Raw genomic sequence first — 56,509 nt, 5'->3', positions numbered from 1 at the left:
CGCTGACCCCGTCAAGGAGATCGTCACCAACGGGTCAAGCGAATCCAGCGAAGTCGGCGAGGCCAACGATTCACCCGATACCCAGCCCGAGCCCAACACGGACCGGACAAAGGCTACGGGTGAGGCCTCTCCGGCAGCAGAGAACAACTCAGACGCAAAACCGAATCCAGAGGAAATCGACATGGATGATGAAGCGTGGGACAGCCTGATAGATGCGGAGTTGTCCGACTCCGAGAGCTCCCCAGAAACATTCGGAGGAGCACCCGCAGAAGGCCACGAGCAACAGGGGACTGGTCCTACCGAACAGGATCCCAATACAGACAGCAGCACCGACGATAGCGAGGCATCCACCGGTGAGCGATCGGGCCGGTCAGAGCCCAACTTGAGTGACGTACTCAATAGCGAACAGAACGAGGACGACGAGAGCAGCGCCGACTAACGATACCCCCCGGTGGGAACTTCATTTCGAGAATCTACCTGTCGAGTAGCTACACGACCACCGTGTCTTACACCGTCGTCGACCACCATCAGCCAAGAGTAATTTTCAGGCGGTAATCAACGAACAGAGGTGGCGTGATTTTGAGTAGAAATCGCCGCGAAAAACGCACACAGATCACCGGGTAGAACTGGGCCGGAGAACGTCAGTTTGGTGGGACTCACTCGTCAGCGAGTGAGGCGGAACCGCCCCCCGCTGAGTCCCCACTACCCCCACCATCGCTCGCTGCCGAAAGTGTCTCAAGCACTTCCTGTCGAAGCTCGTCTTTGTCGACCGAGTCAAGATCACCAGCGTCCGAGAGGGCGTCCATGTCGATCCCCATGACCTCGCTTAGTATGAACTGGTGGCGGGGGAAGAAGCGAAGCGCAGCGGTGAGACGATCCGCCATGTCTGAGTCGATAGCGCCCATCTGTGAGCGGTCGATCTTCTCTAAGGTCTCCGAGATTTTTTCAATATCTTCTTGTAACTCAGAAACCTGCCGCTCTAACTCATCAATTTCTGCTTCCGCTACGGCTCCATCCGAGTCCATCGAGTCCGACCGCTCCGCCCGAACCTCGGAGGCTACTCGTCGCCCCTGATCAGTCAGCTCCACACTCCGTGGACCAAACTGTCCCGACTCCACAGTCGGTGGGTGAACCCGGAGGAGCCCCATGTCGTCTGTGGCGAACCCCCGCCCGCTCTCGCCATCCCGAGATCGGTACGCGACCTGCGATTTCGAGAGGCTGGTTTCCTCACGGATGACAGTCACGTTCGCAGGTGTTTCACCCGGTTCCGTATTATCATAATCTTGAGGGCTATTCTCTATATCTTGGACAGTTAACAAAAACTCTACGTCAGCAGGCTTCAGTCCGTACTCCCTAAGCGTGGTCATGTATTCTTATTCTCCCTACAATTCATCAGAATAGATAGCCCCTTAGTAGTTATGCCCCAGTATATTATATGAGAATATCAGAGCCTCAATAGCGAATACCCTATAATCTACCTCTATACCAAGCCCATAATACATACTACTAGATATTAAGCCCCATAATGGGGTAGTAATATTAACCACCCATCCGAAAGCCAGCTTTTCACGGGGAGAATATCTGGTCTTAATAGAGAATATCAGGTATTCAAATACCAGAAACAGGGCCTAATAGCTGGTACTCAAAATTAAGGGGACAATACCCCCCATAATATGAGGCACCCCCACCCTTCCCGCACTAATAGGGGCGATACCCCCCTCCAACAAGGGGAGAAGGAGAAGTAGGAGGGGTCCCTCGCCCCGACATGAGAATCGATCCACCACGAGGTGCGACCGTGGACCGTGGAGACGACGACGCGAAGCCCGACATGAGAGAGTGCGCTGATCGCGCTTGAAACAGCACCGTGATCGTCGCCGTCGACACCAGAAGACGAGTTATCGAAGTATATCAGAACGCAGAGAAAAGAACAACGTGGACCGTCGCAATGACGCCACGATCTCGGACGCCAAGTGAGAGGATCGATAACCTCGACACCGAGGATAGACGAGCGCGCAGCGCACAGTTGAACCCCGAGTGAGAGCGACAAGTCGCCGCCGTCAACAGACAGCACAGCAGGAGTCGATCGCGCAGTCAGTAGACCAGCTCGTGACAGCAACAGCAACGCAGACCGCTCGTGAACAGCACCGCGATCGACGCGACCACAGTAGCGATCAGTGCGTCGTTGACCGCGTCGACCGAGTGACGCACCGTATTCCTTCAGTGTATTCGCTTCTACAACTTTCCGCACGTGGGGTGCGCCCCGCTACGAGGGATCGACGCCGTCGACGACGCACAACGAGTGCCGATCGAGTCGTGTTGACCGCGAGTGATTCCGTCGCGATAGCCCACCGTCGATCGTCGCGTTGCTCGCGTCGTTGTGCGCGTCGTGACGTGGACCGTCGCGAGTGATCGTCGCCGCCATCGACCGCGAGTGAGCGCACCGTGACAGCGCACCGTCGACCGCGAGTTGATCCGCAACGTCGAGCGCGTCGCGCTCGCCGACCCCTCAGCAGTGAGCAGCGATCCGGAGTGAGAGCGAGCCGTGGAGTGTGGAGTGTGAAGTGTTGAGTGAGAGTTGAGTCGGAGAGTGTTGAGCGCCTCTCCCCCACCATCGATCCGTCGTCGATCCCGCAGTTATTTTTAGATTGTAATCTACACCAAGTATCCGTGCGTGGGGTGGACGTGTGGACCGCGGATCAGATTGTCTTGATCAGAGGGTTCGAGCGAGCGTAGTGAAAGCGTGACCGCGAGCGCCAGCGACCCATCAAGCGCCAGCCAGTCGTCGTGAGAGCCGACCGTGGATGAGTCGTCGTGGGCCGAGGAGTCGAGCCGAGCGCACGCTCGCCGTCCCTCGCAGCGGTCGAAGTCCGTGCGGTCGATCAACGAATTGCCCCATGTAAGTCACCGATCGCTGCCAAGCTAAATGGGTACGTCGCCGGACACGATGTGGCTGTTGCCGAGGAACTCCCGGATCCCGATCGGAGGACAGCGTAGACATTACGGGGTCGTCAATGACGCGATCACAGACTCTCCGCAGCGCTGACTGAGACAGGTACAAATCTCTCGCGGCCTAGTCACTGATATGGGCCAGCGAACCCTCGGTGGTGCTGATCTATCTGAACTCCGTCAACGATACCAACACTTGGTGATGGCAGCGTTACCACAGGCAGCTCAGCAGCAGAGTTGGCCGATCCGTGAGGATCACTGTTTCGCCAGAGTCATTCTCGACGACGTGTTCGACGATATCTGGTATGACCACATGGCAGGTCGGCCGGCATATGAACATCTCTCGGCGTCCGAACTCCGAGAGGCAATTGAGACCGCTGAGCAGCTACTTGAGGAGGGAGAGCCACTCGTCGACAAACTGAACCAGCAGTCACTCGAGTATCGGAACGGGGAATCGTAACTCAACAGTCAGTCGTCATGGGGTTGGGTTTCTTCGAGTGTGGTAGTGGTGCTGTACGGCACGCTGCGCTGGGTATGTACCGACATCTGTATGTGTGAACCAGACCGACATTCGGTAAGAACGTGGGATCAGAGACGTTGAGATTCCGTTCGTACGAGCCATCGGATGATGACGCGGTTTGGGAGCTCCATCAATGGGCAATGCGAGAAACTGGCGTCGATCCGAGTGACGTCCCAGGAACCGACGATCTCCGAGCAATCCAGACAACATATATCGACCCAGGAGGAGCGTTTCTCGTCGGTATTGCTGAGTCAGCACCGGAAAATGGCTACGAGGAGGGTGAAACAGCAAAAACGGCTGAGACAAGCGCACTGGATGCTCTCACAACGCATGACGGAAGGGTCGTCGCAATGGGTGGATTCATGCCCAATGATGCTGGCCACGCTGACGAGCGCGATCGATCCGGTGCGGCTGAACTCCATCGGATGCGTGTCGCACCACCATACCAGCGGCAAGGATTTGGTCGAAAACTTATCGCAGAGTTAGAGCGCAGAGCGACGGCTGCTGGGTTCGAATCCATACTGGCAACGACATCAACAAGGCAGTCAGCGGCACTTTCGTTTTATCCTGATCAGGGATACGAAGAAGTGGAACGATCCACAGCTGGGGAGTACGAACTTGTCCACTACGAAAGACGGCTGTGACCGAGTCAATCCGGGTGACTGTTGATCTGGAGCCCTCGGAGATTAGTCGCTGAGATCGAAGTGTTCAGCAGCCGTCTGCATGTCCTTGTCCCCACGACCACACAGATTGACTAAGATGGTGTCGTGGCGGTCCGCTTCAGCGAGCTTTGCGGCGAGTGCGAGCGCGTGAGCCGGTTCCAGTGCTGGGATGATACCCTCAGCTTCACTCAGCTCACGGAAGGCAGCTAACGCTTCCTCGTCGGAGACAGCGTGATACTCAGCACGCCCCATCTCCTGAAGCGCGGCATGCTCTGGCCCGATAGCCGGATAGTCAAGGCCAGCTGAGATTGAGTGGTTGCGGGTATCCTCGCCGATCGTCTTCGTCTTCATGCCTTGGAAGATCTGTGGCTCATCCTGCGCCGTGCGGGAGAGTGGGGCGGAGTGGTTCTCCGCATCTTTGCCACCTGGCTCAGCGCCATAGAAGGCGACATCATCGTCTTTGAACGCGTGCCAAAGCCCGATCGAATTTGAGCCACCGCCGACACAGGCGACGCAGGCATCGGGAAGGTCACCATGGAGCTCTTGGATTTGTTCGCGTGCTTCTTTTCCGATAACAGATTGGAACTCGCGCACCATCCGTGGGAACGGATCCGGCCCGACTACACTCCCAACAAGGTAGTGTGTGGAGTCAACGTTCTCAGCGAAATCCTCGAGTGCGGCATCAACTGCTTCGGCGAGGCCCTCATTACCGCGGTCGACCGGCTCAACATCGGCACCCATCAACCGCATTCGGAACACGTTCATCTCCTGCCGCTGCATGTCGTGTCGACCCATGTAGACGGTCGTGTCCAAATCCAGCAGCGCCCCTACCATCGCCGTCGCCGTCCCGTGTTGACCGGCACCGGTTTCAGCGATGAGACGATCTTTCCCTGCTCGCTTGGCTAACAGTCCCTGGCCAAGCGTGTTGTTGAGCTTATGGGCACCCCCGTGAAGCAGGTCCTCATGTTTGAGGTAAATGTCGGCGTCGTACCGTTCACTCAGAGTCTCTGCGTGGAATATCGGTGTTGGGCGGCCCGCGAAATGTTCGAGCAGATCGCGGAACTCAGCCATGAATTCCGGATCGGAAATCGCAGCTTCGTACGCCGCTGCTAATTCGTCCAGTGGTTCTTCAAGCGGCTCTGGAACGTGTCGACCACCAAACTCACCGAATTCACCTGGCGTCGCCATATCAATTCATTGGGAGTGAACGACAAAAACGCGATGACCGCGGTACCGGCGTTCAACACCGCCACGACGAGTCCGGAAAGAGCGTCACGAACTCGTGTGAGAAACGACAGTGGGACAGCGAGAACAGTTGGATGTAGGCCAAGTGAACGGAACCGGTAACCACGCTCAGAACCCCTCACAGTCGGGCTAGTTTTTGTTGTTCGAATGTGAAGAGGACCGTATGAGTCGAACAGCAGTAATTGCGGGCGTAGGCCCTGGTCTCGGTGAGTCGTTGGCACGGCGATTCGCAGCTGAGGGCTGTCAAGTTGCGTTATTCGCGCGATCAACGGATTACATCGAGGAACTCGCAGATGACCTCCCAGAGTCCGGGGAGGGTCTAGCAGTCACGACTGATCTCACCGATGTCGAATCGATTGAGGCGGGGTTCGACACCGTTCGAGACGCATTTGGTCCGGTTGATATCCTCGTCAACCACGCGAGTGCCGCCTCCTGGACTGGACTGATGGACACAAGTGTTGAAGAGTTCGAAGAGGCCTGGGCTGTCAACGGACGTGGCGCGTTCGTCTGCTCACAGGAAGCCGTTGGCGACATGCTCGACACAGACGGTGGGACAGTCATCTTCACCGGTGCGACCTCTGCTGTGCGGAGTCTCGGCGGTTCGATTGGCTTCACCGCCGCAAAGTTCGCAGCTCGCGGGATGGCAATGGATATCGCGCAAGAATATGGACCTGAGGGGGTTCATGTCGCTCACGTCGTCATCGACGGGCAGATTGACTCAGAGGCAGTCCGTGAACGGTTGCCGGATCGAGACGGCGAGACGTTCCTTGATCCTGACGAGATGGCTGAGACGTACTGGCACCTCGTCGAACAAGACAATGTCAGTACCCAGCCGTTTGAGGTCCATATCACGAACGGGTCCCAGAACTCCGAGTTCATGTGAACTACCCTACCCTACTCGCTCACGGTGTCAGCCGTTCGCTCCTTGAGGATAGGGCTTCCTGTTTCCACGACGCGCTTTGCAGATACAGGCGTATCCACAGGGAGCGCAGTCTCCACAGGCGTTGATTCGGAGTATCCCACTCCTAAATCTTGTAGACCGCGAGAAAGGATGTTCCACGCCGCGTTCGCGTCCCTGTCCGCCTCAAACCCGCAGGCGGGACAGGAGTGTTCACGGACCCACAACGGCTTGTCGGTCGAAACGCCGCACGACGCGCACTCCTTGGTCGTCCCTCTCGGGTTGACCGCGACGAAGTGCGTCCCTTCACGCTCGCACTTGTATTCGAGCAGCGAGAGGAACGTTCGCCACGCGGCAGACGCCGTGTTGCGGCTGTTCGACGGACTTTCCATCATCCCCTTCACGTTCAGGTCTTCGACTGCCACGAGGTCGTATTCCCGAGCGTAGTACGCCGAGAGCTTGTGTAAGAAGTCGCGGTGCTTCCGCCGGAGGTCGGCGTGACACTCCGCGACTCGACGCCGTTGCTTCTCGTAGTTGTTCGACCCGTGCTGTTTGCGCGAGAGCTTCTGTTGCTCGCGCTCCAAGCGGTCACGTTCCTCTGAGAGGTCGAGCGACCCGACCGCCGTGCCGTCGGTGTCGTGGGCGTACTTGAGAATCCCAACGTCGATGCCGACGCACTTCTCAGGGTTCTCAGGCGGTTCGGGTGGTTCACGGTCTATTTGGACGCCGAACGTGGCAAACCACTCGCCCGTCGGTTCCTTCTTGACCGTGACCTGTTTCACAGTAGCCTCGTCGGGGATGGTGCGGTGGAGCCGAATCGGTATGTCCGCAAGTTTCGAGAGCGACAGGACAGTCTGACCGCCCTTCTTGTCGAGCTTGAAGCCAGACTGACTGTACGTGAAACTACGGAACTCCCGTGGCGGCTTCCACTTGAGTTGACCGACGCCGTAGCCGTTCTTTTTGAGCGTTGAGAGTCCTTTGAGGTTGTCGAACAGGTGTTCCACAACGGTTTGGAGAACCTTCGAGTACACGTCCGAGAGGCCGTCCCACCACTTCTTGAGATCGGGCAGTTCCGACCGCAGGGTGGTCATGGACGGCAGTTCGCCGTGTTCGTCTTGGTACTCGTTGAGGCGGTAGAGCGTGTGGTTGTAGAGTTGCCTACAAATGTCACGGTGACGGTCCAACTCTTCACGGTGGGCGTCGGACGGCTTGAGACGGTACTTGTAGGCGTAGTACATGGCGTTACTCGCGTTGGTCCTCTACGTACTGTTTCAGCACATCCAGCGATACCTGCCCCGTCGAGATGAGACAGTAAGAGTCGTTCCAGAACGAGTCGCCCCACAGTTCGGTCTTCAGTTCGTCCGCGTACTCGTTGCGGATACAGCGGGCGGTCGCGCCCTTGACCGTGTTGATGAACTTCACGAGGTCCGTGGTGGGTTTCGCTCGGAACAGGATGTGTACGTGATCGTCCTCGCCATCGAGGTTCGTCAGTTCGACACCGTAGTTGTCCGTGAACCCGCTGATGACCTCGTGAATGAATTGGATTCGTTCTTCGGTTAGCACCCTACGCCGATACTTTGTGGTGAGTATCAGGTGGTAGTGTAGGGGGTACGTCGAGTGCGCTCCCGAGTCGAGGTCGTACTCCATTGGGTTCGGTCAATTTATGTTACTCTACTGCGAAAGAATTGCGATTGCGTGGGCCTGTGGGCCTGCCACCGAATTGTGTATGAGGACTGTGCGGCTCTGTATCCTCCTCCCTGCTCGCGCCTCCCGTTCGGTCGGCGCTCGCCGAGGAAGGGGGCTTAGCGCCTACTTTCATCTAAAACCGCCTAAACGAGGTCAGTTCTCCAACTGGTGGAGATGTGAGGTTCGATTCGTGCCCTTGTAGTCCGCTACTCGAGATCCATGTCGATCTCGTCCAACGCTTCCGTTGCGATGTCACCCAACTCGCCGGCTTCGATGTGTGAATAACGCTCTCGAACCATCTCCTCAGAGTTGTCGAGGTAGCGGGCAGCGACTGTATACCCGAACGCACGAACGAGTACCTCGCCCATTCCACGTCGACCACCGTGCGGCGCGAGATACTCGTGTTTCGGGTGGTCAACATCGATCGCCGCTGACTCAGTGAGTCGACGGAGGATCGACCGGGCACCATCGGTCGTGATCGACGGTGGGCGAATGTCAGCCTCAAGCGCAAGCAGGAAGTCACGAGCGTACTCCTCTCGTCGGTCGTCGATCGCTGCCGGCTGCTCTCCACGGTTGGACAACTCTGTATTAATGAGATCGGCAAGCGTTCGCTGATCGAAAGTAGGGAATACCGGCCATCGATCGGTCGGTGGGTTGAGGAGCTGACGGTAGCTTTTGAGCGGTGAAATCACCGGTTCAGGGAGGCTCGCGGCGTCCCATTGCTGCTTCTTCCGGTAGACGTCCATACTTCCGTCGTCAAGCGAGAGGTCCTCCCAACGGACACCGCGACGTCGTGGATCGTCGGGATCGCGGAGGAGTTCACCAACCCGGACAGCCGTGTAAGCGAGGACAAAAACGAGTGCGCGGTCGCGAGCCGCTTTCAGTGCGGCGTAACGGGCCCGCTGCTTGTCGAGAGGGTCTGTGCCCTCTGGAAGCGTTGTGTACTCTTCGATGGCGTTACGGGCCTGCTGATCGACATAACGGGTGAATGCGTGGCGCTGCTTGGAGGTCCACGCTTGCTGGTCGCCGGGCTTGCGGCCGTCATCCTCGGGGAGCGGGGCCATCGCACTGGCCCGCTGTGCGTAGTGTGCCTCGAGATACCCCTCGTTGACGCACCAGCCACACCACGCAGAGATATAGCGGTAATAGGTTTGTACGGTATTCTGCTTGAGTCCACGGTCACCAGCGAGGTGCCTGGCGTATTCCCGGAAGACACGTTCATCGAGGTCTCCGAAGGTGGGCTCTCGATCGGCATCGTCGGGGACGATCCCGGGCCAATCGTCACGGCCGCGATCGCCGGCGGCCCACTCGGCAAACCGCTCAAGCTCGCGTGCCGCGTTGCGTCGGTAGTTCCCGCCGTCGCCACCGCGACCTTTCCCCTTGTCCTGGAGGTACCGCTCGAACGAACTCGCGAGCGACCGCTCGGTACCTTCCACAGACGTCTTCTCGGAGGTCATGAGTCCTCGTTCCCGGATTGGTGGTTGGTGCGAACCTCCTCGAGGAGATCTTCGACGATCTCCCAGAGAATCAGGGACGGAGTCTCGTGTTCGAACGTGATTCCCCAGCGGTCCTCTTCATCCTCGACTGAGCACTGGAAATGGGTCCGTCCGAGGTCAGGATGATCCTCGTCCTGGTGCCAGCCAGCATGAAAGCCCGTGTTCGGGTCAGTGTAGTTGATACGAAACCAATCGTGGGGATCCTGTCGGTACCATTTGATGGTCAGTTCCGGTGAGTTAGGACCGGTTGGCGGGTCAAGACGAGCCGGATCGAAAATTGCTCGCAGTTGCTTGGCCTCAATATCGTCAGGAACGTACTCAACGGCTGTGATCTGAGGCACGCGGTCAAGGACGTCCCGCTTCAGCTGGGCGTAGAGATTCGCGTTCGGGTCACCACCGGGATGCGGGACCGACATCCGTTAGCTACTGGCCTCGGAGGGCTCTGACGTCGGAGCGAGGAAGTCCCACTCGCGGATAGCGAACCCGACGATTTTGATGCGCCGTTGGAGGTGCTCCCAGTCACGAGCAATCTCACGTCGACGGGCTTCTTCGTCGCTGTCAAGCGTTTCGTCGGCGAGTGTGCCGCGAAGTTGGTTCGGTGACTCAACGTCGAATTCGTCCTCCCAGTCACGGATTTGTGCCTTCATCTCCCCAAGCCGGTCCGTAAGCTCCTCGACAGTGTGGCCGCTGTCCCGCAGCCGCATCGCCTCCTGCATCGCTTGTCGCCGGTAATCGGGATAGTACGTGGTGTGAGTGCCGCTCTCGTCACGGTGGAGGATGCCGTCGTCGACGAGCCGTCTGAGGACGCGCTTGGTGGGTTCGTGTGACCACTCCGCTTCAGATGCGATCCAGTTTGCCGTCCGCGGCTCCGACAGCTGCCGGGCGACCATGCGGACGCGATCTTCACCCGTGGTTTGACGGTCCATCAGGCTCTCTGAGTTCGCTTCGTCTTCGGTCATACGCTACAGTACACACTTTATCTTAATATAGGTTGAGGTGGTTCGTTCTATATCGGATCGGAATCCCCCACCATTCCGCCGACCCACAGCAACTGGATCAAGAGCAATATGGAAACCCACTCTTGACGGCTCTACCCGGGGAAAGCGTCGTCGTGAGGCGGTTCCAGCATTCGTGCTTCACCGACGGCGGCGGGGTACTTCAAAGTGGTCGTGATTACCAGTGTAATCATAACCAACTGTGTATTAGGCTCAAATGGCTATATCGGACGGTAGATGTCCTTAGATAGGCATTCCGGTTATTATAAATTGTATGTCGCTATAGTAATTCTAGAGAGTGGAGTTGCGAATGGCGTTGAAAACGTTCACGGGATCGACGCTATTCGGGCCAATACCCGATAGAAACAGCCGCAATTACTCTTTAACAATCATCAAACAAGCAGAATTAATACAATATCTAAACATATCTAGTGAAATATACCCCAGCTACCAGTGATGCCTCTCTCGAAGGGCTAACCCAGACCGAACTCTACATGAGTGTGATCAGCTCCCTGTCCAGCCAATCAAGAAACCGGCTGAGCGTTATCCGTGGCTTCTTCCGGGTTTTGATGACTCCAATGCGCTCTTGGGTGAGGAAATCGACCAGCAGCCACATATTGTAGATCACACACCCGAAGGCGAAATGGAACCACCGGACTCCGAACTCCTTCGAGGTAGCCCACGCTGCTGCGTTCTTGATCGACGAGTATGAGTTCTCGATCGCTCCGCGGTCACTGTACTGTTCGATCTGCTGTTTCGTCCAGCGCCGGTCTAATGCGACCTCGTCACTCGCGTCAAGACTCGTAATGAAGGGCTGTGGCGATCCCTCTTCATGGACGTCATCATCTTCTGCGGGGGGTAACACGACGACGTTCGTATGTGCTGCGTGGTTTGAGACGCCGTCCTTCACTGTACCGTGCATGACAAAATCCTCCTTGACATACAGCGGGGTGTCGTTCGATTCGTGATATCCCCGCTTGAGTTGGTCAAACTGGTCATACATCGGTCCAATCCGATGTTGATTTTTTTTGGCAGGGATTACGTAATCCAACCGCTTGTTAATAAGCGTCTGAAGGACATCTACAGCGTGGAATTCCCGATCGGCATACACCATTCTGATGTCAACATAGTCTTCGGCGATCGAGAGAAGTCGCCGTGCAACATCCCCGACGTAGTAGGAACTATCCTTACCGGGATAGGCATCTGTCGCAGCGTAATCCGTACTCCCGAGCGGACACACCCCAACGACGTAATGAGTGTTCTCGCCGACGATCACGACCGTCGCAAACTTGTGACACCAACTGTACTCCTTTCCCTCTGGTGCGCCTTGGACCCATTCCATCTCGTCACGATCACCATAGTAAGCAACGTACGTCATATCTAGCGCGACTTTCGCACGAGTCCCAAACCGTGAGCCGTTCCCGTGTTCGAGCTCTCTAATTCGGGGCTTCGCGCGTGTGTAGGTTTTCCGGAGAGCGAAATTCAGCACAGTCGCGATCTCCTCAATGGACATCTGTTTGAGCGCTTCCAACAGCGTCTCACCAGATGGGCCGTCCTCGTAGAACGGGTCATCAATATCGGGATCTGGATTTTTCATGTCGCCCAGCTTCTGGCCCGAATCGTGTGCTGCCTTCTGTTTGATCGACGCGATTGCTTCTAAGACGAGTAACTCATCGTCGTCGTAGATCGCGTCATTCGGCCGAGGGAGTGAGATTGAGGGGATGGCTACTGACTTCAACTCATCAAGCACCTCGTGGCCCTTCTTTCGTAGCAAGCGTTGGACGGTTCGATTTGACAGCGACTGTCCGTCCTCGCCGTCCGCTGTTTTGAGAAGATCATTCCCGATCGGTGCGCCCCGTTCAGCCGCGAGCGAGCGGATCTCTTCAGCACCTGATTCGACGACCGTCTGTAACGTTCCGAATCGGCTTTCAAGCCGGACTGGTTTACAGGGCTCTGGTGAATCGCTGTAAGGCGGCAGGATAGGCCGTCAAATCAAAGGAAGTGAAGCGGGAAATCGGCGATGCCTATGTCGAAGATCTCCCGCTTCACGAGCAAGGCGGTCACGTTAGCTAAAAATGCTGTTGGTGGCCGAGGCGAAGCCGCCGCCCCCGAAGGGGGTGGGGGCTTCGCCGACTACGCCGTCGTTTCGCTCCACTGTCTCCGGATTTACCTAGAGAAATCCTACCGCGACACCCTCGATCTCCTGAGCGAAATGCCACAAATAGTGGCCGAGATCGGCCTCGAAGCGGGCGATCTTCCGCATCACTCGACGCTAGTCAAGGCGTTTGATAGGTTAGAGATGGAGATCTGGCGAGTGCTGCTGCGCCTCTCGGCGCAGTTGCACGATACCGCCGATCACGCCGCGATGGACGCGACGTTCTTCGACCGTGAAACCGCCAGCAAGCACTACTGTCGTCGGACGAATTATCGCGTTCAAACGCTGAAAACGACCGCTCTCGTCGATACAAAAACGCAAGCTGTGCTCGACGTTCACTGTACGACCGAGAAACGCCACGACACGCAGATCGGCTGGCAACTCGCCCTCCGCAACGCGGGCGAGATTGCCAGCCTCGCCGCCGACAAAGGCTACGATTGGCAGCGATTACGCGAAAAATTGCGCGAAGAAGACGTGAGACCGCTGATCAAGCACCGTGAGTTCCGACCCGTCGATTGCGCGCATAACGCGCGAATCGACGAGTCTCTATACGGCCAGAGAGCGATGTCTGAGGCCGTCTTCTCAACGATCAAGCGGACGCTCGGCCACGCGGTGCGTGCCCGAGCGTGGTACCGCGAATTTCGTGAGATCGTTCTGATGTGTGCGGTCTACAACATCAAGCGAGCCGTGAAACCGTGAAATCAAACGCCTTCTGGCGATTCACCAGAGCCGTTTACAGCTACTTTCTGAGGGGAGTTCGTCCATCTCAAACCCAAATGCGCGGGCGAGTTCCGGTCGGTCAGAGAGGCGATCTGGGATTCCTGACAGTGACTCACGCTCGACAGTTGCCCACAGATACGCCAGAAACATTGGCCGAAACGGAAGCGACGAACTCCACTCAGGGTGTCCATCTCGTCGCGTATAGCGACCCACGTCAAGTTCGTTCGCAAGTGTGATCCAGTCGGTATCCGCGGTAAGGACATCATCAACTTGCTTTGTCAGTCCAGTTTGAACTCGACTGCTCTCATTGCTCATCGGCTCTCACCGCCGATAGACAAAAATGAGCTGTCAACAGCCCAGTTGAGTGAGGACATTAGTATCGATAGTAGATTCATTTTGAACATAACTGCTGGCGTGTCGTTTCCGAAGTTTCTGGAATAACCTTCGATACAGAGAGTTAAATACAAAATTTGTATACCACTGTTCGTCTCAAACGGTAGTACATAGAATATGTAGGTATATTCTAAATGCTAGTACAATTTGAACTAATGTACAAGGTGAATAGTGCTGCATCACTGAGAAGTATGTAATGCCAGATGATATCCGGGATACAGCGCCCAATCTAGAGGATGTGGATTACGATGAACTATCAAGATTTTTTGAAAAGAAGGGTGCAGTTGAGTTGATCTCTCTTCTTGATGATGAGGGGTACCGATTCGACGAGATCGACGATTTACTGGATGTCAGCCGTGGGTATCTGAATGATCGTCGAGACGAAGCCGTCCATCTCAGGCTCATTGTTCCTGACCAAGCATACCGAGATGACTCCGTCCGCCGTGTGTGGACTCTCACAGCGTTGGGCCACTACTTTCGACAGCGGATGCGCCATCTTGGAGTGACAGAAAGCCACGAGCGACTCATCACCGCTAGACGTGAATACGAAGACCGCAAAAGCGATTTCCTTGAGTGGGTTGATAATCCAGAGTCAATCGAAGCGTATGCCGAAGATATGCGGGCTGGCAATCGGGTACATCCAACAGAGTTACCGGCCAAGCTACAAGATCTGTTTCGTCGAATTGATGACGACCGTTTCTAATCCTTTTTGAGCTATCAGTAGAGTTAGGATGGTGGTCTGTTAAAATATTTAGCAGGTGATACGACCTGGAGTGGCTTCGGTCAATACAGGTAAAGCGCCCATCGGTCGGTGCGGACCTACCAAAGAGTAAGTAACCAGCCGACAGAGAATGCGGCATATGAGCGATGGCGACTCGAAACCGGATAATCTCTCCTCCGAGTTTTTCCAGCAGATGGTCGAGGCAGTCGGCGTCGGCGTCGGGATATACGGACAAGACGGTCGGTATATCTACGTGAACGACTCTTACGCTGAGCTGTTCTCAGTCACGCCGGCCGATCTGGTCGGAGTAGCGATTTGGGAGGTCGCACCCGAGATCGACCCCGACACGTTCGACGCGTACTGGGACTCGTTCGCTGATGGTGACACACGGCAGGCGGAGACTGTCCATGAGTACAGTGGGAGCCGCGTGCCCGTGGCGACGGTCACGACGCAGCGAACGATTGACGGGGCGTCGTACCACTTCGGGACGATCAAAGACATTACTGAACGCAAGGCGCAGGAGCGTGAAATTCAACAACAGAACGAACGTCTGGAGAATTTCGCCGGGCTCGTCTCACACGACCTTCGGAATCCACTCAACGTCGCTCAGGGCTATGTCGATATGCTACAGGCAGACATCGACCGTGATGAGATAACTCTCGTTGACAACGCGCTTGAACGGATGGATTCGCTGGTGTCTGAGCTGTTACAGCTCGCACGGACGAACACACCGGTCGGGGAGACAGACCCAGTGTCGTTGTTCGACACCGTGACGAAAGCCTGGGACTCAGTCGCAACGATCGACGCCGACTTGCGGTTGGCAGGCTCCGATGCGCAGATACTCGCGGATGAGTCCCGATTACGGGAGTTGTTTGAGAACTTATTCCGAAATGCTATCGAACACGCCGGGGCAGACGTAGAGGTAACCGTCGAAACACAGTCGGACGGCTTCTCAGTCGCCGATGATGGACCTGGAATTCCACCCGAAGAGCGTGATCGTGTTTTTGAGACCGGGTTCACGACGAACCCGGACGGGACGGGATTTGGGTTGAATATCGTCCAGCAGATTGTTACCGGCCACGATTGGGAGATACAGGTTACGGAGAGTATCTCGGGAGGCGCACGATTTGCGATTACTGGCGTCAAGACGGTGGATTAGTACGTGGTAGTGTACATGTGCGACTCGTCTCTTCCACGGTGTTCGGAACGGTATCTCGAATCGCCAGAGTTCAGTCCGGTCAATTCGCACTGTTTAGTGACCAGTCATTTCAGTCAAATATGTCTGAAGAATAGGATTTCAATAGAGCCAAAAGAACGTATCACAGTACCGAAAACGCTACTTCACAACAAACTGACTCTATCAGACTAACAGGATTACTGTCGCGAGCACACTCGTCACGATAGCGACCGGAAGTCCAACACGAATGAGATGGACGACGGAGAGATCAACTCCCCGTCGACTCGCCTGATCGAGGACGATCAGCGTCGCCGCGCTCGCAATCGGCGTCGCATTTCCCGCGAGCGTGCTGACCGCTGCCAGAAGATACCACCCAGTGGGATCGGATACGGCTGTCGACAGCAACACGACGGCGGGCACGTTGCTGACGAGGTTCGACAGGACGAACGTCACACCAGCTAGGCCAAGTCCGCTCCCGACCTGCCGGAGCGTTTCGACCAGGACGGTGTCACCGACGCTTCCTACGAGTACGAACAGTCCGACGAACAACACAAGGATCCCCCAGTCCATCTCTGCGAGGACTTCTTCACCGGGAAGTCGACGAAACAGTTGGAGCCATGCGAGGTGACAGATCCCCATCCCTGCGGCGATAATCCCCGCTGGTACCGTCGGAAGCGCAGCCATCAGGACGAACGTACCGATCAGAAACGTGCCGCTTGAGATCGCCCACTGACGGTCGATATCGGGGACTGAAACGGTCGATTTGATCGGCGTGCCGTTGTGCTGTACTGCGAGCATCGCCGTCGTGACGACGAGAGAGACGCCGGCGATCGGGCCGAGCACACTCACGAATTCGAGCGTCGTGAGGCCGCTCTGACTGAGAATGTACGCGTTCTGTGGGTTGCCGAGCGGCGTCGCGACGCTTCCGATATTCGCCCCGAGGATGACCGCGACGAGCGGCCCAGTAGCATTGACCTCAGCGTCTCGAACCGCCTGTATCAATACTGGCGTCATCAACAGCACGATGGCGTCGTTGAGCGCGAGTGCGCTCAAGATGGCGGCCAGCCAGAGTGTCCCGATCACCAGCCGCCGAACCGTCCCCGTCCGTCTGACCAGTTGCGCGGCGGCCCACGGATAGAATCCGCTTCTTGAGAGCGCCTCGACGTGTGCGAGCATTCCGAATAGTAACAGGATCGTTTCGCTGTCGATGCTACGGAGTGCTTCTTCGGGAGAAATGGCTCCGAGCGCGACGACAACGACCGCCCCAGTTGCAGCAGTGATCGACCGAGTGAGCGGATAGACGCGAATCTGTCGGAAAAAGAGCAGTCCAAACGCCGCGAGAACGACGGAGATCACTATTGCGTCAGAAACCATTCTACTGTCTTTTCGCGATGAACAATTCAGTGAGGTCGTCTCTATATCTACTGATCCACGTCGAATCGAGGATCTCGCGAACGCGTACGCCCTCTACCACCAGCTCCACAAACAGCACTGGAACATCGAAGGCGCGATCGTCGAGATGCTTCGCGAACAGCCCGAAACCCCCGAAGAGCACACTCACCACATCGAGCACTACCTCGAAGACGACACGGTCGTGTTCGAGTCGGCGACGCAGTAAGCTACTTGATTTCGGGGCCACTCTCGTCGGTTCGCCCCGGGAGTTCAAATTCGATTTCGAGTTCCGGCTCGTCGACGCCCTCGTACTCGACTTCCAGTTCGACCGGCTCCCCAAACGCGAAGGGCAGTTCCCAGTCGTCGCCGACGATCGTCAGTTCGTCGTCGTCACGGAGCTGTTCGCCGAGCGCGATCAGGAACTCGCCCGCCTCGCTCGCGTCCAGCCGATACTCCTCCTCGAAGTTCCGTCCCGACCGAATCGTCGATTGCTCGTCGTCGATGTCGGACATCTACTGGGTCACCTCGACGGGCTCGTCAATCGCGATCCAGCCGTCAGTGTTCTCGCATTCAATGAACACCGCTTTGCCGGGAGCGCTCTCACAGACAGAAAGTTCGGGCCTGCTTTCGGAAGCCGACTCGACAGCTTGCCCCGTTTCCGGCTGCCTCCCAATTGACATACAAATATTTAGGTAGGCCTAAAATAAAACAGTTCGGATCCGGACGCACTCATGATCTACGATTCACCGACCTCGTCACCAGAAAACGTCGTGCCCCCGTTCGGACCTTCATCAGTCGGAACGAGCGTCTCTGCGAGTCGCTCAGCGACTTCCGGACTAACCAGTCCGGCCATTTGCATCGCCTCGCGTTCGTGTGTATCGAGGTCTAGCACCGAGCGGAAAAACCACGAGAGTGTCACATATGTCTCGTGTAACGCTTCCGCCTGCTCACGGCCCGAAGCTGTCAATTTTGCTCCCTCGTACGATTCATATTCGACGAGTCCCTCCGTCTCAAGTCGCTGGAACATCTCTGTCGTCGCGGCCTGTGAGCGGTCAAGTGCCGTTGCAACCTGCCCCGACGATATGGGTGGAGATGACTGCTGTTCCGCAATGAACAAGGCGAGCAGGTAGTCTGATTCTGCGGTCATTTGAATTCCTTATCAGCGGTCTCTTCAGTCGTCTGTTGTGCCATTTCGCGAGCCTGTTTAAAATCGTCGTCGCCATCTTCGGGGGTTCCAAACAGCTGGACGTACAGCCACGCCCAGGCCTGAGCACGTTGAGACTGAGGTGGTTTACCCATCTGTCATACCCTCTGTGTCAGATGATCGCGAACAGATCGCTGACAGTCCGCCAACAGCGCGTCGAGACGCGTTACCGTTGACAGGATAGGGTACGAAACTGGGAACTCCTGATAGAGAAACGTCAGGAGCGAACGATGTTCGAGACCGACTTGTGCATCCCGACTCGTTGTCGAATGAATCGTCTCCTGCCGGGCGAGAAGTCGCTCCTCACACCGTTCTCGGTGGGCCGATAGCTGTTCGTGGCGTTGCTGAAGCTCGGAGAATCCCAACCCGAGAAGCGAGGTCTGATTGTGATCTTCCACCCACTTGGTGACGCTCTGGCAGTCGCGAGCAGCCGCTTGGAGCGACTCAGTCTCGCGATTGAGCGCACTACTCATCGCAGTGATTTCTTGGAGTCGCTGTTGGGCCTTCGAACAGATCGCGTTTTGAACCTGTGGGGTTACGTCGGCATCCGTTTCTGGTGCGAGGACGAACGCGAGAGAGTCACCGAGCTCTTCGCGAATCGTTTCGAGTACCGGTTCCTCGGTATCGAGGTCGGCAACGCTGTGGGGACGAACGGTCTCGGTGAACAGTTCACGGACGCGATCGGCGTCAGTCGTCGCCGCGTCATGCTGTGATCCGCCTGCGACAGAGAGGGCCCCTCCAGCGGCTGACGGGCTCGCCGACGTTGCCGTTGCCGGTTGTGGCGACAGCGACGCGACTTCCGATTGGAAGCGCTCGTAGGCCCGACGCTCCGCGTCGAAGTGCGTCTGCTCCCGCTCGACGCGCGTCAGCGCACTGTCGATGTGCGTCTCGATCGGCATCTCAGCACACCTCCGGAGCGAAAACCTGGTCAGGGCGATCCAACGTCTCCGTGTCTTCGACAGCCCGGAACGCAATATGTTGGCCGTCGTCGGAGGCGTTCATTCGAGTCGGAACCCACGCCTCCGCACATCTGTGGACGGTAAGCGCGATCGGAAGCACCGGGAGTCGCCCGTCATGGGGCCGGAGTACGTATCCGGAGAACTCGACAACGAGTTCTGTAATCTGTCCGCCCATCGTCTCGGTATCGATCGTCTGGGCGCTCCGCCGAAAGAGACCGATATCCTGAAGCGCAGACAGCGATTCGTTGACGGACTGTGCTTCTGAGGACCGCGTCGGGGAGTCGGTCGCGTCTCCCGGCCCGTGTTCCAGTCGTTCTGCTGCTGCCGAGAGAAAGGCGACCTGGTCAGACGGATCAAGGCGATCAGCAAGTTCGACCGCCATGCTCTCTAGGAGTCGGATACACAACCCGTCGGGGTCAGCAAGCTCTTCTGCGTGTGCGAAGTACGCGTCCATGATCGCGGATTCGACGGCGTCGTACCCGTGGTCGGAGAGCGTCTCAAACACCGCCGCGGCGACGCGGTGACAGAACTCGACGAGGTCGCGGGCGACCGCCGACGAACGGTTTACGACCGGCTCGGCGAGTGCTGCTGGATACGTCGACTGCGAGTCACGGTGCGCCTCGATACGCGCACACCGAGTCTGGACGTCCACAGCCTGACACACGACGATGTCGTAGTACGGAAGCTGCGGGTCGTACCGCCGGAGCGCCTGCCGGTACTGTGTAGTCGCTTGTGCGGCCGCTCTCGCCGTCGCCCGCGTGTCAAAGCGGAGGTCCGACGCGGGGACAGGACGGTCGCCGTATCGCGCACAGACGAGGTAGTACTCGCCGTCGTCGCTAGCTAGTGACTCGATGTGGTCTCGGATTTCGGTGAGTGTTGTGCCGATCATGGAGGGGTTTCTCGTACTGCTGACTCGGACGGCTGGAGGTCGGCCGGGCGGTTTCGAGCACCGTTCCCTCCCGCCGCGACTAAACTACCGATACCGACGGGTAGGTTGCTACCCGCTCGTCGTTCGGCCGGCGTCGGGAACGGTGTCTGTTCTGTCATGGGTCGTTACTCTTCGAGACTCGGATGCGTCTCCTGTTCGTCGGGGTGCGGCTCGGCGAAGCGCTCGCGCATCACGTCCAGCGAGGCGTCTTCCCTCGCTCGTCGTTCCTCGGCGTCGATCTCCTCACACCCGGGCGGGAGGTCCCGGCCGCGGTCGGTGAAGTACCCCTCGGGGGTGACCCAGTCGTGGTAGAACGGCCGGTCATCGTCTTCAAGTATCGTCACACCGACCTCCGCGCCGTGGCCGGCACAGACGATCGCCTGATGCGGCTTCTCGGCGAGGCGGCCCGCCGCGTACAGCCCCTCGACGCCCGTTCGGCCGCGCTCATCGACGTCGACGAACGCCTTCCCGCGTTCGATGACCCCGACGCCGTCGACGCCGTCGAGGTAGCCGACCTCGTTCTTCGTCGCCGCGACGACGTACTCGGTGCGGTAGCGGTCGCCGGCCGCAGTTTCGACCGCGAACCCGTCGTCAGTTCGCGTAACCCCCGTGACGGTCGCCTCACGGCGCGTCGCGCCCGCCTCCTCGGCCTGTTCGCCGAGTAGGTCGAGCAGCTGCCGAGCGTTGACGCCGGTCGGGAACCCAGGAAAGTTCTCTAAGTGGGCGTTGCGTCGGAGGATTGACTCCCCAGCGTCGACGACCTGTGTGTTGAGGCCGTGTCGCGAGGTGAACGTCGCCGCCGAGAGGCCGGCGACGCCGCCACCGACGACGACCACGTCCGATGGAACGGTGCTCATGGGTTAAATATCGCCGTTGATGATGTTCGCGACGCGCTGGCGGTCGAACAGCTGTTCGCTTTCAGGAACGGGCTCGCCGAGTCCGGGGAACTCGCCGAAGATGTCCGGGTACACCTGCTTGGCTGCCATCTCCGTTTGGAACATGTAGCTGACCGGACCGTGGTTGATGAAGCTGCCCGGATAGACCCGGTCGTTCTGAACGGCGCTCAGTTGGCTGGCAACCGGGTCATTTTGTAGCTTTTCGACCGCCTTGCGGTACGTCTCCGGACCGGTGATAGCGAAGTGAAGCAGGAGGACATCGGGGTCGTACTCGAGCATCGCCTCGTAATCTACAGTCGCCCGGGCCTTCCCGTCGTAGAAGCCCTCGAAGGCGTCCGTGACGCCGATATCTTGGTACTGCTTCTTTCCGCTCGCTATGTCGATTTCCGTCTGTAGGCTGTACAAAACGATATCCAGGTCAAGTCCGATCCCGAATGAATTGGGAAGTCCGACCGTCGGTCGTTCGTCAACAGGCGGGAGCTCCGACTGAAGCTGTTCGTAGAACGACTGGCCCATCTCGTTCAGTGCTCGGGCTCGCTCCGGCTCTTGGAACATCTCCCCCCACTTTTCCATGAGGTCGTAGATGCTATAGTAGGCGTACTCCCCGTTCGGCCAGTTAGCCCAGTCGTCGGCCCGCTTCTCGCGGCTGAAGTTCCCAAAGAACGGCGCGACGTTCCCGGTGATCTCCTCGATGTCGGAGGGCTCCGCGGAGGCCCACGTGAGCAGCCAGTTCGGATCGATCCCGATCAGATCCGGATCGACCTCGTAAACTTGCTCCTTGTTGAGTGCCCCTTCGTTTCGGACCCCACTCATATTGTCGATATCTGGGAACGAAACATCAGGAAGACGGTTCAGGAATCCGGTATATAAGCCGCCACCTTCACTGACCGTATTCACAACCGCGTCGCCATGTCCAAGGGTGATAGCAGCCTCAGTGGAAGCTCCGTGACCGATTATTTCCTCGGGAACGGACTCGAAGGTCACCTCACCGACTGGTTCCATTGTGACCGAGTAGCTCGTGTCCTCGGGTTCACTCTCTTCTGTCGATGTGTCCGTCTCTGTCTCGCCACTATCCGTCTCAGTCGGCGTCGATCCGGAATCAGACTGCCCCGCACAGCCAGCGAGCAACCCGCCGCCAACCACAGCCCCGCCGTACTTCATGTAGTCTCGCCGCGTCGGTGCCTCATGTGCCGCGTCATCTTTCGGCATACAATTTTAGGTCAACCTAAAAATACAAAAATGTACCGGTGTAAACGGCCGCGATCGACGGGAAACAGATAGCGCTCCTACCGGACGCTCTCAGTCTCCCCTACACTCCCACTCGCTTTGAGTTCGCTCGCGCGCTCGCGGATCAGGTCGTTGTCGACGTGGTCGAGGAGCATCCGTTGGCCCTCGCGCTCCCGGCGGTCCCGTTCGTCCGCGTCGATCCCCCGACCGAGGAACTCCGCCTTCAAGTCCTCGCGGGCAGCGTCGATCGTTCCCTGATCGAGGTCGCCATCGGCCGGGAGCATCTCGCGGTCGAACCACTCGTCGACGTGCTCGTCCCAGCCGTCGCCGCCGTACCGCTCCTCGTGGACGACCCAGTCGACGTAGCGCTCGCCGACCGCGGGCCAGTAGCGCTCGCTCATGTCGTCGCGTGCGAGCGCCAGGCCAACGCGAGCCCCGTGCCCGGCGTTGATCCCGATCTGGTGGGCGGTTTCGTCGCTCATCCAGCCGGCGACGTACAGCCCGTCGAGCTCGGTCCGACCCGCGTCGCTCGGGACGAATATGTCGTGTTCGTCGTCGCTGTCGTCGTCGCCGCCCTCGTCCGCATTGCCCTCGTTGTCGCCGCCGTCGCGGTCGTCACCGTCGTCGGCGTCAGACGTGGCCCCGTCGAACGCCTCGGCGACCGGCGCGAAGACGTCGCCGTCGTACGCGGCCGCGACGACGACCCGCCCGGCGACGTGCTCGCCGTCGACCGTCTCGACGACGAACCCCGCCTCGTACGGGCGAACGGCCGTGACACGCTCGTTGCGGACCGTCGCTCCCTCGTGGCTCGCCTGCGCGCGACCCAGTTCGAGGAATCGCTCCGGGCTGACGCCGCCCGGGAACCCGAGGTAGTTCTCGACGTGGGCACACTGCGTGATCGCCGCCTTGCCGCCGTCGAACACCGTCGTGTCGAGCCCGTAGCGTGCGGTGAAGACGGCGGCCGCGAGTCCGGCAGCGCCGCCGCCGACGACCGCGACATCGTGGTCTATTGGGGCGTCCGGGTCGCTCGCGGCTGTGGCGGTCGGTTTCGTGGTCATGCTAGCGTCGGACCTCCATCGGCTCGTCGGCCGCGATGAACGGCTCGTTACCGTCCGCCGAGAGGGCGATCCCGCCGCAGTCGAGCGGACACACCTCCACCGCCGGCGGCTCGGAAATCCCATACTCCGAGGGGTCACCGAACGTGCCGGCGATGGCCCACTCCCGCGCCCGCATTCAGACGTCACCTGCGATGATGTCGCGGACCCGCTGGCGGTCGAACAGCTGGTTTTCCTCGGGCACCTCGGGGAACGCCTCGGGATCGAACTCACCGAACTCCTCGGGATAGAGTTGCTGGGCCTTCATCTCCGTCTGGAGGAGGCTGACGATCGGCCCCTGCTCGCCGTACGCGCCGGGGTAGACGTTGCCCTCCTGTACGGCAGTGAGTTCGCTTCCGACGGCGTCCTCCTCCATCGGCGTCACGTACTGCTTGCGGAACGCCGCCGCGGAGAAGGAGTCCGTGTCGCCGGTCGTCCCGATCCCCCAGTGGACGATGATGATCTCCGGGTCGATCTCGAGCAGGCGCTCGTAGTCGATCTGGCCGCCCTCCTCAAGCTCTTGGGAGAAGGCGCTCTTCACGTCGAGGTCCCGATAGGGCTTCATTTCGTACCCCTCGTCTTTCGTGTTCAGCGGGTAGAACTCACCCTTCGCGGGATTTGAACCTCCGTTGATGAGTCCGACTTCCGGCCGCTCGCTCTCGGGCGGGAGCCTGTCGGCGATCTCGGTCTGTAGCTCGTCGTGAATCTCGACGAACGCCTCGTAGCGCTCGCGCTCCTGGAAGAGGTCGGCGAGCCGGTCGAACGCCTCGTACAGCGTGTAGAGCTTGTAGTCGTGGAACTCCCGCCGCCGCCGGCAGTTGTTCCCGAAGAAGGGCGCGACGTTGTCGTTGATCTCCTGGGTATCGGACTCGTCCCAGTTGCTGTCCCAGCCGGTCCCGTGCAGGTAGTTCGGATCGATGAGGAACACGTCCGGGTCGAGCTCGTAGAAGCTCTCCTTGTCCCAGCCGCCCTCGGACCACATCGACGGGAGTTCGTCCTGTGGTGGCACGTCGAGCCCGAACGGCTCGAAAAAAAATCCGGGAATCATGTTGCCGGCGGTGAGGAACCCCTCGCGCTGGCCGAGGGCGAACGCCATGTCGGCCCAGCCGCCGTTGTACACGGCGTACGTCTCGGGGACCTCCTCGAAGGTGAGACAGCCGGCCGGCTCGATACACGCCTCGTAGCTCGTCGACTCCGGTTCGTCGTCCTCAGACTCGTCGGCCTCGGGCTCCGCCGTCGATTCGTCGCCGTCGTCCCCGTCTCCGCTCGTGGCTTCCGTGGATCCGCTACCGCCGCCGGTACAGCCCGCCAGTAGTCCGATCCCCGCGAGCGTTCCGCCGTACTTGATCGTCTCTCTCCGCGTCGATGCCCCCTGTCGAATCGTGTCGTTGGTATCGTCGGTGTCGCTCATCGTCAGTCGTCTCCGGTAATGATCTCCGCAACGCGCTGGTGGTCGAACAGCTGCTCCTCGCGGCTGAACTCGGGATACGTGTCGCCGTTCTCGTAGGTCGGCCACGCGCCGAACTGCTCCGGATACAGTTGCTTGGCGGTCATCTCCAGCTGGAAGAGGTTCATCAGCGGTCCCTGCCAGCGCGTCCCCTGAACAGTCACTCGGTCGTTCCGGACGGCCGCCAACTCGCGGCCGACGGGGTCGTCGGCGAGGTTCTGGTGCATCTGCTCGAAGTCGACGGCGTCCGTAACCGTCCACAGCGCGAGGATCGCGTCGGGGTCGGCCTCCAGCACGGCCTCCATGTCGACCTGTTTGAACGCGCCGTCCCACTCCTCGCCGCCGAAGGCGTCGACCGCCCCGAGCGGCCGGGTGTGGGCGTTGAAGTACCCCGGCGCGTTGAGTCGGATCACGTAGATCGCGGACAGATCCGTCGAGATCGAGAGGTACGCCGCGATCGGGCGCTCGTCCTCCGGCGGAAGCCCAGCCTCGATGGTGTCGAGGAGATCGTCGTGAACGGCCCGCAGCTGCTCGTACCGGGTCCGCTCGCCGTACAGGTTCCCGATCTGCTCGAACACGTCCCAGAGCCGGTGGTACTCGTAGCCGTCGGCCCACTCGTCGGGCGGCGACTGGTGGAAGCTGCTGTAGTAGTTACCGAGCCACGGACCGACGTTTTCGGCGATCTCGTCGATGTCCTCTCGGGCCCAGTTGTCCTGGGTCGTCACCCAGGCGGGATCGACGAGGTGGAGGTCGCTGTCGAGTTCGTACAGCTGCTCTTTCTCGAACCCGTACGCACCAGTTCTGTCTCGCCACGCGATCTCGATGTCGTCGAGCCCGGCGGTGAAGTACTCCAGCGTCGAGGCGGTGCCGTCCCACCAGACGTTGTTGACGCTCTCGCCGCGGTCGAGTGCGGTCGCCATGTCAGCGAACCACGGGAAGTGCGCGAACACGTCGGTTGGCGGCTCCTCGAGTGTGACCTCGCCGACCGGCGACAGCTCGGCAGTGTACGTCGGTTCCTCGGTCGACTCTTCGGTGTCGGTCGATTCCTCTGACTCGTCGCTCCCGTCTCCCGACTCGTTGGTCGGCGTCGACTCCGAACTCGGCTCCTCCTGTGACTGTCCGGTACAGCCAGCGAGCAGTCCCGTACCGGCGAGTGTGCCGCCGTACTTGATCGCGTTTCTTCGGGTTAGTGGGTTCGTTTGATTTGTGTTGTCTTCGTTCACGTTCAGCTGTCTCCGTTGATGATGTCTGCGACGCGCTGGCGGTCGAACAGCCGTTCGTCTTCGGGAATTTCTGGGTAGGGTCCACCTTGGTACTCGGGCCACGTGCCAAACTGCTCGGGATACAACTGCTTTGCCGTCATTTCCAGCTGGAATAGGTTTAGGATCGGCCCCTGGTTCCTGACGCCACCCGCATGAACGCGGCCTGTTTCGACCGCTGAGAGTTGTTCTCCAACCGGATCCGATTCTAGCTGGCTTCGGACATTTTTAATACGGGATCCTCCGATTGAATCCACTACCAGAATAACATCTGGATCGACATCTACCAATACCTCAAGATCCACCTCTCCGCTCTCGTCAAGAACGGGCGCAAACGCATCCTGCGCCTCGAACGGCCGAGTGTGCGAGTACAGGAAGCCGGGCGCATTGATCTGGTATCCCCAGAACGCATCGTTGTACGGTTGGACACTTGCGACCGTCGGTCGTTCTTCCTCCGTTGGACGCTCATTTTCAATCAACTCGCCCATTGATGACCGGATTGAGGCCAGCGACTCGTACCGTTCTCGCTCATCGAACACTTGTGCGACCTGTTCAAAAATTTGCCAGAGCGTGTAGTACTCGTACCGATCGGCCCACTCCTCAGGCGGTTCTGCGTGACCGTTACTGAACGTGTTTCCGAACCACGGAGCGATATTCGACTCGATCTCCGCGACATCGTCGGCGGTTAGCGTCTCCATCCACGTCGCGTACGCCGGGTCAGCGAGATGGAGGTCGCTGTCGAGTTCGTAGAACAGTTCCTTATCAGGATTAAACCCACCCGGGAGGTCCGACCAGTCGACTGACACGCCGTCGACGCCATCGAGAACGTTGTTCCAGATCGGACCGAATCTCTCTCCCCCCCATGTCGCAGTCACTGCGTCTCCATGACCGAGCGCGAGTGCCATTCCCGCGTGATGAGTTAGGTCTGTGAACACTCGTTCGGGAGGCTTCTCGAATTCGACGGTCCCCATCGGTGCCATCGTCACCGAGTAGCTGCTATCCTCGGTTTCGGTCTCCTCTGTCGACGTGTTCGTCTCGGTTTCTGTCTGTTCGGGTGTTGCATCGGAGTCCGAGTCTCCGATACACCCAGCGAGCAGTCCGCCACCGACGACCGCCCCGCCGTACTTAATCGTATCCCGTCGCGTCGGTGCTTCCTGTGGACTCGTCTTGCTTTTGTCGCTGTCACTCATGATTAGATGTCTCCGTTAATGATGTCTGTAACCCGCTGGCGGTCGAACAGCTGTTCGTCTTCCGTAAACTTGGGATATGACCCGCCACTGTTCTCCGGCCACTCACCGAACTGATTCGGATAGACCTGCTTTGCGGCCATCTCTAACTGGAAGAGGTTCGCGATCGGGCCGCCGTACCGGATTGCCATCGGATAGATATGGTTGTTTTTGACTGCCGAGATCTCCTGAGCCACGGAATCAGATTTCAGAGCGTCCTTAATTCCCGAGAAGTTTCGTTCCGGTCCCATCGCGTGAGTAGCGAGAATGACATCGGGATCGGATTCAACGACCGTTTCGAGGTCGACCGTCGCATACGCTTCTAGTTCGGGAAACGCATCTTCGACACCGAGTGGACGAAGGTGTGCTTGCTCGAAGCCTGGTCCGTTGATGTTGAACGGATAGAGCGTGAGGTCGCCGTCCGAGAGACCGAACTGTATGCGTGCCACTCGTGGACGATCCGATTCGGATGGTCGCTTCGATCTGATCTCGGAGACGAGATTCGAGTGTATCGTTTCGAACGCCTTGTACCGGTCTTGTCGCTGGAAGACCTCCGCTACCTTCGCGAAAATCTCATACAGCGTGTAGTACTGATACTTCTCGGCCCACGGTTCTGGCGGGGTCCTGTGGTGATCACTGAACGTGTTTCCGAACCACGGAGCGACGTTCATCTGAATCTCTTCGATATCCTCGGTATCCCAGGCGTCCATGCTCGTTACGTACGCCGGATCTGCAAGGTGGATGTCGCTATCGAGTTCGTACAGCGTTTCTTTGTCGGGGTTCCACGAATTGAGCACATCTGCCCAGTCGACAGAGACACCGTTGATATGCTCAAGAAACATATTATACAGCCTGCCGAACAGTTGGGGGCTATACATGGCGTTGACCGCATCACCGTGGCCGAGAGCGAGTGCCATATCGGTGTGGTGGAGCAGAACCGTAAACGCGCTTTCCGGCGGCTCTGAAAACTCCACGCAATCGACCGGTGACATACACACCTCGTAGGAGGTGTTTTCCTCGGCCGACTCGGTCGATTCGCTTGCCGCGGCCGATTCGCTGACCGACTCGTCACCACTGCCGCCGGTACAGCCAGCGAGGAGTCCCCCGCCGACGACCGCCCCGCCGTACTTCACATAGTCCCGTCGCGTCGGTGCCTCCCGTCGACTCGTCTTGCTTGCGTCGTTATCACTCATTGTTAGAAGTCTCCGTTGATGATGTCCGCGAGGCGCTCACGGTCGAACAGCTGCTCTCCGTCCGGAATATCCGGATACGGTCCTTCCTCGTAGGTCGGCCACTCACCGAACCGCTCGGGATATAGCTGTTTAGCTGTCATCTCCAGCTGGAAAAGGTTCAGAATGGGACCCTGGTACCGCGCTCCTTGTGCGTACACGCGATCGGTCTGGACCGCGGTGAGGCTTCCACCGATGGGGTGATCGCGGAGGCTCTCCCGGATCGCCACCATGTCCGTGCTCGGTGCCATACCGCCGAGTGAGAAGATGACATCCGGATCGGCCTCAAGCATCGCCTCCATGTCGACCTGTTCACCGGAGGCAACAGCGCCATCGAACGCATCCACCGGATCGAACGGACGCAGGTGCGCCGTCAAGAATCCCGGAGCATTTGCCGTGTAGACGTATATGCTCTCAATATCGCTCATCCCGGCCAGCGCCACAGTCGGACGGTCCGAGGCCGATGGGACCTCGGCTTCGATAGTGTCGAGCAGCGATTCTCGGATCGATGCCAACTCGCGGTACCGAGATTCCTCTTGGAACGCTCGGGAAACATGTTCGAACTGCTCCCAGAGCGTGTAATACTCGTAGTCGTCGGCCCAGCCTTCGGGCGGTTCTTGATGACGGTCGCTGAACGAGTTTCCGAACCACGGGCCGACCGCCTCAGTGATCTCGTCTACGTCGTCGTCGTCCCAACTGTCCAGCGCGGCCACCGAGGCGGGGTCCGCCAAGTGGAGGTCGCTGTCGAGTTCGTACAACACCTCCTTGTCAGGGTCCCACGAGGAGTACAGCCCCGACCAGTCCAGCGAAACGCCCGGAAGCCGCTCGACGAACTGGTTCCAGAGCGCGTCGTAGTAGTCCGGCGCGTGCATGGCGTTGACGCCGTCGCCCCGGCCGAGTGCGAACGCCATCCCGGCGTGGTGAGTCAGCCGTGTGAACACGGTCTCCGGAGGCAACTCGAACTCGACCATCCCGGCCGGGGACATCGAAACCGAATACGCCGCGTCTTCGGCGGTGTCCGTTTCCTCGTCGGAGTCCATCGATGAATTCGTCGTCTCCGTCGATGTCGTGGTGTCGGTATCGGCGTTGTCGCTATCGGTGCTGTTTCCGGTACAGCCGGCCAGCAGCCCACTACCGACGACCGCACCACTGTACTTGATGTACTCTCTTCGTGTCGATACCTCGTGTCGAATCGCGTTGTCGTTGTCACTCATTCTTAGATGTCTCCGTTAACGATGTCCGCAACCCGCTGGCGGTCGAACAGCTGTTCGTTGCCGGTCACGTCACCGAACTCTTCGGGGTAGATCTGCTTGGCCGCCCGTTCGGTGAGGAACAGGTTGTGAATCGGTCCCTGATTGAGATAGCCGCCGCGGTATACGCGACCATTCTGTACGGCCGCAAGTTCGCTGCCGACCGAGTGGTCTTTCATGTACGCGAGGACGGTGTCGCGGAACTCTTGGGCCGATTTCCGCTCGTGGCCCCGAATGAGGATCACGTCTGGATCGACTTCGAGAAGGTTTTCGTAGTCGAGTTCGCCGCGATTGCTCGTACTGAGGTTCTCGATGTCGGTGCCCGCAAGCGCGTCGGTGACGCCCAGATCGCGCCACTGTTTCTTGCTCGTGCCTTTGTCGATCAGGCGGTACGGGGAGAAGGTCTCCGGCTCCTCGGTGCCCTCGAAGGTGAGGAACACGTTCGGCCGCTCGTCGACCGGAGGCAGCCGGGTCTGTAGGTCGGCGATGAACTCGTCGTGAAGCGCGGCAAACGCCTCGAAGCGCGCCGTCTCGTCGAACACGGTAGCGACTCGCTCGAACGCCTCGTACAGCGTGTAGTAGCGGTAGTCGTGCCACTCGTCGGAACGTCGGAAGATCAGATTCCCAAAGAACGGCGCGACGTTCTCGGTGATCTCGTCGACGTCGTCGTCGTCCCAGTCGAACCAGTTGACGAGCATCTGCGGGTCGTAGAGGTGTACGTCGGCGTCCAGCTCGTAGAACTCCTCTTTCGTCCGAACCTCCGGGTGCGCCTCAACGGCGTCGCGGTCAACGCCGACGCCAGGCAGCTCGTCGTACACGTACGTGTAGTACCGCGGTGCGTAGCCGAGTCCCGTGAGGCCGTCGCCCTGACCGAGCGCGACCGCCATATCCGCGTAGCCGCCGTCGTACGCGACCCACCGCTCGGGCGGTCGCTTGAACGTCACCTCGCCCACCGGCTCGATCGACGCGGTGTACGGTTCGGGCCCGTCCTCGTTCTCGGTCGTATCGTCAGTCGTCGAGTTGGTGGGTGTGCCCCCAGTGTTCTCGGTATCTTCGGTCGCGCCGTCGTCAGCGTTGCCGGTACACCCGGCGAGCAGGCCACCGCCGACGACCGCGCCGCCGTACTTCACGTACTCTCGCCGCGTCGGTGCCTCCCGTCGATTCACATTATTATCACTCATTGTCAGATGTCTCCGTTGATGATGTCCGTAACGTGCTGGCGGTCGAACAGCTGTTCCTCGGCCGGAACATCTGGGAACTGTACCGGATCGAACGTACCGAACGCATCCGGATACAACAGCCGTGCGACGAGTTCAGTCTGGAAGAGGCTCGCAATCGGCCCCTGTAGGAAGTACGGGCCGGGATAGACCGCGTCGTTCTCGACGGCGGTAAGCTGGCTGCCGATGGGGTGCTCGTTGAGTGGCGTGACAAACTGCTCACGGAACGCCTCCGCCGAGAACTCGCCGTCGTCGTCGGTCAGGCGGATCCCGCCATGGATAACGATGATGTCGGGATCGATCTCCGCCATCGACTCGTAATCGAGCATCCCGTCGGTTTGTTCCTCGCTGAACGTGCTTTCGATTCCGAGGTCTCGATACTGCTTCATTTCGGTCCCCTCGGAGTCGGTCGTCATGGCGGCGAACTCACCGGCCTGGAGATCGGATCCGAAGTTTACTAGTCCGACTTCGGGGCGCTCACTCTCGGGCGGCAGTTTCGAATCGATTTCGGCGCGGAGGTCGTCGTGAACCTCGACGAACGCCTCGTGCCGTTCGCGTTCGTCGAAGACATCAGCCAGTCGATCGAACGCCTCGTACATCGAGTAGAGTTCGTAGTCGTGAAACTCTCGACGGCGGACGATGTTGTTCCCGAAGAAGGGTGCGACGTTCGTCGCGATACTCTCCGTGTCGGTTTCGTCCCAAGAGCTGTCGAACCCGGTTCCGTGCAGGTAGTTCGGATCACAGAGAATCACGTCTGGATCGAGTTCGTAGAACAGTTCTTGGTCCCAGCCGCCTCCCGCGAGTGGATTCGGAACCTCTGTTGGCATCGAGACGCCGACGCGCTCGTACAGGTATCCTGGCGGGTAGAAGCCTGCCGGGAGGAACCCATCGCGCTGTCCGAGCGCAATCGCCATATCCGCCCAGGGCCCCGTAATCGCCATCCACGTCTCCGGAACCGACTCGAACTCGACGGTACCGACAGGTTCCATCGTCACCGAGTAGCTCTCGTCATCGGGTTTGGTCTCCTCCGTCGACGTATTCGTCTCCGTCTGTGTGTCTTCGGACGCCGCGTCAGAGCCTGAATCTCCGCTACAGCCCGCAAGCAGGCTCGCCCCGATGGCGCTGCCACCGTACTTGATCGTGTCGCGCCGTGTCGGTGCCTCGTGTCGAATCGTGTCATTAGTGTCGTTATCACTCATTTTAGTCACCGCTATTTCCGTCTGCCACCGCTCCCGCTCCGAGTAGTTCCCGTGATTCAAGTTCCGCACGCAGTACGTCGTCGTCAAGCCGAGTTGCAAGCGCCCGCTGCCCTTCGGTCCGGCGCTCATCCTGCTCTTCTCGGCTCATAAGCTGTGAGAGCTTCTCAGCGACGTGCTGATCTTCTAGCAGGTCGAGTTTCGCATTGCTGTGATCCGAGTTCTCTGGAATCGTCTCTCTGAAGTGCTTTCGGACCTTCCCTTCCCAGTCGTCGTCTCCGTAGCCCTCTTCGAGAAACACCCAATCGCGGTGGTGATCGACGACCTCCTCCCAGAATCCCTCGTCTTCGAGTCGAACGTTCCTGATGAGTTGTGTTGCGACCCGTCCGCCCCGTCCGGCGGCGATGATTACCTGTGCGTCCGCCTCTTCCGACGGCGAGGCGATGTAGAGACCATCGACCGGGGTCGTCCCGTCCATTTCGGGATACTCGCGATCGAAGCGTTCGTGTTCCTCGCCATCGTGCTCGTACGTCTCGAACATCGCCTCATCGTCTCCGAGTCCGCGCATGTACTCGGCGTCGTAGCGCGTAGCGGCGATCACCCGGCGGGCGGTAACATGCTCTCCGTCCTGGGGTTCGATGGCGAACCCTGATCTGTCCTGTTCGATCGTCTCGACCAGATCGGGGACGATCGTACAGCCGGCCGTCTCAGCGTGGTCGTGTAGTAGATCGTAGAACGTCTCGATATCGATTCCCGCTGGGAAGCCGGGGTAGTTCTCGAGGTGGGCGAGTCGTTGGAGCGAAGAGCGTCCCCGGTCGAAGATGACGGTGTCGAGTCCGTACCGGGCAGTAAAGATCCCGGCCGAGCAACCCGCTGGGCCGCCACCGACGATGACGAGATCGTGGTCGAAGTCAGTACCGGCTTGTACGGTGGCTTCGTCCACGTTCAGATGTCTCCGTTAATGATGTCTGCGACCCGCTGGCGGTCGAACAGCTGTTCGTCTTCCGGGATATCGTAGGTCCCATCGTCATTGTAGGTCGGGAACGCTCCAAACTGCTCAGGGTAGATCTGCTTTGCCGCCATCTCTATCTGGAAGATATTGTATATCGGGCCCTGCATCGAATCTCCGCCACCGTATAGCCGATCGTTCTGTACCGCGCTCAACTCTGAGCCAACCGGATCGTCTTTGAGTTCGAGCATCGACTGATACCGTTCGTCGAATCCGCCCGTGCCAAAGTTGTGAATGAGAACGTCTGGATCGATTTCAAGCATCGCTTCGAGGTCGTACGTTCCTGCGTCCGATTCGTACGTGCGGTCGCTCTCGGCGAAAACATCTCGTACGCCGAGCGGCCGGTAGTGTGAGACGCCGTATCCCTCGTTGTCGATTTTGTACGGCGAGAACACACCCCAGTCGTTCATCGCAACTAGCGCCACCGTCGGGCGTTCGTCCTCAGGCGGGAGGTTGGCTTCGACAAGTGATACAAGATCGTCACGAACGCGTTTTAACGCCTGCTGCTTCTCGGTCTCACGGAACACCTGTGCAACCTTGTTGTATAACTCCCAAGCAGTGTAGAATTCGTAATTCTCGACGCTTTGATCGACTCGATTGTTGTGCGACCGCGAGAACCGATTCCCGAAGTAGGAAGCCACGTTCTCTTCGATCTCCTCGACATCGTCCTCATCAAAGTCGTAGTACTCGTTATAAATGGAGAACCACGTCGGATCGAGTAAGATGAGGTCGGGATCGACATCATAGATGAGTTCCTTGTTGTCGTAACTGCTCGTCATCCGCGTAGATGGGTCAAATTCGACATCGGGTAACTGGTCGTAATATCCAGTGTAAAGGCGCTCCGTCGGCATTGCGTTAATGGCTTCACCGTAGCCAAAAGCTACCGCCATGTCGACGTAATTTATACTGTAGGTTAGCACCCGATCGGGGACACTGTCGAACTCGACACACCCGACCGGCGATATACACACCTCGTAGGAGGTGTTTTCCTCGGTTGACTCGGTCGACTCACTTGCCGTGGCCGATTCGCTGGTCGACTCGTCACCGCTGCCGCCGGTACAGCCTGCGAGTAGTCCCCCACCGACAACCGACCCGCCGTATTTCACGTAGTCTCGCCGTGTCGGTGCCTCCCGTCGACTCGTCTCGCTCGCGTCGTTATCCCTCATGTTCAGATGTCTCCGTTGATGATGTCTGCAATCCGCTGGCGATCGAACAGCGTGAGAGACTCCGCGTGGAGAGTATCCATCCCGTCCCATTCACCGAAGGCGTTGGGGTAGAACTGCCTCGCCGCTGCCTCCGTCTGGAAGAGGTTGACAATTGGTCCCTGGTAAGAGCCGCCACCGCGATACAGCCGGTCGTTCTGGACGGCCGACAGCTGGCTGCCGACCGGGTCCTCGCGCATAGTCTCCAGTCGGGACTCGAACTCGGCCGCCGAGACGTGCGAGAAGCCGTACTGGAAGACGATGGCGTCGGGGTCGACCTGCAAGAACTGCTCGTAGTCCCACTCGCCGTAGCTTCCGTCGATGTGGTCGTCAAAGGCACCGCGCATTTCGAGGTCGCGGTACTGTTTGTGGTTATTCCCCCCCTGGACGGGATACACGTAGAACGAACCCGCCTCGAAGTCGGAGTTGACCGACACTAATCCGACGGTCAGTCGCTCTTCGGCCGGTGGGAGCGAGTCGTCGATGGTCTCCTGTGCGTCGTCGTGGACCGACGCGAACGCCTCGTAGCGCTCGCGCTCGTCGAAGGCTTCGGCGACGACCCCGAAGGCCTCGTACAGCGAGTAGTACTGGTAGTCGTGCCAGTCGTCACCGCGTCGACGGATGTAGTTGCCGAGAAACGGTCCGACGTTAGCCGCGACCTCGTCGGCATCGTCCTCGGTCCAGTCGTCGTTGAGGATGCCGAGCCAGTTGGGGTCGATCAGGTGGACATCGGAGTCGAGCTCGTAGAAGACCTCCTTGTCGAACTCGCCGCCCTCGGCGATGGCCGTGACGTTCTCCAGCGAGATATCCACGCCCGGCAGCGCGTCGTAGAACGCGGTCGGCATGGTTTCGGGATTCCAGAGTCCTCGGAGGCCGTCGGCCTTGCCCAGGGCGATACCCATGTCGCCGTAAGTGCTGAGGAAGGCCGACCAGGTCTCCGGCGGTTCGTCGAACTCGACGGTTCCCATCGGCTCCATCGTCACTGAGTACGATTCATCAGTTGCGGTATCGGTCTCAGTCGTCGACTCCGCTTCAGTGGTCGACTCCTGACTTGTCTCGCCGGTACAACCCGCGAGCAGCCCGCCCCCGACGACCGCGCCGCCGTACTTGACGTAGTCTCGTCGTGTCGGTGACTCGTATTGAATCGTGTCGTGGTTGTTACTCATTGTTAGATGTCTCCGTTGATGATGTCCGCGACCCGCTGGTGGTCGAACAGTTGTTCTTCGGGTGAGAAGTCGGGATACCGGCCGCCATCGTACGACGGCCATTGGCCGAACCGCTCAGGATAGAGTTCCTTTGCGGCCATTTCTAGCTGGAAGAGATTTAGAATAGGGCCACCATATTGGACCGCTAGCGGGTGTATCCGATCGTTTTGGACTGCCAGAATCTCCTGCGTAACCGGGTCGTTTTTGAGTTCGTTCTTAATTTCGGCCCAATTTCTGCCTTCTCCCATCGAACCAGTGCGTAGAATGACATCCGGGTCGGCAGCGACGAGCGCTTCTCGATCAATCCGTTGGAACTGCTTGAGATCCGGGAAAGCATCATTCGCCCTTAGGGGTCGAGTACTCGCGCGAAAGAACCCTGGCTGGTTCAGGCTGTACGCCCAGATCCCATCCTGTATTCCAGTTCGCGCGATGTTCAGGTATGCCGTCCGTGGCCGTTCTACCTCCGGCGGGAGATTCGACTGGATAGTTGAGACGAGGTTCGAGTGAATCTCTGTAAGTACCTGATACCGTCGCTCCTCCTGGAAAACCTTCGATACCTTCTCGAAGATCTCCCAAAGCGTGTAGTATTGGTAGTCGTCCGTCCACGGCGACGGGGCTTGGCTGTGTTCCCCGCTTAGTGTGTTTCCGAACCAAGGGGCGATGTTCTCTCGGACTTCTTCGGTGTCTGCCACGTCCCAGTTGTCCATCTGTGCCACGACATAGGCCGGATCTGTGAGGTGAATATCGCTGTCTAGATCGTAGAGTCTCTCTTTACCTATGTTCCAAGCGTTGTCTAGGTCCGACCAATCAATAGAAACACCATCTAAACGATCAAGGAATAACCGGTAGCGACTATCGAACTCTGTGGGAGAGTACATCGCATTAATCGCGTCGCCGTATCCGAGTGCGAGCGCCATATCGGCATGATGGACGAGGACGGTGAAGATGCTCTGTGGAGGTTCCTTGAATTCGACCGTCCCGACAGGCGACATATTCACCGAGTAGGACGCATCCTCAGGATTTTCCGTCTCTTCATTCGTCGATCCCTCCGTCGAGGTGTCGGTCTCAGGACTGTCTCCACCCCCATCTCCAGTACACCCGGCGAGCAGTCCCCCGCCGACGACCGTCCCGCCGTACTTCACGTAGTCTCGCCGCGTCGGTGCCTCGTGTGCCGTGTCTTCGTTCGACATACAATTTTAGGCTTACCTAAAATATCTTAAACCCACCGATTGTTAGGTGAACCTAAAGACTACTGTCCGCTGACATCCCCACGGGACGCCCGCTCGACGAACTCCTCGGGCAAGTCGTCGATCTCGCCGGCTTGTACGCCCCAGAGGTTGGCGTATAGCCCGTTCACCGCAAGCAACTCCGCGTGGTTGCCGCGCTCGACGATCCGGCCGTCCTCCAACACGAGGACTGTGTCGGCGTCCCTAATGGTCGACAACCGATGAGCGATGGCGACCGTCGTCCGGTCGGCCGTTAGCCGGTCGAGCGACCGCTGGATGAGGTACTCCGTCTCGGTGTCGACGCTCGCGGTCGCCTCGTCTAGCAGGATAATCGCTGGATCGCGCAGGATGACCCGCGCCAGCGCGATCCGCTGGCGCTGCCCGCCCGAGAGCTTCACGCCGCGCTCACCAACGCGCGTCTCGTAGCCCTTCGAGAGGTCCTGGATGAACTCGTGGGCCTCGGCCGCTTTGGCGGCCTCCCGAACCGCCTCGTCGCCCGCGTCGAACCGGCCGTACCGGATGTTCTCACCGACCGTTCCATCAAAGAGGAACGTGTCTTGACTGACGTAGCCGATGGATTCGCGGAGGTCCGACACATCCACATCGCGCACGTCGTGGCCGTCGACGCGAACTGCCCCCTCATTGACATCGTACAGCCGAAGCAAGAGCTTCGCCACTGTCGACTTTCCGGCCCCGGTCGAACCGACCAGCGCGACCGTCTCACCGGCCTCGACCGCGAAATCGACGCCATCGAGCACCGTCTCCTCGCCTTCGTACCCGAACGTCACGTCGTCGTACTCGATCTGACCGTCGATGTCCTCTAGGGAGACGGGGTTCGGCGCGTTCTCGATCCGGACGGGTACGTCCATCAGCCCGCAGATGCGCTTGCCCGAGGCGCGGGCGTTCTCGTACCAGTCGACGATGCTCGACAGCTGGGCCATCGGTCCCGTCAGCCGCTGGGTGAGCAACATGAACACGACGAAGTCGCCGACGCTGAGCGTCCCCGAAAAGAACAGCGGCGGTCCCGAGAACACCCACAGCCCGCCGATGATGAACGTCGCGAGCAACGCCGTCCCGGTGACCAGTTCCATCCCCGGGCGGTAGAAGTAGCTCAGCTTCAGCACGTCCATCTCGGCGTCGAACACGTCCCGCGAGACGCTGCGGACTCGCTCGTTCTCGTACTCCTCAGTGCTCGCGGTCTTGACGAGTTCGATGCCGCTGAGACCGTTCTCGATGCGGGTGTTCAGGTCGCCAATGACCGAGCGCTGGCGGGTGTAGCGCGGCTCGATGACGCGGACGAACCACCACGTGAACCCCACAAGCAACGGGACTGCCCCTAGTGTCACCAGCGCGAGCTGGGTGTTCGTGTACAGCAACGCCGCGGTGACGCCGAGGACGATCACGCCGACCCGAACCGCGTCCCCCAGCGCGTTGTCGAAAAAGACCTCCAGGTTCCCGGTGTCGTTGTTGAGGATCGACATTACCTCACCGGTCTCCTTGTTGTCAAAGAAGGTCATGTCCAGCCGCTGCATCTTCTCGTATGTGTCGACGCGGATCGCGTACATCACGCCGTGGGCGAAGAAGTTGATCGAGACGCCGCGGATCCACTGGAGGACCGCCCCACCGAGCAGCGCCGCGCTGATAATTCCCGTCGACAGCCAGAACTGGTCGGTCCGATCGTCGGGCAGCCACGGCTCCGGCACTAACGGGAGCGCGTACGCGCTCTCCTGGGTGAATACGGCGTCGATGGTCGTCCCGAGCACGATCGGCGTCACCAGTAGCGCGGCGTAGGTGAACACGCTCGTGACGAGGCCGATAACGAGCCAGCGTTGCTCGCCGCGACCATACTGTTTGAACAGCCGCCAGAGCGGCTTCTCGGCGCGGTCGCGGTAGGCGTCCAGCTCCGTCTCGAACACCTCCTCGTCGCCCATCACTCTGCCTCGGACGCGTGAGCCGGCGTAGTCTCGGTGTTCCCCGACGCGTCCTTGTCATCGTCGTGCCGGGCCCGAATCGGCGTGACCCGCGGCCCGCGTTCGGTGATATCGACCTCGGCGTCGATCTCGAACACGTCCGCGAGCAGTTCCTCGGTGACGACCTCCTCGGGCGTCCCCCGCGCCTGGATCGCGCCCTCTTTGAGCGCAACCATCTCGTCGGCCAGCCGCGCTGCCTGTTCGATGTCGTGGAGCACGACCACGACGGTGATGTCGCTCTCGTCGCGCAGCGTCTCGACGATCTCCATGACCTCCAGCTGGTGGTGGAGGTCAAGGAACGTGGTCGGTTCGTCGAGCAGCAACACGTCGGTGTCTTGGGCGAGCACCATCGCGACCCACGCCAGCTGTTTCTGCCCGCCTGAGAGGCTGCCGACCTCGCGGTCGCGGAGGTGACCACAGCCGGCGAGGTCGATGGCTCGGTCGACCGCGTCCACGTCTTCCTCGGTGGTGGTCTCGAAGAACCCCCGGTGGGGGTATCGGCCGTGGTAGACGAGGTCCTCAACCGTGATCGACTCCGGCGACATGCTCTCTTGAGAAAGCAGCCCAAGTTTGCGAGCCAGCTCTTTCGTCCCCATCGAGTGGACGTCCCGACCGTCCAGTACCACGGAGCCGTCGTCGGGCGTGAGCTGCTTTGCGAGCCCCTTCAACAGGGTGCTCTTGCCGGAGCCGTTCGGCCCGACCAGCGCGGTGACGGCACCTGGCGTCGCGACGAGCCGCTCGCCGTCGATGACCGGCTCCTCCATCGAGGGGTATCGGAGGACAAGGTCCTCACCGGACAGCTCACTGGCCGGCTCCGAGCCGGTATCGTCGGCTGGCGATTCATCTGTAACTGCTCTCTCGGTGCCGTTCCGTTGTTGTGCCTCGGTAGTGTTGCGTGCCATCTCAGATCTCCCCCATATTCTCCTTTTTTCGCATCAGGTACAGGAAGTACGGCCCGCCGACGAGCCCGGTGACGATGCCGACGGGGATCTGGACCGGGTTGAGCGCGAGTCGCGCGCCCACGTCTGCGCCGACCATCAACGCCGGGCCGACGAACAGGCAGCCGATAATCACTTTCTTGTAGTCGCTGCCGACCAGGTTCCGCACCATGTGCGGGACGATGAGGCCGACGAAGCCGACGATACCCGCGACGGCGATGCTCGCCGCGGCCGCGAGCACGGCGACACCAGAGAGTGCAAAGCGCACCTTCTCGATGGACATCCCGAGTGACTTCGCGGTCTGCTCGCCCAGCAGCATCACGTTACACTGTCGTGCGCCGGCGATCGCCAGCAGAATGGCGACGAACGACCACGGCAACGCCATCCGTACTTGCTCCCAGTCGGTCCCCGTCAGCGAGCCTGTCGTCCACGCGATCGCCGACTGGACGATGCCGATGTCGTCGGCGAAAAAGAACAGCGCCGTCTGGACGCTGCCGAAGACGGTGCCGACGATCACGCCCGCGAGGACGAGCCTGACCGGTGAGGTACCGTTCTTCCACGCGATGACGTAGACGATCAGGAACGCGACCGCGCCACCGAGGGCAGCGATGAGCGGCAGGAATGCTGCTAGTCCGCCGAACACGACGAGCACGAGCAGGATCATCAGCCCGGCACCGGAGGAGACGCCGAGAATGAACGGGCTCGCCAGTTCGTTGCGAGTGATCGCTTGGAAGATAGCGCCGGAGACGCCGAGATTCATCCCGACGATAGCCCCGACGAATACTCGGGGTAAGCGAATGTTCCAGACGATGAGGCTCTCTTTGCCCATTTCCGGCATCTCGCCGCCCAACAGGAACGCGTTCCACGCCTGCTGGTTGAAGATCACGTCGGGGTTGAACACGGCCGCCCACGCTTGGCCAATGCTCATCGTGTAGGCACCGAAGCTCACCTGGACAAGCCCGGCAAAGACGATGACGACAAGACTACCGATCGCGGTTGTCACTAGTTTCGGGTCCAAAAGCCAGACGAACCGGCGGGTGTCGCGGGTACTGCTCGACTGGTCGGTCTCGGTGGCGGGTTCACCGCTCATCGGTGTCCCCCTGCTTCCACGAGTCTGTAGTCGGTCACGTACGTCTCGATCGCATCGTCGTCGAGTGCGTCGAGCAGTAAGTCCGATCCGAGTTCGTCAACGGCGCTTTTGACGTTGACTCCGTCGAACTCATTTTCGACGTCGTCTATGAGCATGTACTTTAGGCTCACCTAAATACTCTAAAACCTTCCGGATTTTAGGCCAGCCAAACACCCAGTCAGCGCGGTGCGCCACACCGCGGACACATCGGTGGTCCGCCTTCCGGAACCGCAAGTCCACAGTGTGGACACTCGTCGCCGTCAGGTGTCGTCATCGCGTCGACGACCGCCTCGGTTCCGCTCTGGAGTGAGTCGAGTGTCCCTACGTTGGCGGTTCTGTCGACCGATTGCTCCGTCCCTGCGGCCCGAGAGAACGCGAGACGAGAGCGAACGAACTCGGCGGCCTCGTCTCCATCGACATCGATCTCGTCGGGCACGGCCACGCCCTCACCGTTGACGCCTTCCAGTAGCCCCAGCGCCTCGGCGGCCCGACCGCGAGTGTACGGGTTCTCGTCTGTATCCGACAGCCGACCCGCGAGGGCGTCACGGCCGTCCGCGAGCTTCCCCGGGTGCTCACAGCCGACCGCCGCCAACGCCGTACAGAGGTGATACCGGACCAGCTCTCCGTCGTCGTCGAGGTGCTCTGCGAGCGACTCGACCTGATGGCGAAGCCGGCTCGGGTCGCCCAGGGCGACACACTCTAGCGCCTTCGCGAGTTTCTCCTTGACCTCCGGTTCATCGAACGAGAGGCCGATACGGAAGTCCGCGAGGATTGCTGGGTCACTGACCGCTTCGGGATGCTCGCGGCCGACGTAGCCGAGAGCCTCGGCGCACCGCGCCCGGACGTAGTAGAACTCCTCGTCGTCGGCGAGTCGGTCAGCGAGCGCGTCGACGACCGGACGGGCGACTGCCGGTTCCGTCCGGGCGAGTGTGACGAACAGCTTCGCGGTCGTCAGCCTAATCGCCCGGTCTTCGTCGGTCAGGAACGTTGTGAGCTGGGCTGCCAGCCCGTCGAATTGTCCTGGATTCGCTTCGGCGTGGCTTCGAACTGTCTGTAGGGTACGTTTACGGGTCTCAGTGTCTGCTGTACTGAGGTCGTTCAGCCACGTCACCGCCTCCTCGAAAGCGTCCTCACTGAGGAGCGAAAACAGTTGATCTGGTGACGGCGGCTGGTCAGAGGATGTCATTGGTCTCGTCGATATGCGATTGGGTTTCGCAACTAGTGGCTTCAATCCGGTGGTTCACCACGGGCAGATACATTCCCCAATTTCACTCGGATTCCCGGGAACGACATCGAAACTATTCTTTTTATACATACGCCTCAAACCCTTCGCCGAACAGCAGAAAGTAGCCAGTGCCGATGACGCCGATGACTGCGACCTGCTTGATCGTTTCTCCGACGGTGACGTAGATGCCCTACACTACGCAGTCGTCGAATTCGAAGCAGCACTCTCGGTTGCAGTCGAGGAAGACAGCAGTGGAGACACGTTTCGGGACGTGTTCTGGCCATACTACGAGCGCGTCAGCAACGAACTCGACGATGCAGCGAGAGTACACGGTTGGCCATTCCTTGCGGATGTAATCGATGCGCATGAGCCCACTGAGGGGGATGAATTCCCTCTCGTCACGCCCGCAATAGCAAACGCTGTCGGGCGATACCTCATTCGAACGCGGATAACCGATGGTGTCGAGGCGATTCCGGTCAAGGCACTCGAATACCTGAACACTGTCGCGGTCAACGCCCCCGAAAGCGACGACATCGCGCGCGAGGAAGTCATGCCTATGGGTGGGGAATCGGACATCCAAACCACTCGGTCATCGACCAGCTCCACGCCCGTACGACGGAAGACATCTTCTCGGTCAACCCAACAGTCGAACACGCCTTCTACGCTGACCAGTACGCTGCTGTCGACCTGCTCGAACAGCTGGTACGAGACGAATCGATCGATGGGACGCTTCCTCGCGTCACCCGTGACGATATGCCATATCGTCACTACCTGCTCGACTGCGTCTACGGACTGAAAACAGACGACTACTGGCCGGGGATGCCACGGTACTACAACTGGTACGATGAGTTCGAGTATGCCTTCGAACTCGACGAGACAGTCGAACAGCGCATCTGCGACCTCGTCGAAGAGATGGGCTTCGATGCCGATCTCTCGAATGATTGGACGTTCCGCGATCTCGGTATTTGAGGGAATTAGGCTTTGTTGAAATCCTCAGTAGGTGATATATTCTGAGTTGATTGCGGTCAATACACAGACGTACTGAACAGGTGATTCACCCGATTACTAGCGTCGAAAGAAAGGCACACATCGGTTCTACCCTCCGAAGCTGTGGCCGTATACATTGAGATAGTTAGTCTCAACCTCCGAGACCCCGGTGGGTGGAGAACGCTTTTGTATGAAACTTCCCTACCCTGTTTCACAATGACTGAGGACAACACAAACGGCGACGCCGACGATAATGGTGATAGTTCCTCTGACAGACAGGAAGCACTCGGCGGAACAATGCAGAAAGGATTTACAGGCGATGAGGACGGAGAAATTGGCTCAGAAGGTGGCTATGGCTTCATTCGGCCCTCCGCGGAGGATTCCAGTTCTGAAGGTGGCTCTAATTCCGATTCCGGTTCGGAGTAGAGACATAGATGCTTACCGGAACAGTTCAGGATCTATTTCTCGCTCTCGTTGTCGTTGTTCCGGGATTCATTACGACACAGGTCGCGGTGTCCCTCGGTGTTTTTCGGACCGATCTCTCAAAGTGGCGAATCCTGATTACCAGCCTTACTGCGAGTCTCGTCGTTGTAACACTGTTTCTTGCGGGACTTGAAGCCACAGGAGGGGCAGCAGTCACGCAACCTCAAGAAGTTGGAGATGTGTTCTTCACGCCCGTATTTCGTCCACTACGCGTTCTCTCACTGCTCCTTTTTTCTGGGGCAATTGGGTTTGTTGGTGGCGTCGGGCTTGCGCTCGACCTCCCGAAACGAACCCGAGATGGATTGTGGTCGGTACTGCCGTCGTCAAGTCGGCGAAATTTCCACGAGCCGTGGGAGGGGACACTTAGTGAAGCCGCTCGTGTTCAAATTCTTACGTCCGATGGAGCAATCGCCGTCGGAACAATATATCAGTGGAGTGACGACGGGAAGCAGCGACAGATTGCACTAAAAAATGTAGAGTGGCGCAAGCCCGGAATGGACGGTTTTAGGAGCTCAGGAACAGATATTGAACTGTTTTTCGGTGACGACATTCGGCAGGTAACCGTTATCGATACGAAAGAAACTGCTCTCGAAAGACGCCGCGAAAAAGAAGGCGACGAGAGTACGGAAGATCCACCCTCAGAGAGTGATACAGAAGAGGAATCCGCGGGTAGGCTCAAATCACTCCTCAATCATTAGATCAGGAATATTGATCGCGTCGGGACGTTCCAGATCCCACCCGTGGCGGCCAGCCGATTGTACGACAGGGCGGAGAAGCTCATTTATTGATTCAACATGGCCCTCGTACAGCTCGTGGTTATTTTTTGGAACATCCATGGAGACAGTTCTCGTCGGGATCTCATCATCAGTGATGGGTGCAGGCCTCCCCGAGCAAGTGATAAGGGCATCATTAAATCCGCGGTAGGTGGCAGTCGCCAGCAGCTCGCAACCGTCCGAATGGACAGACAATAGTCCAAGGAGAGTAGCAAGGTTCTGTTCAAGCTGTTCAACGAAGCTATTTCCGTCGAATATCCGACCTCGGTTCGATTGCTCTGTTACCCACGTTGTATCAAGCTCGAAGACCAGATTCTCAAACAATATAAGCCGTTCAGTACCGCTCTTGTAATCTGCTGTTGCTGTATTCACCGTCTCGATTCTACCCGGTTTCATTTTTCCATATTTGCCTGTCTGTCCGCCATAGGGCCGCAGATAGGCTTCTCGGTCGAATAACTCCGAAGCAGAGAAACGGATGGCATCTTCGGAAAACGCTCGTTCAGGTACAAAATGGACGACTATGCGGGGTAAATCGCCATTCTCGCTGTCTGCGTTATTACTGGGCGCTTCGTTATCGACACGGCGTTCGTGAAACGCAGCAAGTCGGTCGGCAGTATTTCGATACTCATTCCGGATTTGCCGGATCGGACAACGGTGAACAAACATTGTTATGGAATTCAGTTCAGATAGTAATTAAATTATCATATTCGTTGGGGGAGGGGGGTAGTCGCAGTTCAGGACACCGACCACTTCCACTTTCACCGCCCGGCCGTAGCTCACCTCTTTTATAGACCTGTTTATTGTCGGATCCATGAACGCACGACGACGACCGACCACCGATCTTCCCGATCTCATTCTGGGCGTCACGCTCGTCGACGTCGGCGTGGGTCGAAGATGTCCAGGGCAAGGCACTCCGAGTGTTCGACGAAACGCGGTCGCCGGAGGCCGTGAGTGACGTGCTTCGCCGCCGGCTTCGTGAGTTACGAGAGCACGAGGTGGACGCCGGCGAGCTGATCGTCGACAATCGGGTCTCGAAGGACGTGGATGACTACTCGATGGAGACGCTTACCGTCGCCGCCCTGAAGCGGGTACAGATTCAGGGGGACAGCTTGTCGCCGGGACAGCAAGTTCGGTACGTCGTCGTCGACGCGGACGCACACGGCGCTGTGCGGGTCCGGCTGGAGTTCGAGGACCTCGGGCGGTATGATACAGCGTGGTACGAGGACGCCGCCGTGCGCGCCGTCGAGAGCGTACTAGCTCCGGTTGGGTGGCGCGAGGGTGAGATCCGGCAGTATCTATCTGAGACGACAGACGAGACGTTAGCGGGATTCGTGGAGGGATAGTAGGTTTCTTTTGACAAGTGCGTGTGTCTGGAATATGGCTTCTACCTCAGAGGGACCCGTCGGCTCGAAGTTACTCCATTCGAGTGGCGTGAGGAGGATTCTAATAGCGATCACGTTCGCAATATCTGTTAGTGCGATCATTGCTACACTCTTCGGTATATTCGAGCAGGCTGGCCAGTTAGCCGCGGTTGCCTCAGCATTTGCAACGATCTTACTCGTGTCGTTAACTGCCCAATACGCTCAAATGACTCAACGGCTCGCTGAGGAAGCAGAGTCCGACAGGGAACAGCGAAAAGAATTCCGTAAAGAGGAGCAGGAAAGAGAGATCATGGCACTAAGACGGGGTTTACATGAAGAAATCGGAAAAGTGCGTACGTACGAAGATTATGTCGAGAAGTATGAAACTGGTATGAGTATATTTCAGATTCCCGCCCCCAACACAGTGTATGAATCGAATGCAGGTAGAATCGGGTTGCTGGAGGACGAAGAAGTGGATTTGATTGTAGAGTACTATACCCGATTAGACCATATTCAGACAGAAATTGAAACGCAACGGAAGTTAGATACAACGTTTGAGATGGGGCTGGCAAGAGAGTTCTATGAACGATATGAGGGGATTCTGAACTACCTTGCCCGAAAACTAACGGGAGGTAGATACGGACAACCTACAAGTAAAAATCGAGAAAAGCGAATCCGTAGACTCTTTAAGGACCTCGTAACAGCTCAATCTGCCGCTTTAGAAGCGATTGAGTCAAATTTAGACACAGAATCTGAGTGAATACTACTCATCACTACCCACTCGTTGCCTGAGATATAATCGTTATCGGCGTTTGTTCGAATGGGGTCAAGCATGGTAGGCAGTCGCGGTCCGTGCGGTCGGATCGGGTGTTTCAGAAACGGAGTAACCAATGAGCCATTAAATACCACTTGTGACTATTCTATATGTTGGGATAGATATATTATCTATGCCCGTATGAGAGATAGCATGGACGAAGCGATCGCGGCGTTCACCATGAAGTACGCTCCGTCAATAAAGAACGCAGAGTGGCATCAACGGTCATTAAAACGAGCAATTGACTCGATACAGAGGGAATCACCCGAGTGGTATACAGTAATGATCGAGGATGGTCGGTTCGGAGGAGCAATCGGGATGCCGATATACGCTTCAGCGCTCGGGCAGTACGGATACGATACTAATTTTGAGTTTAATCCAACAACGCAACCAGAACTCCTCGACGACTTTGACGAAGCCAACGCGCTTTGTGAAGAGGTTGCCAGCCGATGGAAGACAAATCTCATCGACGTGATCAGCAGCGACCAAGAAGCGTCGATGTTCTCGCCAAAAGAGTACGCTGTCTTCATCGGAAGCCGGAATCCCAAACTCAGTGAGAAAGAAGTTGCCGATGCGCTTGGTATTGCAGTCGGGACATACCGCGGGAAGGTCGGGCGTGTTCGAAAAAAAGTCCAGACAGCTCGTGCGACGCTCGCGGACGTTGAAATCACAGAGAAAAGCGACGCATGGGGAAGAGCCTCATACTCTGCGTCTTCATCTGTCCTATCTCGTGTCGACGAATCGCAACTGCCGGTCGACGCCAAAGGGATCCGGCGGGTTCCAGATCACGAAGTTCCGGTTGAGCTACTCTTAGAAGACCCGTAGAGTACAGATCGATTTCTCGGTACAGACCCATCAGTTTAAAAATCCGTAATAAGACACGACTGGTTGTAGGTGGAGACGCCCTACGTGGCGCGCTCCACTACCGCACCCCGACGAGCCGCGCGGCCAACATGACTATCTCGGCCGTCATCTTGATCGTCCGCAGCACGTCGAGGGTGTGCGGAGACCCATCGTCTCCGTCCGACTTGTCGTCGTCGGCGTCGGCATCGGTAGCCGACTCGCTATCGGTGGGCGTATCGCTCATGAAGACCGCAAGCACGAGGAACCGGAACGAACCGTGGTTGTAGGTGGAGACGCTCCGTTCCTCGTGAGATAGACAACGGGGATTGTACGGATATATGCTCAATTAGGGTGGCTGTGAACCGATCAAGCCAAGATCGATTTCAGGGTCGACGCTCCAAAATCCGATTCTCACTCACCGGCCCACTCCTCGGGGAACGTACCCGGAAGCGCGTGGTCCGGAAACGTATCAGCGAGTATTTGCTTGATTTCACGCTCAGTATCTTTGTTGATGATGTCTCGATTGATAAAAGCGAACGTAGCCATCCCGATGTTGTGAGGGCTTGCGCCCGTCGTCTTTCGATCGATCCGTCTTAGCCGCTGTTTGAGCTGATCCGGGCCAAGATCCTCGTACACGAACTCACGGAGAGCAGATTGAGTTAGATTTCGTACTTTTCCCATACTTGTACCTAAGATTCGTCCACCGAGAGATCAGGTAATCCAAGCGAGCCGGGGATCTCCATCGGGAAGTCTTTCCGATCCACAGAATGGAACAGCGGACGAAAGAGTTCTTTCACACGCTCTTCGCGGAGATTGTAGGTGTCAGCATCCTCCCCGTTTTCAGGGTTGTGGGATGGAAATGAGAGAACTGGTGTTTGAACGTGGTTGTGTGTCACCGGAGATGTCGGGAAATCTATTTTCAACTTTGAGCCGTCAAATCCGACGTACGTTGCTGTCACGAGAACGTTCTGATCTTGATGTCGCTCCGCAAGTAGCGAGAGGACGGTTGCCAAATTACCCGTGATCGAGTCGACAAGAGAATTGTGGGAGATGATAGTTTCATCGGTCTTTGTGTACGTCGCTCGTGCCGTGATGATTTCAACGACAGCATTTTCGTACAGGCTAATTTTCCTGCCGCCTTCGCCGTGCTGTGGAGCTGGATCAGTAGTCGATTCAACCCCACCGGGCATCATATCTGGACGAGTTGGACGCGGAGAACCGGAATGGAGACGAACACCTCTTTCAAGTAAGTCAGGTACCGAAAACCTCGTTGCAGCTTTCGAGAACGCTAATTGTGGAGCAATATGGATAACTGCAAGCGGGTAGTCCTCTTCCGATCTCACGCCATGGTCAGGGTCGACCCGTTGTTCATGGAACGCTGCAAATCGGCCAGTGTTATCTAAGCTTTTCTCCCAGAGACCTCGGATAGGCTGTCTGTGAGGATACACAAGTAGTCATCATGGGAGTATTCGAATAAGTGATAGCCGTATGGTGAAATTAAACGCGCAGATACCCCGCTCCAATCGACCTACTACAGGGTCTCGTTCTGCCACTCGTTGGTTATCGGGTGGCCGTACTCGTCTGGGTGAAATCGCCCCGTTCGCATGACCCAGTACGAGCCGCTCGCTTCGAGGGCGTCCTCGCGAGCGAGCGCGTCGTCGAGGAGGTCATCGACAGTGTCCGGGTCGATCGCGCGCTCGGCGTCGCCAGCCAGCTCGCGAAGCTCCTTGCGGGACGCACCGGGGTGAGCGGCGATCACATTGAGGAGCGCGTCGTACTCACTCATCAGCAGCGGTATCGAGCGCCTGCGTCCGACGCGTCTCCAATAGCTCGTGTTTGCCGACCGAGGCATCGGCCGGGGCCATGACCAGAAAGCCGGGGGCGGCGTGGCACGGGAGGGCGTCGCCAGCGTTGAAGGCGGTTCCGGTCGCCGGCACCTGGACGCGGTAGCCGTTCCCCGAGTGCTGGATTCGCGTGTCGATCCCGCGATGGATCGACTCGGTCTCTTGCGCCGCGAGCGCGACCAGTTCGGCGCGGTCGGCTATCGGGACGCACTCCGTATCGCGGCCGATCACGAGGATTAGGTCGGCGAAGCCGTACGCGACGACGTCCGAGCGGGAGGTCGTCTCGCCGTCGGCGTCCTCCTCGATGAGTCCGGCGCTCCGAACGGGTTTCGTGACTTGGAGCGCGAGACCGTCGCCGGTGGGCGTCAGTTGGTTGGGCATCTACTCATCGACCTCCTGAATCGTTGCGACTGTTCCGAGGACGGGATACTCCCACTGGACAAGCTCGTCGTCTTCGACGTGCTGGACCGCAGCGTGTAGCACCGGCGTTCCCCAGCCGTCGTCCGTCTCGACAGTCTGTATCTCACCCTGAACTGTCGGGTGGCGGTCATCGTCGACGGCGACCTCGGGAAGCTCGGAAAACTCGATGTTCTGTTGGAAGTTCCCGGTACCGTGGATGTCGGCAGGCTCGTACTCGGAACCGACAGCCGTCACCTCGAATGTCCGCTCGTCGTCGAGTGCGAGGCGGTACGTTCGGGACTCAATTCGGTTCTCGAACAGCGTTTCGGCGACATCGTCGCGCTCAATGCCGCGCGTCTCGACGCGATACACGTAGCCGATCTCAGGTGGACCGTGAATGTCCTCGATAGCGTCCCACCACCGGTCAGCGGTCCTGAATCCCGAGTGCCGCGCCCACTCGTCGCGAAGCGACCCGGCGTCGGGATCATCGAACGAGGCGATCAGTTCGACGGTCACGTCGACGAGCTTCTCGCCGGTCCGCGTGGCCCGTGCCCATGTGTCGCCGGTGGTTCGGTCACTCGTTCGGAAGGTGTAGACCTCTCCTTCTTCGAGGAGTTGCCCGCAGGCGGTTGGGTCACCAAAGATGATCGGGCCGACGTGGTTACTCGTCATCGATACAACTTCCGTGTCCGCCAGTGGTCTTGTCCATGCCTGGTCACCTGCGCGCCGCGGGTCTCCCCGCTGCGCTTGCTTGTTACTATAGTATAGTAATCTAAAGTGTCCCGAAGAGAGCTACTGGTGTCCGGCCAGCTGTTTTCCACACTCTTAGTTCTAGTGACAGGTATGAGCGATTACAAGGCGTCGACGGAGAAGCTGCTCACCGAAGTCGTGGAGGAATCATCAAGCACAACCGCGGGAAGCCGAATATCGGCGTCGTCCTCTCACATGCGGATCGCGACACGGAGGGTTTAGGCGACGCGCTCGATCAGCACGTCGAAGAGGGCCAGACCGTCGAACACAACGGCGGGTACTGGTTGCCCGAGAACCCCCCCCGACGACGCGTAATCACACCAGTTCTGTTGTTAGCCTGAGCGAGTGAAATAGACAGACTTCATTTGCTCAATACAGGTGGATGATGTAGCGCAGTAGATCAGAATCTGCCAGATACCTGGCAAGACCACCGTACAAGATACGGAGGGTGTATGCGGCACACGACCGGATTTCGTTTCTGGATTATGTATGAATCAAGAACGGGCACTTGACCCACTACCTTGTTCATGAATATATTCTGCGACAGTGTAGCAATCAACTATCGCAATAGATGCAACTAGGCACTGGTATTGATCGGAAAACGCATCCATGGATAAAAAGACATCATTCTCTTCCTGTTCCTGCGTTGTTGGAGGAGAAATAGGGCTTTCCACTAATCCTCGCTCAAAATTAAAATGAATGATATTGTTTCGAATATTTACGATTCTATCAGCAGCTTCTGAAACCTCGCCATTATGAGGTACAATATCACCGTGACGAGCTTTTGAGACAGCTTCATCTAATGTTATTTTCCAAGGATTATGATCTACCTCCTCCTTCTCAATTTCGTGTTTCAACACGGCTTCTAAAGCAGCAGAAATCGTAATCGTAGCAGCGTAATAATTTCCAGCAATATACGAGGAGGTTGCTTCACCCCAAGCGCGGAAGATAGTCTGATTTATGTATATCATTTTACGCCGACGATTTGTGTTTCCATAGGCATCCTCTTCATCATACGGTGCCCTGAATGTCCGAGTACCGGGCCCTAATTTATGAATGAACTCTTGGCGGTCTAACTGGTCTTCGAGATCAATCAAAACGTTTCGAACTAATCCGAACTGATGCCTTTCTATATTTTCCTCGCCTGCTCTCTCAATTGCTTCATCAATTTCATTGAGAAACTTGACTACCTCCTCTCGGAGTTCTTGTAAATATTCTTCATCGGTTGGAATACCCATCTTGGTATGATATTTTGGATTTGGCTATAAGAGAGTTATTGAGACGTAGAGAGCGGTCATTTCAGGAGATACAGTGACCGGTGAGATCTGCTACCAATCAATGGATCATCAGAATTGGCGTGTAACATACAGCAGGTCGGTTCAGTTATCGACGGGATGTTGGTCGGTTGTTTGGCAACGTACACTGGAGAAAACGACCGGGAAGCAGCAACCCAGACAATACCGCTATCTTCCGGCTAGGTACCGCTCGTAGCCATATCCACCGATCACACCCAGCGGAGCGATGAGAATGGCACTAAACAAACTCCCCCAGAAAGCGATTACAGCAAAAGTGACGATGAACTCTGAGACGACATCACTGAGTGCTCCAACCGAAAGCGCCCGTAGAGAGCGCAGAACACCTTGCAAAACCCCGAGTACAACCAGTGTCCCAAGTGCCGAAACGATGCCTGCCAAGGCACCGCGGACTGGTGCCGGCTTATCAGGTAGCATCACACGCCACACGACGGTTGCTACACAGACGGCGATAATCGGGACGGGAAATGCCGAAAAGTTGACGAACATGGTAGTGGCGATAACTCCCTGAGGCCTGTTGCCCTCTCCCAAGACCCAGCCGTTAAACAGAACAAGACCAAGCACCGCGGCACCACCCGCCACTATGCCCGCACCGACATCTCTTCGAGACACTCCGAGATAATCGATTAGATCCCAATTCATAACACACATTCCTTCACACACAGGTATAGTTCCATCCACACGATCCCAGATATCAGCCGCTCATCGTCTGGACCGTTGAATTTCTCAATTCAGAGACCGATGAACTCTGTCCATCTTGTAGGGCTTTCAGAACAGATCCGAGAACTGGTAGGTGTCTCAGCGATTCGTCCGCAGTTCTCATTGACCGGCTGTTTCAGACGAGAAACTGTCTGAAGAATAGGGTTTCAACAGAGTCTGTGTGTGTTAAGTTTGAAGTAGTCACTGGGGTTCGGAACCAGTGATGTTCTGGACATCAGACGTTATCTCCTGCCGTCCAATATGTGTGACCCGGTAGAACGTTTGTCGACCATCTCCATCTTCTGGAGCTCCAACGCGAGCGATCAAGCCAGCATCAACGAGCTCTCCGAGGTGGTGAGTAAGGTCAAATCCAGGATCGTCAACAGCCTTAGCGAGTTCTTTCCGTGCGACTTCCTCACGATCCCACAGGTAGTACAGGATAGCATATCGTCGACCATCACCCAGCGCTGCTTTCCGTGCGATATGATCCGTGAGCGTCCCCATACTACCGCTGAACAGCTGCTCGTCCACGTACTGTTCAAGACCGTCCTCATCAGAGTCGGTCGTCGTGGAAGTGGAATCCGAGGACATCGTTATTTGCGCGTACAGCGTGGATACATATGAATCTGCCGACTATAATGAATAATTTCTTTGCTTTTAGTTGACAGTATGGGTCCGTCGCAGGAATAACCACGCTTTTGCCGAGACAGGGTTACCTGTGAGATAATGTTTGATGGCGATACGAATTTTCGATATAACGATCGCCCGATCTCTGATATACTCGCAGAACAAGCGCCCACGGCCCCAAAGTTGGGCCCGCATAACGACTTCACGGTCTACGTGATGGGGCCGTATACTGCGTTCAACGCGGAGAAGGCCTACGACGACGCTGACAAACTCCGTACTCCCTTCCAGGATGATCCCCTCTTCGATCCGGGTAAGCACATTGATGCTGCCGGAAATAGCAATATGGAAGAAGTACTCCGGGATTTCTGCGAGGAACTCAGACACGAGCACAACTGCCGTGCATTCATCGCCACCGACATCGACATCCCCACGCATCAACAAGCCAAGGAACGGAATGAGAACCGAGGCGAAGACGAACCGGAAATTGCGGGGATGGATCCCCTTGCCCAATCAGTGGCATTCGCAGCGCACAGCGATGCCGTGCTCTTCTTATTCACCAGTGGGGGATTGACAACCGGCGTCGGAGCCGAGACAGGTGGGATCTTGGGTGAGTTCCATCTCCGACGGGGGAACCCCGCTACAACTCACAAGCCGGGCCAGCGGGTTTCGATCTACGCTGACGAGACATTCGGAAGTGCCACGATTGACGAGTTGCCAAAAGGATACAATATCCAGTACGATCGATTTGATTCAAAAGAAGAACTACACACGTCTGTTCGACGCTGGTTCGATAATCTCATCCGTGAAACCCGAGATACGGACCTTTCTGTGTTTCTTCCCGGCGAAACATACTCGTCTGAAACCAATGAGTAAGGCTCCATGGACAGTATTGTCTGAACTGCTCTGCTACTCATAGGGATTAACAGAAGAGTCCGTACATCCGAATCAACTGCTCTCGAATCACTGGCATAACTGCTGTGACTGATACACAGCGCGAATCGCTCACCGGACTTTCAGTAGAAAATGAGTGCTGATTTGGCCAATTCAATACGTGAAACGATTACGACCATCGCAAGACGACACTGGTGTTCTACAGATCGTCTCGATTGAATGTGTACTGCCCGTATTCTGGTCGGTCGAATCCCGGAAGGTCGTCATAGAGGCGTTCAACCGTTGATGCCCATAGTGCTTCGGCAGAATCGTACGCTTCCGGATGCCGGTCGAACAGTCGCTGTCGTAAATCGCTTGCCTTGAGCGGTCCTTGCCCATCTAAAATCCTAGCAGCGTCCAGCAAGACAGTGCGAGCGTTATCACTCTGTGGACCGTCACTCTCAAGCCAGTGCTCAAATTCGGCAAGATCTGCGTTACCCTCCTCCGATTGAGGGCCACCGCCGGATTGTTCTTCGGTAGTCGATTCTCCAGCTGTAGACGGAGTCTCCGATGTTGAATTCACAGGAGATGTAGATGAGTCTCCGCCTCTAGAAGCGGTTTCCCCCTCCAACTCAGTTACCCGTTGCGTGAGTATTTCAACTCGTTCGGTAAGCTCGCCGACGGTTTGGTCAATTTCTTCGATCTGTTCAGCCTCAGGTGGTGCTGTCGATCCCTCTATGGCCGCCAGTTGACTGAGGTCAGGGCGATTGAACAGAAGATGGCGGATGTATTCTGAGCGGGTACTGAATCCGGCTTCGTCCGATTCAGCATCCAACTCTTCGAGGAGGTCGGATGGTAGTCGAAGTGTAATTGGTTCCATGTCGTATCAATTACGGTGGTGGTGGTCCTGCTTGCTCATAGTAATTTGTAGTCGTTTCGGCATTGGATAGGGTACGCTTGTTTCTCGTAATGGATCCAATGTCGAACCGAATACAAGAGTGGATTACTACGTAACCGGCTGGAATTTGGCATATCTCCTCATGTTTTGTTAGACATTCGTTGTGAGAAAAAGAAGTCGTGAACGTTTCGTGTCGTTCGCAACTTAACGAAAAGGTTGGAAGTTGAGACTACAGCGGGTTTAGCGGGTGTGGGATGCGTGATTTCGACTGAATCGGTACACGGATACCGGTTGAGCGATGCCTCTGAAGCGTTCTCGTGTCGGTCATCAAACTATTTTGGGAACTGACCGAGTATCACGAGAGCGCTGCCGCTCACGAGTCGGGGCACCCTCTGAGTCTTAGATGGTCGCTACCCGATCCCTGTCTCCTGCCGGAGTAATGTCAGCGTGTTCTGCGCCGTTACAACGGGTTCACGGTCGTACACACCACCCATCTCACACTGGAACAGCATGTCGATCCCCCGCCAGATCGAGTACAGGAGACACGCAAACGCGAAATAGAAAAATCGCAGCACGAAATCTTTCGACGTTGTCGCTGCCATGAACCGCTTGATCGACTTGTAGCCGCGCTCAATGTCCCAGCGTTTCCCATATTCTGTGATTGCGCTGGGGTTGCCGTTGGTCATGAACACGGCGTACTGCCCGTAATCCGTCCGGTCTGAGTTCTTCTTCCGACGGTACTGGAGCGTCGTCTCGTGCCACTCGTTGTTACCAAGGTGGAGTTTGCGGTCGGTGACGTAGCGGTCTTGGTCGCGCTGAAGCAATCGTTTGGCCTGAGCTTTCTCGCTGGTGTGCATCCGCTTTGGTACGACATATGTGACCCCCCGGTCGGCTATCGCTTCGAGAATCTGCTGGCTGTCGAACTCCCGGTCCATGAACACGCGGTCAACGTTGACGAGCCCCATTGCCGAATCGAGGAGGTCTTCGACGATCTCTAAGCGGGTGTCACCCTTCCGGATGGGACGTGCGTCGAGAACCAGTGGGACAGAATCACCGATAAGCTGAACAGTTGCCCACTGATAGGCGTACTCGGCGGTCTTCTCTTTCGTGCCGATGATCTCGTCTTCGTGGCCCGTCCGGTCACCGGTGAACGGGTCGGCTTCCGTCGTGTCGATGGCGATGTAGCTACGCTGGTATAGACTTCGCATCTGGGCCGTCCGATTGACGAGTCGCTGGGCAGCCTCGCGATACATCTCACGGATGCGCTCGATGGATAGCGATCGTATCTGGTCTCGATGATTATGACCGAGGGGCGTCCGCTCGCGTGTCGTGTCGTAGCGGAAGCTGCGAGCGCCCTCATTGGCAGCGAGGTTCTCTTGAAGGCCGAGATACGTTTGAAGGTTCCAAAACGCGTTTTCGTGGATAGCACAGCCATTCGCACGGTCGAGCGAAAACGCCGGATAGACGAGGTGGCTGACGTGAGTCGTGAGCTGTTGTTTGCGTTCGAACGTAGATGGGCCGGTCGTCTCGTCGTCATCGGTCTGGCGACGCGGAATTGTACGCGGCGGGGTCCGTGGAACCGAGACCCCAGCGTCGGACGCCTTGATGAGGATCGTCCGCGCGGCAGTTTCGATACACTCGCGGAGGTCGGAGGTGAACCGATAGTGCCAACTCCGCCAGAGCGTCGACTGGTCGGGGACAGTTTCGAACTCGAGGCGACGGCGGAGAGAGGGTCGGTCTTCCAGATACGAACAGAGTGCCGTTTCGTGGTCCCACCCGTAGAGTTCCTTGAGGAGAAACCCACGG

The 56,509-nt window shown here is 57.9% G+C and carries 61 protein-coding genes (2 of these 61 running past the window's edge); 16 read left to right on the top strand and 45 right to left on the bottom strand.

The window, feature by feature from the left end:
- On the top strand, positions 1-439 hold the end of the coding sequence (locus QOL69_RS06305; RefSeq protein ID WP_283402486.1) for a TraM recognition domain-containing protein. Its footprint begins 4,517 nt before the window's first position; 439 of the gene's 4,956 nt are visible here — the last part of the coding sequence; its start codon lies off the left edge, out of view; it ends in the stop codon at positions 437-439.
- A 217-nt stretch (positions 440-656) separates the two neighbouring features.
- Here QOL69_RS06305 and QOL69_RS06300 read toward each other — a convergent pair whose 3' ends face one another.
- Entirely contained in the window at positions 657-1,367 is a 711-nt protein-coding gene (locus tag QOL69_RS06300; RefSeq protein ID WP_283402485.1) for a helix-turn-helix domain-containing protein, read from the bottom strand.
- A 1,715-nt stretch (positions 1,368-3,082) separates the two neighbouring features.
- Between QOL69_RS06300 and QOL69_RS06295 the strand changes: the two genes are divergently transcribed.
- Positions 3,083-3,406 (top strand): hypothetical protein, encoded by a 324-nt coding sequence (locus QOL69_RS06295; RefSeq protein ID WP_283402484.1) that lies wholly within the window; start codon positions 3,083-3,085, stop codon positions 3,404-3,406.
- A gap of 122 nt (positions 3,407-3,528) precedes the next feature.
- Positions 3,529-4,110 (top strand): GNAT family N-acetyltransferase, encoded by a 582-nt coding sequence (locus QOL69_RS06290; protein WP_283402483.1) that lies wholly within the window; start codon positions 3,529-3,531, stop codon positions 4,108-4,110.
- A 42-nt stretch (positions 4,111-4,152) separates the two neighbouring features.
- Here the strand turns inward: QOL69_RS06290 and trpB are convergent, their stop codons facing one another.
- A complete protein-coding gene (gene trpB / locus QOL69_RS06285) occupies positions 4,153-5,316 on the bottom strand; it encodes a tryptophan synthase subunit beta (protein WP_283402482.1) in 1,164 nt (387 codons plus the stop codon).
- Positions 5,317-5,536: 220 nt separating this feature from the next.
- Between trpB and QOL69_RS06280 the strand changes: the two genes are divergently transcribed.
- Positions 5,537-6,256, top strand: coding sequence for an SDR family NAD(P)-dependent oxidoreductase (locus QOL69_RS06280; protein WP_283402481.1), 720 nt, complete (start codon positions 5,537-5,539; stop codon positions 6,254-6,256).
- 11 nt (positions 6,257-6,267) lie between these two features.
- Here the strand turns inward: QOL69_RS06280 and QOL69_RS06275 are convergent, their stop codons facing one another.
- The 6 genes from QOL69_RS06275 to QOL69_RS06250 all read right to left on the bottom strand — a co-directional run bounded on the left by QOL69_RS06275 (position 6,268) and on the right by QOL69_RS06250 (position 12,198).
- Positions 6,268-7,509: an RNA-guided endonuclease InsQ/TnpB family protein gene (locus QOL69_RS06275; RefSeq protein ID WP_283402480.1), complete on the bottom strand. Its 1,242-nt coding sequence runs from the start codon at positions 7,507-7,509 to the stop codon at positions 6,268-6,270.
- A gap of 4 nt (positions 7,510-7,513) precedes the next feature.
- Entirely contained in the window at positions 7,514-7,918 is a 405-nt protein-coding gene (gene tnpA / locus QOL69_RS06270; RefSeq protein ID WP_283402479.1) for an IS200/IS605 family transposase, read from the bottom strand.
- Positions 7,919-8,163: 245 nt separating this feature from the next.
- Positions 8,164-9,414 (bottom strand): tyrosine-type recombinase/integrase, encoded by a 1,251-nt coding sequence (locus QOL69_RS06265; protein WP_283402478.1) that lies wholly within the window; start codon positions 9,412-9,414, stop codon positions 8,164-8,166.
- Complete coding sequence (locus QOL69_RS06260; protein ID WP_283402477.1) at positions 9,411-9,869, bottom strand: hypothetical protein; 459 nt, start codon at positions 9,867-9,869, stop codon at positions 9,411-9,413. The genes QOL69_RS06265 and QOL69_RS06260 overlap by 4 nt, the downstream gene beginning before the upstream one ends.
- 3 nt (positions 9,870-9,872) lie before the next feature.
- Positions 9,873-10,412: a DUF7342 family protein gene (locus QOL69_RS06255; RefSeq protein ID WP_283402476.1), complete on the bottom strand. Its 540-nt coding sequence runs from the start codon at positions 10,410-10,412 to the stop codon at positions 9,873-9,875.
- Between the two features lie 526 nt (positions 10,413-10,938).
- Positions 10,939-12,198 (bottom strand): transposase, encoded by a 1,260-nt coding sequence (locus QOL69_RS06250; protein WP_283402475.1) that lies wholly within the window; start codon positions 12,196-12,198, stop codon positions 10,939-10,941.
- Positions 12,199-12,474: 276 nt separating this feature from the next.
- Between QOL69_RS06250 and QOL69_RS06245 the strand changes: the two genes are divergently transcribed.
- The 3 genes from QOL69_RS06245 to QOL69_RS06235 all read left to right on the top strand — a co-directional run bounded on the left by QOL69_RS06245 (position 12,475) and on the right by QOL69_RS06235 (position 15,596).
- Positions 12,475-13,302 carry an IS5 family transposase gene (locus QOL69_RS06245; protein ID WP_283402474.1) on the top strand — a complete coding sequence of 276 codons (828 nt, stop codon included), beginning with the start codon at positions 12,475-12,477 and terminating at the stop codon, positions 13,300-13,302.
- 610 nt (positions 13,303-13,912) lie between these two features.
- Positions 13,913-14,419 carry a hypothetical protein gene (locus QOL69_RS06240; protein WP_283402473.1) on the top strand — a complete coding sequence of 169 codons (507 nt, stop codon included), beginning with the start codon at positions 13,913-13,915 and terminating at the stop codon, positions 14,417-14,419.
- A 157-nt stretch (positions 14,420-14,576) separates the two neighbouring features.
- Positions 14,577-15,596 (top strand): two-component system sensor histidine kinase NtrB, encoded by a 1,020-nt coding sequence (locus QOL69_RS06235; RefSeq protein WP_283402472.1) that lies wholly within the window; start codon positions 14,577-14,579, stop codon positions 15,594-15,596.
- Between the two features lie 201 nt (positions 15,597-15,797).
- Here the strand turns inward: QOL69_RS06235 and QOL69_RS06230 are convergent, their stop codons facing one another.
- A complete protein-coding gene (locus QOL69_RS06230; protein ID WP_283402471.1) occupies positions 15,798-16,988 on the bottom strand; it encodes an ArsB/NhaD family transporter in 1,191 nt (396 codons plus the stop codon).
- On the opposite strand from QOL69_RS06230, the gene QOL69_RS06225 reads away from it, so the two are divergent.
- The gene (locus QOL69_RS06225; RefSeq protein WP_283404215.1) at positions 16,966-17,232 is read left to right on the top strand and encodes a hypothetical protein; all 267 of its coding nucleotides are present in this window, start codon (positions 16,966-16,968) and stop codon (positions 17,230-17,232) included. The genes QOL69_RS06230 and QOL69_RS06225 overlap by 23 nt on opposite strands.
- 1 nt (position 17,233) lies before the next feature.
- Here QOL69_RS06225 and QOL69_RS06220 read toward each other — a convergent pair whose 3' ends face one another.
- The 24 genes from QOL69_RS06220 to QOL69_RS06105 form a co-directional block, all read right to left on the bottom strand.
- Complete coding sequence (locus QOL69_RS06220; protein ID WP_283402470.1) at positions 17,234-17,518, bottom strand: amphi-Trp domain-containing protein; 285 nt, start codon at positions 17,516-17,518, stop codon at positions 17,234-17,236.
- A gap of 224 nt (positions 17,519-17,742) precedes the next feature.
- Positions 17,743-18,153 (bottom strand): metal-dependent transcriptional regulator, encoded by a 411-nt coding sequence (locus tag QOL69_RS06215; protein WP_283402469.1) that lies wholly within the window; start codon positions 18,151-18,153, stop codon positions 17,743-17,745.
- Between the two features lie 155 nt (positions 18,154-18,308).
- Positions 18,309-19,109, bottom strand: coding sequence for a DUF7260 family protein (locus tag QOL69_RS06210; RefSeq protein ID WP_283402468.1), 801 nt, complete (start codon positions 19,107-19,109; stop codon positions 18,309-18,311).
- Position 19,110: 1 nt separating this feature from the next.
- Entirely contained in the window at positions 19,111-20,058 is a 948-nt protein-coding gene (locus QOL69_RS06205) for a DUF7551 domain-containing protein (protein ID WP_283402467.1), read from the bottom strand.
- Positions 20,059-20,222: 164 nt separating this feature from the next.
- Positions 20,223-20,954 (bottom strand): NAD(P)/FAD-dependent oxidoreductase, encoded by a 732-nt coding sequence (locus QOL69_RS06200; protein WP_283402466.1) that lies wholly within the window; start codon positions 20,952-20,954, stop codon positions 20,223-20,225.
- A gap of 3 nt (positions 20,955-20,957) precedes the next feature.
- Positions 20,958-22,202, bottom strand: coding sequence for an ABC transporter substrate-binding protein (locus QOL69_RS06195; RefSeq protein WP_283402465.1), 1,245 nt, complete (start codon positions 22,200-22,202; stop codon positions 20,958-20,960).
- A 77-nt stretch (positions 22,203-22,279) separates the two neighbouring features.
- The gene (locus QOL69_RS06190; RefSeq protein WP_283402464.1) at positions 22,280-23,278 is read right to left on the bottom strand and encodes an FAD-dependent oxidoreductase; all 999 of its coding nucleotides are present in this window, start codon (positions 23,276-23,278) and stop codon (positions 22,280-22,282) included.
- Position 23,279: 1 nt separating this feature from the next.
- Positions 23,280-23,453 (bottom strand): hypothetical protein, encoded by a 174-nt coding sequence (locus QOL69_RS06185; protein WP_283402463.1) that lies wholly within the window; start codon positions 23,451-23,453, stop codon positions 23,280-23,282.
- Complete coding sequence (locus tag QOL69_RS06180; RefSeq protein WP_283402462.1) at positions 23,454-24,725, bottom strand: ABC transporter substrate-binding protein; 1,272 nt, start codon at positions 24,723-24,725, stop codon at positions 23,454-23,456.
- A gap of 2 nt (positions 24,726-24,727) precedes the next feature.
- On the bottom strand, positions 24,728-25,984 hold the full coding sequence (locus QOL69_RS06175) for an ABC transporter substrate-binding protein (protein WP_283402461.1): 1,257 nt from the start codon (positions 25,982-25,984) through the stop codon (positions 24,728-24,730).
- Positions 25,985-25,986: 2 nt separating this feature from the next.
- Positions 25,987-27,210: an ABC transporter substrate-binding protein gene (locus QOL69_RS06170; protein ID WP_283402460.1), complete on the bottom strand. Its 1,224-nt coding sequence runs from the start codon at positions 27,208-27,210 to the stop codon at positions 25,987-25,989.
- Positions 27,211-27,212: 2 nt separating this feature from the next.
- Positions 27,213-28,439 (bottom strand): ABC transporter substrate-binding protein, encoded by a 1,227-nt coding sequence (locus QOL69_RS06165; RefSeq protein ID WP_283402459.1) that lies wholly within the window; start codon positions 28,437-28,439, stop codon positions 27,213-27,215.
- Positions 28,440-28,441: 2 nt separating this feature from the next.
- Entirely contained in the window at positions 28,442-29,689 is a 1,248-nt protein-coding gene (locus QOL69_RS06160) for an ABC transporter substrate-binding protein (RefSeq protein ID WP_283402458.1), read from the bottom strand.
- Between the two features lie 2 nt (positions 29,690-29,691).
- Positions 29,692-30,906 carry an ABC transporter substrate-binding protein gene (locus QOL69_RS06155; protein ID WP_283402457.1) on the bottom strand — a complete coding sequence of 405 codons (1,215 nt, stop codon included), beginning with the start codon at positions 30,904-30,906 and terminating at the stop codon, positions 29,692-29,694.
- Positions 30,907-30,908: 2 nt separating this feature from the next.
- Positions 30,909-32,141 carry an ABC transporter substrate-binding protein gene (locus tag QOL69_RS06150; protein ID WP_283402456.1) on the bottom strand — a complete coding sequence of 411 codons (1,233 nt, stop codon included), beginning with the start codon at positions 32,139-32,141 and terminating at the stop codon, positions 30,909-30,911.
- Position 32,142: 1 nt separating this feature from the next.
- On the bottom strand, positions 32,143-33,081 hold the full coding sequence (locus QOL69_RS06145) for an NAD(P)/FAD-dependent oxidoreductase (RefSeq protein ID WP_283402455.1): 939 nt from the start codon (positions 33,079-33,081) through the stop codon (positions 32,143-32,145).
- A 2-nt stretch (positions 33,082-33,083) separates the two neighbouring features.
- Complete coding sequence (locus tag QOL69_RS06140) at positions 33,084-34,313, bottom strand: ABC transporter substrate-binding protein (protein ID WP_283402454.1); 1,230 nt, start codon at positions 34,311-34,313, stop codon at positions 33,084-33,086.
- A 2-nt stretch (positions 34,314-34,315) separates the two neighbouring features.
- Positions 34,316-35,515 carry an ABC transporter substrate-binding protein gene (locus QOL69_RS06135; RefSeq protein ID WP_283402453.1) on the bottom strand — a complete coding sequence of 400 codons (1,200 nt, stop codon included), beginning with the start codon at positions 35,513-35,515 and terminating at the stop codon, positions 34,316-34,318.
- A 2-nt stretch (positions 35,516-35,517) separates the two neighbouring features.
- Entirely contained in the window at positions 35,518-36,744 is a 1,227-nt protein-coding gene (locus QOL69_RS06130) for an ABC transporter substrate-binding protein (protein WP_283402452.1), read from the bottom strand.
- 59 nt (positions 36,745-36,803) lie between these two features.
- On the bottom strand, positions 36,804-38,711 hold the full coding sequence (locus tag QOL69_RS06125; protein ID WP_283402451.1) for an ABC transporter ATP-binding protein: 1,908 nt from the start codon (positions 38,709-38,711) through the stop codon (positions 36,804-36,806).
- Positions 38,711-39,652, bottom strand: coding sequence for an ABC transporter ATP-binding protein (locus QOL69_RS06120; RefSeq protein ID WP_283402450.1), 942 nt, complete (start codon positions 39,650-39,652; stop codon positions 38,711-38,713). Before QOL69_RS06120 ends, QOL69_RS06125 begins: the two co-directional genes overlap by 1 nt.
- 1 nt (position 39,653) lies before the next feature.
- Positions 39,654-40,778 (bottom strand): FecCD family ABC transporter permease, encoded by a 1,125-nt coding sequence (locus tag QOL69_RS06115; RefSeq protein ID WP_283402449.1) that lies wholly within the window; start codon positions 40,776-40,778, stop codon positions 39,654-39,656.
- Positions 40,775-40,933 (bottom strand): hypothetical protein, encoded by a 159-nt coding sequence (locus tag QOL69_RS06110; protein ID WP_283402448.1) that lies wholly within the window; start codon positions 40,931-40,933, stop codon positions 40,775-40,777. Before QOL69_RS06110 ends, QOL69_RS06115 begins: the two co-directional genes overlap by 4 nt.
- Positions 40,934-40,995: 62 nt before the next feature.
- A complete protein-coding gene (locus QOL69_RS06105) occupies positions 40,996-42,048 on the bottom strand; it encodes a HEAT repeat domain-containing protein (protein WP_283402447.1) in 1,053 nt (350 codons plus the stop codon).
- Between QOL69_RS06105 and QOL69_RS06100 the strand changes: the two genes are divergently transcribed.
- From QOL69_RS06100 to QOL69_RS06085, 4 genes are all read left to right on the top strand, one after another.
- Entirely contained in the window at positions 42,017-42,838 is an 822-nt protein-coding gene (locus QOL69_RS06100) for a DUF8137 family protein (RefSeq protein WP_283402446.1), read from the top strand. The two genes, QOL69_RS06105 and QOL69_RS06100, sit on opposite strands and share 32 nt — an antisense overlap.
- Positions 42,796-43,011 (top strand): DUF8137 family protein, encoded by a 216-nt coding sequence (locus tag QOL69_RS06095; RefSeq protein WP_283402445.1) that lies wholly within the window; start codon positions 42,796-42,798, stop codon positions 43,009-43,011. The genes QOL69_RS06100 and QOL69_RS06095 overlap by 43 nt, the downstream gene beginning before the upstream one ends.
- Positions 43,012-43,245: 234 nt before the next feature.
- Positions 43,246-43,455: a hypothetical protein gene (locus tag QOL69_RS06090; RefSeq protein WP_283402444.1), complete on the top strand. Its 210-nt coding sequence runs from the start codon at positions 43,246-43,248 to the stop codon at positions 43,453-43,455.
- Between the two features lie 8 nt (positions 43,456-43,463).
- Entirely contained in the window at positions 43,464-44,210 is a 747-nt protein-coding gene (locus tag QOL69_RS06085) for a DUF6338 family protein (protein ID WP_283402443.1), read from the top strand.
- Here the strand turns inward: QOL69_RS06085 and QOL69_RS06080 are convergent.
- A complete protein-coding gene (locus QOL69_RS06080) occupies positions 44,193-44,951 on the bottom strand; it encodes a hypothetical protein (protein WP_283402442.1) in 759 nt (252 codons plus the stop codon). The genes QOL69_RS06085 and QOL69_RS06080 overlap by 18 nt on opposite strands.
- 251 nt (positions 44,952-45,202) lie before the next feature.
- Here QOL69_RS06080 and QOL69_RS06075 point away from each other — a divergent pair, with 251 nt between their 5' ends.
- The 3 genes from QOL69_RS06075 to QOL69_RS06065 all read left to right on the top strand — a co-directional run bounded on the left by QOL69_RS06075 (position 45,203) and on the right by QOL69_RS06065 (position 47,285).
- Positions 45,203-45,628 carry a hypothetical protein gene (locus QOL69_RS06075; protein ID WP_283402441.1) on the top strand — a complete coding sequence of 142 codons (426 nt, stop codon included), beginning with the start codon at positions 45,203-45,205 and terminating at the stop codon, positions 45,626-45,628.
- A gap of 34 nt (positions 45,629-45,662) precedes the next feature.
- On the top strand, positions 45,663-46,406 hold the full coding sequence (locus QOL69_RS06070; RefSeq protein WP_283402440.1) for a hypothetical protein: 744 nt from the start codon (positions 45,663-45,665) through the stop codon (positions 46,404-46,406).
- Between the two features lie 207 nt (positions 46,407-46,613).
- Positions 46,614-47,285 carry a hypothetical protein gene (locus tag QOL69_RS06065; RefSeq protein WP_283402439.1) on the top strand — a complete coding sequence of 224 codons (672 nt, stop codon included), beginning with the start codon at positions 46,614-46,616 and terminating at the stop codon, positions 47,283-47,285.
- Between the two features lie 97 nt (positions 47,286-47,382).
- Here QOL69_RS06065 and QOL69_RS06060 read toward each other — a convergent pair whose 3' ends face one another.
- The 9 genes from QOL69_RS06060 to QOL69_RS06020 all read right to left on the bottom strand — a co-directional run bounded on the left by QOL69_RS06060 (position 47,383) and on the right by QOL69_RS06020 (position 52,899).
- Positions 47,383-47,547: a hypothetical protein gene (locus QOL69_RS06060; protein WP_283402438.1), complete on the bottom strand. Its 165-nt coding sequence runs from the start codon at positions 47,545-47,547 to the stop codon at positions 47,383-47,385.
- Positions 47,548-47,714: 167 nt separating this feature from the next.
- Positions 47,715-47,939, bottom strand: a complete 225-nt coding sequence (locus QOL69_RS06055; protein ID WP_283402437.1) for a hypothetical protein — start codon at positions 47,937-47,939, stop codon at positions 47,715-47,717.
- Between the two features lie 53 nt (positions 47,940-47,992).
- Entirely contained in the window at positions 47,993-48,646 is a 654-nt protein-coding gene (locus QOL69_RS06050; protein ID WP_283402436.1) for a hypothetical protein, read from the bottom strand.
- A gap of 188 nt (positions 48,647-48,834) precedes the next feature.
- Entirely contained in the window at positions 48,835-49,089 is a 255-nt protein-coding gene (locus QOL69_RS06045; RefSeq protein WP_283402435.1) for a hypothetical protein, read from the bottom strand.
- The gene (locus tag QOL69_RS06040) at positions 49,082-49,528 is read right to left on the bottom strand and encodes a hypothetical protein (protein WP_283402434.1); all 447 of its coding nucleotides are present in this window, start codon (positions 49,526-49,528) and stop codon (positions 49,082-49,084) included. Before QOL69_RS06040 ends, QOL69_RS06045 begins: the two co-directional genes overlap by 8 nt.
- On the bottom strand, positions 49,529-50,218 hold the full coding sequence (locus tag QOL69_RS06035) for a hypothetical protein (protein WP_283402433.1): 690 nt from the start codon (positions 50,216-50,218) through the stop codon (positions 49,529-49,531).
- A gap of 572 nt (positions 50,219-50,790) precedes the next feature.
- The gene (locus QOL69_RS06030) at positions 50,791-51,534 is read right to left on the bottom strand and encodes a hypothetical protein (protein WP_283402432.1); all 744 of its coding nucleotides are present in this window, start codon (positions 51,532-51,534) and stop codon (positions 50,791-50,793) included.
- Between the two features lie 225 nt (positions 51,535-51,759).
- On the bottom strand, positions 51,760-52,251 hold the full coding sequence (locus QOL69_RS06025) for a hypothetical protein (RefSeq protein ID WP_283402431.1): 492 nt from the start codon (positions 52,249-52,251) through the stop codon (positions 51,760-51,762).
- A 258-nt stretch (positions 52,252-52,509) separates the two neighbouring features.
- Positions 52,510-52,899, bottom strand: a complete 390-nt coding sequence (locus QOL69_RS06020; protein ID WP_283402430.1) for a winged helix-turn-helix domain-containing protein — start codon at positions 52,897-52,899, stop codon at positions 52,510-52,512.
- Between the two features lie 135 nt (positions 52,900-53,034).
- On the opposite strand from QOL69_RS06020, the gene QOL69_RS06015 reads away from it, so the two are divergent.
- Entirely contained in the window at positions 53,035-53,808 is a 774-nt protein-coding gene (locus QOL69_RS06015; protein ID WP_283402429.1) for a DUF7509 family protein, read from the top strand.
- A gap of 217 nt (positions 53,809-54,025) precedes the next feature.
- On the opposite strand, the gene QOL69_RS06010 is transcribed toward QOL69_RS06015, so the two are convergent.
- Together QOL69_RS06010 and QOL69_RS06005 are read right to left on the bottom strand one after the other, a co-directional pair.
- On the bottom strand, positions 54,026-54,685 hold the full coding sequence (locus QOL69_RS06010; protein ID WP_283402428.1) for a ribbon-helix-helix domain-containing protein: 660 nt from the start codon (positions 54,683-54,685) through the stop codon (positions 54,026-54,028).
- 428 nt (positions 54,686-55,113) lie between these two features.
- On the bottom strand, positions 55,114-56,509 hold the 3' portion of the coding sequence (locus tag QOL69_RS06005; RefSeq protein ID WP_283402427.1) for a transposase. It continues 275 nt past the right edge of the window; 1,396 of the gene's 1,671 nt are visible here — the last part of the coding sequence; the start codon falls outside the window, past its right edge; its stop codon occupies positions 55,114-55,116.

The sequence above is a fragment of the Halorubrum sp. DM2 genome (genome assembly GCF_901686465.1).
Lineage (GTDB): Archaea > Halobacteriota > Halobacteria > Halobacteriales > Haloferacaceae > Halorubrum.
The sequence above is the reverse complement of the archived record's forward strand: the minus strand, read 5'-3'. Positions and strand labels throughout refer to the sequence as shown.

Bases quoted from the DNA above. Each gene is read 5' to 3' on its own strand.
- QOL69_RS06300 (WP_283402485.1), bottom strand. From the start codon at position 1,367: ATGACCACGCTTAGGGAGTACGGACTGAAGCCTGCTGACGTAGAGTTT.
- QOL69_RS06295 (WP_283402484.1), top strand. From the start codon at position 3,083: ATGGGCCAGCGAACCCTCGGTGGTGCTGATCTATCTGAACTCCGTCAA.
- trpB (WP_283402482.1), bottom strand. From the start codon at position 5,316: ATGGCGACGCCAGGTGAATTCGGTGAGTTTGGTGGTCGACACGTTCCA.
- QOL69_RS06280 (WP_283402481.1), top strand. From the start codon at position 5,537: ATGAGTCGAACAGCAGTAATTGCGGGCGTAGGCCCTGGTCTCGGTGAG.
- QOL69_RS06275 (WP_283402480.1), bottom strand. From the start codon at position 7,509: ATGTACTACGCCTACAAGTACCGTCTCAAGCCGTCCGACGCCCACCGT.
- tnpA (WP_283402479.1), bottom strand. From the start codon at position 7,918: ATGGAGTACGACCTCGACTCGGGAGCGCACTCGACGTACCCCCTACAC.
- QOL69_RS06265 (WP_283402478.1), bottom strand. From the start codon at position 9,414: ATGACCTCCGAGAAGACGTCTGTGGAAGGTACCGAGCGGTCGCTCGCG.
- QOL69_RS06260 (WP_283402477.1), bottom strand. From the start codon at position 9,869: ATGTCGGTCCCGCATCCCGGTGGTGACCCGAACGCGAATCTCTACGCC.
- QOL69_RS06255 (WP_283402476.1), bottom strand. From the start codon at position 10,412: ATGACCGAAGACGAAGCGAACTCAGAGAGCCTGATGGACCGTCAAACC.
- QOL69_RS06245 (WP_283402474.1), top strand. From the start codon at position 12,475: ATGTCGAAGATCTCCCGCTTCACGAGCAAGGCGGTCACGTTAGCTAAA.
- QOL69_RS06240 (WP_283402473.1), top strand. From the start codon at position 13,913: ATGCCAGATGATATCCGGGATACAGCGCCCAATCTAGAGGATGTGGAT.
- QOL69_RS06235 (WP_283402472.1), top strand. From the start codon at position 14,577: ATGAGCGATGGCGACTCGAAACCGGATAATCTCTCCTCCGAGTTTTTC.
- QOL69_RS06230 (WP_283402471.1), bottom strand. From the start codon at position 16,988: ATGGTTTCTGACGCAATAGTGATCTCCGTCGTTCTCGCGGCGTTTGGA.
- QOL69_RS06220 (WP_283402470.1), bottom strand. From the start codon at position 17,518: ATGTCCGACATCGACGACGAGCAATCGACGATTCGGTCGGGACGGAAC.
- QOL69_RS06215 (WP_283402469.1), bottom strand. From the start codon at position 18,153: ATGACCGCAGAATCAGACTACCTGCTCGCCTTGTTCATTGCGGAACAG.
- QOL69_RS06210 (WP_283402468.1), bottom strand. From the start codon at position 19,109: ATGCCGATCGAGACGCACATCGACAGTGCGCTGACGCGCGTCGAGCGG.
- QOL69_RS06205 (WP_283402467.1), bottom strand. From the start codon at position 20,058: ATGATCGGCACAACACTCACCGAAATCCGAGACCACATCGAGTCACTA.
- QOL69_RS06200 (WP_283402466.1), bottom strand. From the start codon at position 20,954: ATGAGCACCGTTCCATCGGACGTGGTCGTCGTCGGTGGCGGCGTCGCC.
- QOL69_RS06195 (WP_283402465.1), bottom strand. From the start codon at position 22,202: ATGCCGAAAGATGACGCGGCACATGAGGCACCGACGCGGCGAGACTAC.
- QOL69_RS06190 (WP_283402464.1), bottom strand. From the start codon at position 23,278: ATGACCACGAAACCGACCGCCACAGCCGCGAGCGACCCGGACGCCCCA.
- QOL69_RS06185 (WP_283402463.1), bottom strand. From the start codon at position 23,453: ATGCGGGCGCGGGAGTGGGCCATCGCCGGCACGTTCGGTGACCCCTCG.
- QOL69_RS06180 (WP_283402462.1), bottom strand. From the start codon at position 24,725: ATGAGCGACACCGACGATACCAACGACACGATTCGACAGGGGGCATCG.
- QOL69_RS06170 (WP_283402460.1), bottom strand. From the start codon at position 27,210: ATGAGTGACAGCGACAAAAGCAAGACGAGTCCACAGGAAGCACCGACG.
- QOL69_RS06165 (WP_283402459.1), bottom strand. From the start codon at position 28,439: ATGAGTGATAACGACGCAAGCAAGACGAGTCGACGGGAGGCACCGACG.
- QOL69_RS06160 (WP_283402458.1), bottom strand. From the start codon at position 29,689: ATGAGTGACAACGACAACGCGATTCGACACGAGGTATCGACACGAAGA.
- QOL69_RS06155 (WP_283402457.1), bottom strand. From the start codon at position 30,906: ATGAGTGATAATAATGTGAATCGACGGGAGGCACCGACGCGGCGAGAG.
- QOL69_RS06150 (WP_283402456.1), bottom strand. From the start codon at position 32,141: ATGAGTGATAACGACACTAATGACACGATTCGACACGAGGCACCGACA.
- QOL69_RS06140 (WP_283402454.1), bottom strand. From the start codon at position 34,313: ATGAGGGATAACGACGCGAGCGAGACGAGTCGACGGGAGGCACCGACA.
- QOL69_RS06135 (WP_283402453.1), bottom strand. From the start codon at position 35,515: ATGAGTAACAACCACGACACGATTCAATACGAGTCACCGACACGACGA.
- QOL69_RS06130 (WP_283402452.1), bottom strand. From the start codon at position 36,744: ATGTCGAACGAAGACACGGCACACGAGGCACCGACGCGGCGAGACTAC.
- QOL69_RS06125 (WP_283402451.1), bottom strand. From the start codon at position 38,711: ATGGGCGACGAGGAGGTGTTCGAGACGGAGCTGGACGCCTACCGCGAC.
- QOL69_RS06120 (WP_283402450.1), bottom strand. From the start codon at position 39,652: ATGGCACGCAACACTACCGAGGCACAACAACGGAACGGCACCGAGAGA.
- QOL69_RS06115 (WP_283402449.1), bottom strand. From the start codon at position 40,778: ATGAGCGGTGAACCCGCCACCGAGACCGACCAGTCGAGCAGTACCCGC.
- QOL69_RS06110 (WP_283402448.1), bottom strand. From the start codon at position 40,933: ATGCTCATAGACGACGTCGAAAATGAGTTCGACGGAGTCAACGTCAAA.
- QOL69_RS06100 (WP_283402446.1), top strand. From the start codon at position 42,017: ATGCGATTGGGTTTCGCAACTAGTGGCTTCAATCCGGTGGTTCACCAC.
- QOL69_RS06095 (WP_283402445.1), top strand. From the start codon at position 42,796: ATGCCATATCGTCACTACCTGCTCGACTGCGTCTACGGACTGAAAACA.
- QOL69_RS06090 (WP_283402444.1), top strand. From the start codon at position 43,246: ATGACTGAGGACAACACAAACGGCGACGCCGACGATAATGGTGATAGT.
- QOL69_RS06085 (WP_283402443.1), top strand. From the start codon at position 43,464: ATGCTTACCGGAACAGTTCAGGATCTATTTCTCGCTCTCGTTGTCGTT.
- QOL69_RS06080 (WP_283402442.1), bottom strand. From the start codon at position 44,951: ATGTTTGTTCACCGTTGTCCGATCCGGCAAATCCGGAATGAGTATCGA.
- QOL69_RS06070 (WP_283402440.1), top strand. From the start codon at position 45,663: ATGGCTTCTACCTCAGAGGGACCCGTCGGCTCGAAGTTACTCCATTCG.
- QOL69_RS06065 (WP_283402439.1), top strand. From the start codon at position 46,614: ATGGACGAAGCGATCGCGGCGTTCACCATGAAGTACGCTCCGTCAATA.
- QOL69_RS06060 (WP_283402438.1), bottom strand. From the start codon at position 47,547: ATGAGCGATACGCCCACCGATAGCGAGTCGGCTACCGATGCCGACGCC.
- QOL69_RS06045 (WP_283402435.1), bottom strand. From the start codon at position 49,089: ATGAGTGAGTACGACGCGCTCCTCAATGTGATCGCCGCTCACCCCGGT.
- QOL69_RS06040 (WP_283402434.1), bottom strand. From the start codon at position 49,528: ATGCCCAACCAACTGACGCCCACCGGCGACGGTCTCGCGCTCCAAGTC.
- QOL69_RS06035 (WP_283402433.1), bottom strand. From the start codon at position 50,218: ATGACGAGTAACCACGTCGGCCCGATCATCTTTGGTGACCCAACCGCC.
- QOL69_RS06030 (WP_283402432.1), bottom strand. From the start codon at position 51,534: ATGGGTATTCCAACCGATGAAGAATATTTACAAGAACTCCGAGAGGAG.
- QOL69_RS06025 (WP_283402431.1), bottom strand. From the start codon at position 52,251: ATGAATTGGGATCTAATCGATTATCTCGGAGTGTCTCGAAGAGATGTC.
- QOL69_RS06020 (WP_283402430.1), bottom strand. From the start codon at position 52,899: ATGTCCTCGGATTCCACTTCCACGACGACCGACTCTGATGAGGACGGT.
- QOL69_RS06015 (WP_283402429.1), top strand. From the start codon at position 53,035: ATGTTTGATGGCGATACGAATTTTCGATATAACGATCGCCCGATCTCT.
- QOL69_RS06010 (WP_283402428.1), bottom strand. From the start codon at position 54,685: ATGGAACCAATTACACTTCGACTACCATCCGACCTCCTCGAAGAGTTG.